The organism is Ferrimonas futtsuensis DSM 18154 (assembly GCF_000422645.1).
GTDB classification, from domain to species: domain Bacteria; phylum Pseudomonadota; class Gammaproteobacteria; order Enterobacterales; family Shewanellaceae; genus Ferrimonas; species Ferrimonas futtsuensis.
This window is the reverse complement of sequence record NZ_AUGL01000019.1, coordinates 1-55,471: the sequence shown is the minus strand read 5'-3', so window position 1 is coordinate 55,471 and position 55,471 is coordinate 1. Positions and strand designations below refer to the sequence as shown.

Annotated in this window: 58 protein-coding genes and 1 tRNA gene; 11 read left to right on the top strand and 48 right to left on the bottom strand. The window is 58.4% G+C overall.

The genetic code is table 11. From position 1 onward, the window contains the following. The first annotated feature begins 40 nt into the window (after positions 1–40). On the top strand, positions 41–1,873 hold the full coding sequence (gene rpoD / locus G505_RS0113125) for an RNA polymerase sigma factor RpoD (protein ID WP_028109972.1): 1,833 nt from the start codon (positions 41–43) through the stop codon (positions 1,871–1,873). Between the two features lie 151 nt (positions 1,874–2,024). Here the strand turns inward: rpoD and G505_RS0113120 are convergent, their stop codons facing one another. After that, positions 2,025–2,813 (bottom strand): crotonase/enoyl-CoA hydratase family protein, encoded by a 789-nt coding sequence (locus G505_RS0113120; protein WP_028109971.1) that lies wholly within the window; start codon positions 2,811–2,813, stop codon positions 2,025–2,027. Positions 2,814–2,942: 129 nt separating this feature from the next. Here G505_RS0113120 and G505_RS0113115 point away from each other — a divergent pair, with 129 nt between their 5' ends. Further along, positions 2,943–3,896 carry a response regulator gene (locus tag G505_RS0113115; protein WP_035385389.1) on the top strand — a complete coding sequence of 318 codons (954 nt, stop codon included), beginning with the start codon at positions 2,943–2,945 and terminating at the stop codon, positions 3,894–3,896. Positions 3,897–3,899: 3 nt separating this feature from the next. Beyond that, positions 3,900–4,850 carry a sensor domain-containing diguanylate cyclase gene (locus tag G505_RS0113110; protein ID WP_035385388.1) on the top strand — a complete coding sequence of 317 codons (951 nt, stop codon included), beginning with the start codon at positions 3,900–3,902 and terminating at the stop codon, positions 4,848–4,850. 10 nt (positions 4,851–4,860) lie between these two features. Here G505_RS0113110 and G505_RS23075 read toward each other — a convergent pair whose 3' ends face one another. The 6 genes from G505_RS23075 to G505_RS21520 all read right to left on the bottom strand — a co-directional run bounded on the left by G505_RS23075 (position 4,861) and on the right by G505_RS21520 (position 10,659). Beyond that, entirely contained in the window at positions 4,861–5,019 is a 159-nt protein-coding gene (locus G505_RS23075; RefSeq protein ID WP_157509197.1) for a hypothetical protein, read from the bottom strand. Positions 5,020–5,302: 283 nt separating this feature from the next. After that, on the bottom strand, positions 5,303–5,656 hold the full coding sequence (rraB, locus tag G505_RS21525) for a ribonuclease E inhibitor RraB (RefSeq protein WP_035385387.1): 354 nt from the start codon (positions 5,654–5,656) through the stop codon (positions 5,303–5,305). A 36-nt stretch (positions 5,657–5,692) separates the two neighbouring features. Further along, a complete protein-coding gene (locus G505_RS0113090) occupies positions 5,693–6,427 on the bottom strand; it encodes a 1-acylglycerol-3-phosphate O-acyltransferase (protein WP_028109968.1) in 735 nt (244 codons plus the stop codon). A gap of 114 nt (positions 6,428–6,541) precedes the next feature. After that, positions 6,542–7,180 (bottom strand): CatA-like O-acetyltransferase, encoded by a 639-nt coding sequence (locus G505_RS0113085; protein WP_028109967.1) that lies wholly within the window; start codon positions 7,178–7,180, stop codon positions 6,542–6,544. A gap of 130 nt (positions 7,181–7,310) precedes the next feature. Next, positions 7,311–9,566, bottom strand: coding sequence for a DNA topoisomerase IV subunit A (gene parC / locus G505_RS0113080; RefSeq protein WP_028109966.1), 2,256 nt, complete (start codon positions 9,564–9,566; stop codon positions 7,311–7,313). After that, positions 9,559–10,659: a PQQ-dependent sugar dehydrogenase gene (locus G505_RS21520; RefSeq protein WP_051216197.1), complete on the bottom strand. Its 1,101-nt coding sequence runs from the start codon at positions 10,657–10,659 to the stop codon at positions 9,559–9,561. Before G505_RS21520 ends, parC begins: the two co-directional genes overlap by 8 nt. A gap of 388 nt (positions 10,660–11,047) precedes the next feature. Here G505_RS21520 and G505_RS0113070 point away from each other — a divergent pair, with 388 nt between their 5' ends. Continuing rightward, positions 11,048–11,386, top strand: coding sequence for a hypothetical protein (locus G505_RS0113070; protein ID WP_028109965.1), 339 nt, complete (start codon positions 11,048–11,050; stop codon positions 11,384–11,386). A 60-nt stretch (positions 11,387–11,446) separates the two neighbouring features. Here G505_RS0113070 and parE read toward each other — a convergent pair whose 3' ends face one another. Genes parE through nudF form a run of 5 tightly spaced genes read right to left on the bottom strand, consistent with a single transcriptional unit; the run spans position 11,447 to position 15,872 of the window. Further along, positions 11,447–13,339, bottom strand: coding sequence for a DNA topoisomerase IV subunit B (parE, locus tag G505_RS0113065; RefSeq protein WP_028109964.1), 1,893 nt, complete (start codon positions 13,337–13,339; stop codon positions 11,447–11,449). 56 nt (positions 13,340–13,395) lie between these two features. Next, positions 13,396–13,971, bottom strand: coding sequence for a YqiA/YcfP family alpha/beta fold hydrolase (locus G505_RS0113060; protein WP_028109963.1), 576 nt, complete (start codon positions 13,969–13,971; stop codon positions 13,396–13,398). A gap of 10 nt (positions 13,972–13,981) precedes the next feature. Further along, complete coding sequence (gene cpdA / locus G505_RS0113055) at positions 13,982–14,806, bottom strand: 3',5'-cyclic-AMP phosphodiesterase (RefSeq protein WP_051216193.1); 825 nt, start codon at positions 14,804–14,806, stop codon at positions 13,982–13,984. Between the two features lie 8 nt (positions 14,807–14,814). Next, positions 14,815–15,249, bottom strand: a complete 435-nt coding sequence (locus G505_RS21515) for a DUF1249 domain-containing protein (RefSeq protein WP_051216191.1) — start codon at positions 15,247–15,249, stop codon at positions 14,815–14,817. Continuing rightward, entirely contained in the window at positions 15,249–15,872 is a 624-nt protein-coding gene (gene nudF, locus G505_RS0113045; RefSeq protein ID WP_035385386.1) for an ADP-ribose diphosphatase, read from the bottom strand. Before nudF ends, G505_RS21515 begins: the two co-directional genes overlap by 1 nt. A 213-nt stretch (positions 15,873–16,085) precedes the next feature. Between nudF and tolC the strand changes: the two genes are divergently transcribed. Beyond that, a complete protein-coding gene (gene tolC, locus G505_RS0113040) occupies positions 16,086–17,399 on the top strand; it encodes an outer membrane channel protein TolC (RefSeq protein ID WP_028109960.1) in 1,314 nt (437 codons plus the stop codon). Positions 17,400–17,454: 55 nt separating this feature from the next. On the opposite strand, the gene G505_RS0113035 is transcribed toward tolC, so the two are convergent. From G505_RS0113035 to G505_RS0113025, 3 genes are read right to left on the bottom strand one after another with little or no spacing between them, the layout of a single operon-like run. Then, complete coding sequence (locus G505_RS0113035) at positions 17,455–18,120, bottom strand: TIGR04219 family outer membrane beta-barrel protein (RefSeq protein ID WP_051216189.1); 666 nt, start codon at positions 18,118–18,120, stop codon at positions 17,455–17,457. 6 nt (positions 18,121–18,126) lie between these two features. Next, positions 18,127–19,095: a DUF2333 family protein gene (locus tag G505_RS0113030; RefSeq protein ID WP_051216186.1), complete on the bottom strand. Its 969-nt coding sequence runs from the start codon at positions 19,093–19,095 to the stop codon at positions 18,127–18,129. Between the two features lie 14 nt (positions 19,096–19,109). Next, positions 19,110–19,559 (bottom strand): copper chaperone PCu(A)C, encoded by a 450-nt coding sequence (locus G505_RS0113025; protein ID WP_028109957.1) that lies wholly within the window; start codon positions 19,557–19,559, stop codon positions 19,110–19,112. 58 nt (positions 19,560–19,617) lie between these two features. On the opposite strand from G505_RS0113025, the gene G505_RS0113020 reads away from it, so the two are divergent. Next, the gene (locus G505_RS0113020) at positions 19,618–20,358 is read left to right on the top strand and encodes an enoyl-CoA hydratase/isomerase family protein (RefSeq protein ID WP_028109956.1); all 741 of its coding nucleotides are present in this window, start codon (positions 19,618–19,620) and stop codon (positions 20,356–20,358) included. Between the two features lie 50 nt (positions 20,359–20,408). Here G505_RS0113020 and G505_RS23070 read toward each other — a convergent pair whose 3' ends face one another. The 4 genes from G505_RS23070 to deoD form a co-directional block, all read right to left on the bottom strand. Continuing rightward, complete coding sequence (locus G505_RS23070) at positions 20,409–20,567, bottom strand: hypothetical protein (RefSeq protein ID WP_157509195.1); 159 nt, start codon at positions 20,565–20,567, stop codon at positions 20,409–20,411. Then, a complete protein-coding gene (locus G505_RS0113010) occupies positions 20,552–20,752 on the bottom strand; it encodes a PspC domain-containing protein (RefSeq protein WP_028109955.1) in 201 nt (66 codons plus the stop codon). Before G505_RS0113010 ends, G505_RS23070 begins: the two co-directional genes overlap by 16 nt. Before the next feature lie 185 nt (positions 20,753–20,937). Next, positions 20,938–21,228: a hypothetical protein gene (locus G505_RS0113000; RefSeq protein WP_028109954.1), complete on the bottom strand. Its 291-nt coding sequence runs from the start codon at positions 21,226–21,228 to the stop codon at positions 20,938–20,940. A gap of 210 nt (positions 21,229–21,438) precedes the next feature. After that, complete coding sequence (gene deoD / locus G505_RS0112995; RefSeq protein ID WP_028109953.1) at positions 21,439–22,149, bottom strand: purine-nucleoside phosphorylase; 711 nt, start codon at positions 22,147–22,149, stop codon at positions 21,439–21,441. An 89-nt stretch (positions 22,150–22,238) separates the two neighbouring features. On the opposite strand from deoD, the gene G505_RS21510 reads away from it, so the two are divergent. After that, positions 22,239–22,898 (top strand): Crp/Fnr family transcriptional regulator, encoded by a 660-nt coding sequence (locus tag G505_RS21510; RefSeq protein WP_051216184.1) that lies wholly within the window; start codon positions 22,239–22,241, stop codon positions 22,896–22,898. 46 nt (positions 22,899–22,944) lie between these two features. Here the strand turns inward: G505_RS21510 and dusA are convergent, their stop codons facing one another. The 5 genes from dusA to G505_RS23365 all read right to left on the bottom strand — a co-directional run bounded on the left by dusA (position 22,945) and on the right by G505_RS23365 (position 27,843). Beyond that, positions 22,945–23,898, bottom strand: a complete 954-nt coding sequence (gene dusA / locus G505_RS0112985; protein WP_035385401.1) for a tRNA dihydrouridine(20/20a) synthase DusA — start codon at positions 23,896–23,898, stop codon at positions 22,945–22,947. A 238-nt stretch (positions 23,899–24,136) separates the two neighbouring features. Further along, positions 24,137–25,054, bottom strand: coding sequence for a DUF5692 family protein (locus G505_RS0112980; RefSeq protein WP_028109951.1), 918 nt, complete (start codon positions 25,052–25,054; stop codon positions 24,137–24,139). Between the two features lie 109 nt (positions 25,055–25,163). After that, entirely contained in the window at positions 25,164–25,928 is a 765-nt protein-coding gene (locus G505_RS0112975; protein ID WP_245568376.1) for a hypothetical protein, read from the bottom strand. A 120-nt stretch (positions 25,929–26,048) separates the two neighbouring features. Then, positions 26,049–27,221 (bottom strand): DUF5692 family protein, encoded by a 1,173-nt coding sequence (locus G505_RS0112970; protein WP_211219974.1) that lies wholly within the window; start codon positions 27,219–27,221, stop codon positions 26,049–26,051. A gap of 46 nt (positions 27,222–27,267) precedes the next feature. Then, positions 27,268–27,843 carry a hypothetical protein gene (locus G505_RS23365; protein ID WP_245568375.1) on the bottom strand — a complete coding sequence of 192 codons (576 nt, stop codon included), beginning with the start codon at positions 27,841–27,843 and terminating at the stop codon, positions 27,268–27,270. A gap of 686 nt (positions 27,844–28,529) precedes the next feature. On the opposite strand from G505_RS23365, the gene G505_RS0112960 reads away from it, so the two are divergent. Then, entirely contained in the window at positions 28,530–29,090 is a 561-nt protein-coding gene (locus G505_RS0112960; protein WP_028109948.1) for a chalcone isomerase family protein, read from the top strand. Between the two features lie 193 nt (positions 29,091–29,283). On the opposite strand, the gene G505_RS0112955 is transcribed toward G505_RS0112960, so the two are convergent. Beyond that, complete coding sequence (locus G505_RS0112955) at positions 29,284–29,694, bottom strand: secondary thiamine-phosphate synthase enzyme YjbQ (protein WP_028109947.1); 411 nt, start codon at positions 29,692–29,694, stop codon at positions 29,284–29,286. 198 nt (positions 29,695–29,892) lie between these two features. On the opposite strand from G505_RS0112955, the gene G505_RS21500 reads away from it, so the two are divergent. Further along, the gene (locus tag G505_RS21500) at positions 29,893–30,087 is read left to right on the top strand and encodes a CsgE family curli-type amyloid fiber assembly protein (RefSeq protein ID WP_051216179.1); all 195 of its coding nucleotides are present in this window, start codon (positions 29,893–29,895) and stop codon (positions 30,085–30,087) included. Positions 30,088–30,120: 33 nt separating this feature from the next. Here G505_RS21500 and G505_RS21495 read toward each other — a convergent pair whose 3' ends face one another. The 3 genes from G505_RS21495 to dnaB form a co-directional block, all read right to left on the bottom strand. Then, positions 30,121–30,756 (bottom strand): helix-turn-helix transcriptional regulator, encoded by a 636-nt coding sequence (locus G505_RS21495; protein WP_051216177.1) that lies wholly within the window; start codon positions 30,754–30,756, stop codon positions 30,121–30,123. A gap of 160 nt (positions 30,757–30,916) precedes the next feature. Then, positions 30,917–31,999 carry an alanine racemase gene (gene alr, locus G505_RS0112940; RefSeq protein ID WP_028109946.1) on the bottom strand — a complete coding sequence of 361 codons (1,083 nt, stop codon included), beginning with the start codon at positions 31,997–31,999 and terminating at the stop codon, positions 30,917–30,919. Between the two features lie 9 nt (positions 32,000–32,008). Beyond that, the gene (dnaB, locus tag G505_RS0112935; RefSeq protein WP_028109945.1) at positions 32,009–33,409 is read right to left on the bottom strand and encodes a replicative DNA helicase; all 1,401 of its coding nucleotides are present in this window, start codon (positions 33,407–33,409) and stop codon (positions 32,009–32,011) included. Between the two features lie 151 nt (positions 33,410–33,560). Between dnaB and G505_RS0112930 the strand changes: the two genes are divergently transcribed. After that, entirely contained in the window at positions 33,561–35,708 is a 2,148-nt protein-coding gene (locus G505_RS0112930) for a S46 family peptidase (protein ID WP_245568378.1), read from the top strand. A 198-nt stretch (positions 35,709–35,906) separates the two neighbouring features. Here the strand turns inward: G505_RS0112930 and rplI are convergent, their stop codons facing one another. Genes rplI through rpsF form a run of 4 tightly spaced genes read right to left on the bottom strand, consistent with a single transcriptional unit; the run spans position 35,907 to position 37,350 of the window. After that, a complete protein-coding gene (gene rplI / locus G505_RS0112925; RefSeq protein WP_028109943.1) occupies positions 35,907–36,356 on the bottom strand; it encodes a 50S ribosomal protein L9 in 450 nt (149 codons plus the stop codon). Positions 36,357–36,398: 42 nt separating this feature from the next. Further along, positions 36,399–36,626, bottom strand: coding sequence for a 30S ribosomal protein S18 (rpsR, locus tag G505_RS0112920; protein ID WP_028109942.1), 228 nt, complete (start codon positions 36,624–36,626; stop codon positions 36,399–36,401). An 11-nt stretch (positions 36,627–36,637) separates the two neighbouring features. Then, a complete protein-coding gene (gene priB, locus G505_RS22770) occupies positions 36,638–36,946 on the bottom strand; it encodes a primosomal replication protein N (RefSeq protein ID WP_084643986.1) in 309 nt (102 codons plus the stop codon). 5 nt (positions 36,947–36,951) lie between these two features. Beyond that, positions 36,952–37,350, bottom strand: coding sequence for a 30S ribosomal protein S6 (rpsF, locus tag G505_RS0112915; RefSeq protein ID WP_028109941.1), 399 nt, complete (start codon positions 37,348–37,350; stop codon positions 36,952–36,954). 276 nt (positions 37,351–37,626) lie between these two features. Here rpsF and G505_RS0112910 point away from each other — a divergent pair, with 276 nt between their 5' ends. After that, a complete protein-coding gene (locus G505_RS0112910) occupies positions 37,627–38,373 on the top strand; it encodes a DUF481 domain-containing protein (RefSeq protein WP_028109940.1) in 747 nt (248 codons plus the stop codon). 55 nt (positions 38,374–38,428) lie between these two features. On the opposite strand, the gene rlmB is transcribed toward G505_RS0112910, so the two are convergent. From rlmB to G505_RS0112830, 16 genes are all read right to left on the bottom strand, one after another. After that, the gene (gene rlmB / locus G505_RS0112905) at positions 38,429–39,166 is read right to left on the bottom strand and encodes a 23S rRNA (guanosine(2251)-2'-O)-methyltransferase RlmB (protein WP_028109939.1); all 738 of its coding nucleotides are present in this window, start codon (positions 39,164–39,166) and stop codon (positions 38,429–38,431) included. Next, on the bottom strand, positions 39,166–41,616 hold the full coding sequence (gene rnr / locus G505_RS0112900) for a ribonuclease R (protein ID WP_028109938.1): 2,451 nt from the start codon (positions 41,614–41,616) through the stop codon (positions 39,166–39,168). Before rnr ends, rlmB begins: the two co-directional genes overlap by 1 nt. Before the next feature lie 52 nt (positions 41,617–41,668). Then, on the bottom strand, positions 41,669–42,298 hold the full coding sequence (locus tag G505_RS0112895) for a tetratricopeptide repeat protein (protein WP_028109937.1): 630 nt from the start codon (positions 42,296–42,298) through the stop codon (positions 41,669–41,671). Positions 42,299–42,378: 80 nt separating this feature from the next. Then, on the bottom strand, positions 42,379–43,674 hold the full coding sequence (locus tag G505_RS0112890; protein ID WP_028109936.1) for an adenylosuccinate synthase: 1,296 nt from the start codon (positions 43,672–43,674) through the stop codon (positions 42,379–42,381). A 65-nt stretch (positions 43,675–43,739) separates the two neighbouring features. After that, positions 43,740–43,925 (bottom strand): DUF2065 domain-containing protein, encoded by a 186-nt coding sequence (locus tag G505_RS0112885; protein ID WP_028109935.1) that lies wholly within the window; start codon positions 43,923–43,925, stop codon positions 43,740–43,742. 77 nt (positions 43,926–44,002) lie between these two features. Beyond that, a complete protein-coding gene (gene hflC / locus G505_RS0112880; RefSeq protein WP_028109934.1) occupies positions 44,003–44,887 on the bottom strand; it encodes a protease modulator HflC in 885 nt (294 codons plus the stop codon). 3 nt (positions 44,888–44,890) lie between these two features. Next, a complete protein-coding gene (gene hflK, locus G505_RS0112875) occupies positions 44,891–46,018 on the bottom strand; it encodes an FtsH protease activity modulator HflK (RefSeq protein ID WP_028109933.1) in 1,128 nt (375 codons plus the stop codon). A 106-nt stretch (positions 46,019–46,124) separates the two neighbouring features. Continuing rightward, on the bottom strand, positions 46,125–47,411 hold the full coding sequence (hflX, locus tag G505_RS0112870) for a ribosome rescue GTPase HflX (RefSeq protein ID WP_028109932.1): 1,287 nt from the start codon (positions 47,409–47,411) through the stop codon (positions 46,125–46,127). Positions 47,412–47,428: 17 nt separating this feature from the next. Continuing rightward, on the bottom strand, positions 47,429–47,689 hold the full coding sequence (gene hfq / locus G505_RS0112865) for an RNA chaperone Hfq (protein ID WP_028109931.1): 261 nt from the start codon (positions 47,687–47,689) through the stop codon (positions 47,429–47,431). 97 nt (positions 47,690–47,786) lie between these two features. After that, positions 47,787–48,713, bottom strand: coding sequence for a tRNA (adenosine(37)-N6)-dimethylallyltransferase MiaA (gene miaA / locus G505_RS0112860; protein ID WP_028109930.1), 927 nt, complete (start codon positions 48,711–48,713; stop codon positions 47,787–47,789). 1 nt (position 48,714) lies between these two features. Beyond that, positions 48,715–50,574 (bottom strand): DNA mismatch repair endonuclease MutL, encoded by a 1,860-nt coding sequence (gene mutL / locus G505_RS0112855; protein WP_028109929.1) that lies wholly within the window; start codon positions 50,572–50,574, stop codon positions 48,715–48,717. Between the two features lie 9 nt (positions 50,575–50,583). Beyond that, positions 50,584–51,906 (bottom strand): N-acetylmuramoyl-L-alanine amidase, encoded by a 1,323-nt coding sequence (locus tag G505_RS0112850; protein ID WP_028109928.1) that lies wholly within the window; start codon positions 51,904–51,906, stop codon positions 50,584–50,586. A gap of 3 nt (positions 51,907–51,909) precedes the next feature. Further along, entirely contained in the window at positions 51,910–52,365 is a 456-nt protein-coding gene (tsaE, locus tag G505_RS0112845; protein WP_028109927.1) for a tRNA (adenosine(37)-N6)-threonylcarbamoyltransferase complex ATPase subunit type 1 TsaE, read from the bottom strand. Between the two features lie 5 nt (positions 52,366–52,370). Further along, a complete protein-coding gene (locus tag G505_RS0112840; protein ID WP_028109926.1) occupies positions 52,371–53,867 on the bottom strand; it encodes a bifunctional ADP-dependent NAD(P)H-hydrate dehydratase/NAD(P)H-hydrate epimerase in 1,497 nt (498 codons plus the stop codon). A gap of 175 nt (positions 53,868–54,042) precedes the next feature. Then, positions 54,043–54,498, bottom strand: coding sequence for a hypothetical protein (locus tag G505_RS0112835; RefSeq protein ID WP_028109925.1), 456 nt, complete (start codon positions 54,496–54,498; stop codon positions 54,043–54,045). A gap of 889 nt (positions 54,499–55,387) precedes the next feature. Continuing rightward, positions 55,388–55,463: transfer RNA gene (locus tag G505_RS0112830), tRNA-Gly, on the bottom strand. Between the last annotated feature and the right edge of the window lie 8 nt (positions 55,464–55,471).

Sequence of the window (55,471 nt, the reverse complement as noted above, 5' to 3'; positions counted from 1 at the left end):
GCTCAAACACTCTGTTCGCATAAGTAAGTGGATGATATCTATGGATCAAACTCCGCAGTCACAACTCAAGCTTCTGGTAGCCAAGGGCAAAGAGCAGGGCTACTTGACCTACGCCGAGGTGAACGACCACCTTCCGGCGGATATGATCGATTCCGATCAGATCGAAGATATTATCCAGATGATAAACGACATGGGTATTCAGGTTTTCGAGTCCGCCCCGGACAGCGATGACCTGATGATGTCGGAAGACGCCACGGATGAAGACGCTGCCGAAGCCGCCGCTCAGGTGCTGGCCAGCGTAGAGGGCGAGCTGGGCCGCACCACTGACCCCGTACGCATGTACATGCGTGAAATGGGTACAGTTGAGCTGCTGACCCGCGAAGGCGAAATTCTGATCGCCAAGCGCATCGAGGATGGTATCAACCAGGTACAGTGCTCTGTCGCCGAGTACCCGGAAGCGATCTCCTTCCTGCTGGATCAGTGGGATCGTTTCGAGGCGGATGAGATCCGCCTGTCTGAGATCATCTCCGGCTTCGTTTCCGAAGATGAAGATCAGAACAACGTTGCCCCGACCGCCACCCACGTTGGCTCCGAGCTGTCCCAGGAAGATCTGGACGACGAAGACGACGAGGATGAGGACGACGAAGAGGAGACCTCCTCCGGTCCGGATCCGGAAGAGGCCCGTGAGAAGTTTGGTGAACTGCGCCGCCACTATGAGTTGGCCCAGCAGGCGATCGCCGATCACGGTCATGACTCCGTCGAAGTGGCCATGGTAGTGACTCGCCTGTCCGAACTGTTTAAGCAGTTCCGCCTGGTGCCCAAGCAGTTCGACCACCTGGTTGGCAACATGCGTACCATGATGGATCGCGTGCGCATCCAGGAACGCCTGATCATGAAGCTCTGTGTCGAACAGGCCAAGATGCCCAAGAAGAACTTCATGAAAGCCTTCGCCGGCAGCGAAACCGACGACAGCTGGCTGCAGACCGAAGTGTCCGCCGGCAAGAGCTACAGCGATGCCCTGACCAAGGTGCAGGACGAAGTATCCCGCTGCCAGGCCAAGCTGGGCCAGGTTGAGGTGGAAACCCGCCTGACCATCGGTCGCATCAAGGACATCAACCGCCGTATGTCCATCGGTGAAGCCAAGGCCCGCCGAGCCAAGAAAGAGATGGTGGAAGCCAACCTGCGTCTGGTAATCTCCATCGCCAAGAAGTACACCAACCGTGGTCTGCAGTTCCTGGACCTGATTCAGGAAGGTAACATCGGCCTGATGAAGGCGGTGGACAAGTTCGAGTACCGTCGAGGCTACAAGTTCTCCACCTACGCCACCTGGTGGATCCGTCAGGCGATCACCCGCTCCATTGCTGACCAGGCCCGTACCATCCGTATTCCGGTGCATATGATCGAGACCATCAACAAACTGAACCGCATCTCCCGTCAGATGCTTCAGGAGATGGGCCGTGAAGCCACGCCGGAAGAGCTGGCCGAACGGATGCTGATGCCGGAAGACAAGATTCGCAAGGTCCTGAAAATCGCCAAGGAACCCATCTCCATGGAGACCCCCATTGGTGATGATGAAGATTCCCACCTGGGTGACTTCATCGAGGATACCACCCTGGCCCAGCCCATCGATGCCGCCACCAGCGAAAGCCTGAAAGTGGCCACCAATGAGGTGCTGGAAGGGCTGACCGCTCGCGAAGCCAAAGTGCTGCGGATGCGCTTCGGTATCGACATGAACACCGATCACACCCTGGAAGAGGTGGGTAAGCAGTTTGACGTAACCCGTGAGCGTATTCGTCAGATTGAAGCCAAAGCGCTGCGTAAGCTGCGCCACCCCTCCCGCTCTGAAATTCTCAAGAGTTTCCTCGACGAGTAATTCAGAAAAAGAAAACGCCCCGCCAATGCGGGGCGTTTTTTTTATGCCAGTTGCGCTAAACATCCGCTCATTCAGTCAGTATTTTTTGCCCTGACCTGCATTCGCCATTTCCAGCAAACTTCTGGCAGATAAAAATGACATCGTCAGGGTTTTATCGCGGCAGATAATTCCGCTCTTTTCCCTGTTGTCTGGCCACAGCAATTCTCTGGTTTTTCGAAAACATTGCTTTTATCTGACCCAGAGTCTCACCCAAAAGAACCGAGCCATTGGAACCGAATCCCCGGGTCTTGTACAGCCTCTTGACCTCCGCCAGGGCATTGGGCGAACGCTGTGCCAGCGCCTTGGCCAGCGCCTGACTGCGGGCCATGGCGTCCTCCACCACTTCGGTGACCAGATTCAACCTGAGCGCCTCGTCGGCGCTGACCTGCTCCGCCAGCATGGAGAGCATCAAGGCCTGGTCCTGAGGCATCTGCTCCCGCAGCGCCAGGGTCCCGCCCATATCGGGGATCAACCCCCAGCGTCCCTCCATCACCGCCAGAGTGGCGTCAGACTCGGCAATACGGAAGTCCGCCCCCAGGGCAATCTGCATCCCCCCGCCCCAGCAGCGTCCATGGATGGAGGCGATGACCGGCACCGGCAACTCTCGCCAGCCGGTGCTGACTCTCTGGGCACGATTCGCCTGCCAGGGCCAGAGTTTAAACAGCAACTTCATCGCGATTGAAGGGGAGGTAAACATGGACTTTATGTCTATGCCTGAGCAGAAATCCTTACCTCGCCCGGTCAGGATAACGGCACGGACCTCTCTCATGCCCGCGATGCGTTTTTGTACAGCTACCAAGGCCTTGAACAGGTCATAGTCCAGGGCATTACACTTATCCGGACGATTCATCTCCACCAGGGCGATGCCGTCCTCAACACTTAAAATTACTTTTTCCGACATAACCACTCCTTAGTTGTCAGAAATTCATCACCGTCAAGATCATGACATTTATAAATTAATTCAATAGAATGCTCTTTTTACAAGTTTCGATAAAAAGGTCATTTAGACCCTGGGCAGGGAGGCACCACCATTAAGGTTCTAATTTGCGATGACTCTGCGCTGGCCCGTAAGCAACTGGCCAGAACTTTGCCGTCGGGCCTTTGCAGTGACATAGCCTTCGCCGAAAACGGCGAGCGGGCCCTTGAGATGTTGAATCAGTCCAACTATGAACTGCTGTTTCTCGATCTCAATATGCCAGGCCTGGATGGCTATCAAGTCCTGGAAGCCCTCTCTGGTCAGACCTCTAAGCCTCAGACTATCGTGGTTTCCGCCGATATCCAACCCCAGGCGCTGACTCGGGTGAAGGCGCTGGGCGCCCTGGACTTCATCAAGAAGCCGGTTAATAACGCAGAACTGGCCTCGGCACTGGCCAGGCTGCAGATCGAGACTGGCACGGAAACAGCCTCGGTGGAAACGGGCAGCGTCAGCCTGGAGGACGCCCTGCGCGAGATTTGCAACGTCGCCATGGGTCGCACCGCGTCGCTGCTGGCCAAGGTGATCGATGACTTTGTTCACCTGCCGGTACCCAAGGTCTCCCACTGGAGCAGCCGCGACCTGGAGATGATGCTCACCTCCGCCCGGCAAGGCCAGTACACCCAGATCCTCAGCCAGGGCTTCATCGGCGCCGGCATCGCCGGCGAGGCGTTGCTGCTGTTCCACGACATCAATGAAACCGATCTCAGTCGGCTGTTTGGCCTCAAGGGCGAAACCGCCGCCCAGCAGGAGGAGATCCTGATGGATGCTGCCAACCTGCTGTTCGGTGCTTTCCTAAACAGCCTGTCAGAACAGTTGCATGTCACATTCAGCCAAAGCCCGCCGATCATCTGGCGCCACTCCAAAGAGGTGAACAGCCTTAGCGGAGAGGTCTACGCCATTGAAATCAGCTACCGACAGGAGCAACATAAGCTAAATTGCGACCTGTTACTGCTGCTGCCCCAGTCAAGCTGGGCCCTGCTGCAGACTCAACTCAAAGACCTGGTGTAATCGATGCCCAACCAGCACTCCCATAACGCCGAACTCGATGCCCTGCACCTGCTGACCCAGCTGGTTCAGACCATTGAAGTGGGCCTGGTGGTGCTGGACCGTCAGTACCGCATCCATCTGTGGAACAGCTTCATGGAGAACCACAGTGGTCTTCGCGCCTCCCAGGTAAGGGGCAAGCGCGTCTTTGACCTGTTCGACGAGTTGCCTGAGGAGTGGCTCACCAGCAAGCTGGAGACCGCCTTCCTGCTGAACAACCGCGCCTTCACCACCTGGGAGCAGCGGCCCTACATCTTCAAGTTTCCCAACTCGCGCCCCGTGACCGGCCAGAGCCCATACATGTACCAGAATCTCACCATTCAGCCTCTGAGCAACAGATTAGCCGAGGTGAATAATGTGGCCCTGGTGGTGTACGACGTTACCGTCGAGGCCAACCACCGTCAGGCGCTGTCGAAGATGAGTCAGATAGATACCCTCACCGGGCTGGCCAATCGCCGCATGTGGCAACAGCATCTGGATCAGGAGTTTGAGCGCAACCGTCGATACAGCCATCCCTCCACCCTGATGGTGCTGGACATCGACCACTTCAAGTCGATCAACGACACCCTGGGCCACAGTGCCGGAGACCTGGTGTTGGCGGCGGTAGGTCAGAAGCTAAGCCAGCTGTTGAGAAAGAGCGATGTCGCGGCCCGCTACGGCGGTGAAGAGTTTACCCTGCTGCTTCCGGAAACCACTCAGGAGCAGGCACAGATGCTGGCCGAGCGCATTCGCAGCGCCATGTCTGAATTGACTGTGGAGACCGACGCCGGAGCGGCCAGCTTTACCGTCAGCATCGGTTATGCCCCTTATCACCAAGGGCTGGAAAACAATAAGGTGTGGTTTGAAGAGGCAGATAAAGCCCTGTATGAGGCCAAGCGCCAGGGCCGCAACCGCTGTATTCTGGCCAAAGCAAGCTGACTGCGGCCGATCAATCCTGCCAGTAGCCCTGAAGACCATCCTCCTTGCGACGCCCCCATCCCCGGCGCCTCTCCTTCTTACCGGGCTCCCAGCGCAGGTATTGACGACGATCCGAGTTCTGACGCCGGTTGATGCTACGACGCTCCTGATGAGGCTGCTGATCCGTCATACTCTGTCCCCCCTATGAGACACAGACTATAGTCTCCGCCACTGCGGCCTTCAAGATCAGAAGCGAACCACCTCGCCGGTCAGGCTGGACTCGGTCAGCCGTGTGCATTCACCGCTCTGACGGCCCAGAGACTCAGACTCATCACTGAGCCACGCCGGGGCGGCCGTCATCGGGGCGCCACGGGATAGCCCTGAGCTCGACCCCACTTTTAGATACAAAAAAAGCGCCTGACGGCGCTTTATGCATGCGCCATCGCTGGCGAGCGAGAATGACACCCGGGTGCTTATTCTACAAAGTAGGTGCCCCAGCCATCGTATTGGATGCCATGCTTGTCAGCCAGCTCGATCATGGTCTTGGTGTCCTTATTCAGACGCTCCACCTCGAGTTTGTGCTCAATCACGGCATCGAAGGCAAACACCACGGCGCCATCATCCAGTTCCAGCTCTTCGGCGTCTTCCACCTCGAAGCCCGCCTTAAAGGCGTCCACAGCAGCCTTCTCCAGCTTATCAAAGTTGGAGCCGGAGAAGTGGTGTTCGATGACGTACTCGGCGTCTGGCTGAGAGCCGTCCTCCAGCAGGGCGTCCACGATCTCGCGGTTCTCCAGCTCCTGCTCGAGGATCAGTTGTTCAATGGTCATGACCATCTCCAAATGGGTAAGATTGGCGCCAGTATATCAGGCCAAAGCAGGCTTGGCCCCTGCCAGTCGCATCGCCTCGCTGTTCAGCTCATCCAGGCGCTGCTTCATTCGGCTGTAGACCTCTTCCGCCAGCTCACGAACCTGTTCCTTGGAGTAGCCCTTGGTGCAGATGGGTTCCAGAGTCTCGACGATCACCACGCCGTTGTTACGGCGGTTCATGTTGATCCCGTGCTGGTCTGAGGCGATCACCGGTACGATGGGGACCCCGGCCTGGATGGCGGTATGGAAAGCCCCGGTCTTAAAGGGGAGCAACCCCCGGCCACGAGAACGGGTGCCTTCAGGGAAGATCCACACCGAGAGCGACTTGCCGCGAATCTTCTCCGCCGCCTGCCTCAGGGTGCGAACCGCCTTGGAGCGGTTTCCGCGATCGATCAGGATGTTGCCGGTCAGCCAGTAGAGCTGGCCAAAGAAGGGGATCCACTTCAGGCTGGTCTTACCCATGGAGACCGTGCCCTTGGGTACAGAACCTGTGTGGGTAAACAGGTCGAAGTTGTTCTGGTGGTTGCCCACGTAGACCACGGGATCACCATCGCCGCGTGCGCCGCGGTGGATCACCTTGATGCCGAGGATCGGTGCCACGGCACCAAACACCTTGGCGGTGTAGTGGACATTGTTTCGGTGAAAGGGGCGAATCAGGCACAACAGCAGGCCAAGGGTGGAGACCAGGACCAACAACAGAGCCAAAGTCAGGGAACGCAACAGTAACAGCATCGGTGACGTCTTTTCCTCACAACAGGGGCGCCCAGTATAGGCAAACCCCGTGACCGACTCAACGAATTCGTTACAACTGTTCGCTCAAAATTTGATACCCATATTGGTCACCGACTAAAGCCAATGACGACACTGGTTGATACGTTGCTGTAATGCCTCGTAAAACTCTCCAAGGTGCAGCCCATCGGCCAATCCATGATGAATCTGTGCTGCCACCGGCACCTTCACCTCTTCACCGCTCTGATCGTACTTTCCCCAGGTGATCCTGGGCACCGAGTCCGCCGGACTCAGGGGCATGGGGTTGGTCATCTGGGTAAAGCGCACCCAGGGCAGGCAGGACATATAGATGGAATCATCCCCATCGCCCGCCTCATCAAACAGCCCGGGGCGTTGCCAGGCCATCTCAGACTGGGACATCATCCGCCGGGAAAACTCATCAAACTCGTCACAGTAGGGCACCCGAACAAAACGGACCAAGCGGTCTTCTCCCAGGGTGGTGATCCCCGCACTGAGACGTTCATGCTCGATGACCTGATCGCCCCGAATTCGCCAGCGGGTCCAATCCAGCTGATGACAGACGGTCATGATGGCGTGAGTGATGGCGTGGTAGGCGGAGAGCTTGTCACGCTGACATCGGTGGAAAAGTTCGGTGATGGTGATGTCCGCGCAAAGGCTGAAGTAGGGCTGGTCCAGCTGAGTGAAAAACTGAAATTGCTGACGACGCGGCCAGCGCTCCATATCCAGGTGTTTCATGATGTCCTTTATTCTGTGCTAACCGGGCTCTTGGTGGCCCGCTGAAAGTGTACCTCTGTTTTATAACAGAGCGACGACAATGGGGATAAAAAAAAGCGAAGCCATTCGGCTTCGCTTTTGTGTGACTCAATTATTCGCTGACTAACTCCAGTTTGTCCACCCGCTGCAGGCCTCGGGGCAACTTGTTGCCCCGGCGGCCGCGCTCGCCCTGATAGTGGGCAAGGTCGTCGGGTTTGAGGGTCAGCTTGCGTTTGCCCGCCCACAGGGTCACGGCTGCGGTTTCAGGCACCACCACCAGATGTTTCAGATATTCTTCCCGGTTCTTCACCCGCTCGGTGGGTATGCCGATGATCTTGTTGCCCTTACCCTTACTCAGGACCGGCAGTTGAGCCACGGGGAACAGCAGCATACGGCCCTCGGTGGTGATCGCCAGCAGACGATCGCTCTCCTGGTTAGCAATGGGAGTCGGGACAATCACCCGGGAGCCGATGGGCACGGTCAGCAGGGCCTTACCTGCCTTGTTGCGGCTGATCATCTCCTTGAGGGCACAGACGAAACCGTATCCGGCATCGGTGGCCATCAGGTAGAGCTGTTCCGAGTCTCCCATCAGGGTGTGCTCCAGCATCTCACCCGCCACCAGGTTGAAGCGGCCGGACAGCGGCTCCCCCTGACTGCGGGCCGACGGCAGAGTGTGCGCATCTGTGGTGTAGCTTCGGCCCGAGCTCTCCAGGAAGATCACCGGTTGATTGCTGCGTCCCCGGGCATGGGACAGGTAGCCATCACCGGACTTGTAGTTGAGGGTTTCCGGATCCACCTCATGGCCCTTGGCCTGACGAGCCCAGGCCTTTTGAGACATCACCACAGTGATCGCCTCGGTGGGCATCAGCTCGGTCTCGGTCAGGGCCTTGGCCTCCTCCCGCTCCTGAAGCGGGCTGCGGCGATCATCACCATACTTCTCGGCATCCGCCAGCAACTCTTTCTTCACCAGAGTTTTCATGCGGCGTTCGGAAGAGAGGGTCAACTGCAACTTGTCCCGCTCCTTGGACAGCTCATCCTGTTCACCGCGGATCTTCATCTCTTCCAGCTTGGCCAGATGACGCAGCTTCAGGTCGAGGATCGCTTCTGCCTGCGTCTCGGTCAGGCCAAAATGGGCCATCAGCACCGGCTTGGGTTCATCCTCATTGCGAATGATGGCGATCACTTCGTCGATGTTGAGGAAGGCGATAAGCAGACCATCAAGGATGTGCAACCTGGCCAGCACCTTGTCCAGGCGGTACTCCAGCCGGCGGCGCACCGTCGTCATGCGGTATTCCAGCCACTCGCCAAGAATGGTTTTCAGCCCCTTCACCGCCGGACGCTGATCCAGTCCCAGCATGTTGAGGTTAACCCGGTAACTCTTCTCCAGATCCGTGGTGGCGAACAGGTGCGCCATCAGCTGGTCCAGGTCCACCCGGTTGGAGCGGGGCACCACCACCAGACGGGTGGGATTTTCATGATCAGACTCATCGCGCAGGTCGGTGACCATGGGCAGCTTCTTCGCCTGCATCTGAGCGGCGATCTGTTCCAGAATCTTGCCACCGGACACCTGGTGGGGCAGCTCGCTGATCACCACCTCGCCCTGCTCTATGGTGTAGACCGCCCGCATCTTCACCGACCCCTTGCCACTCTCGTACATCTTGGCAATTTCATTGGCCGGGGTGATGATCTCGGCTCCGGTGGGGTAGTCAGGGCCTTTGACAAAGGTCATCAGCTCCGGCAGTTCCGCTCTGGGGTTGTCCAGCAAATGGGCACAGGCGTTGGCCACTTCGCGGACGTTGTGGGGTGGAATGTCGGTGGCCATCCCCACGGCGATGCCGGTGATGCCGTTCAGCAGGATGTGGGGCAGTCGGGCCGGCAGGCTCTTAGGCTCCTTCAGGGTGCCATCGAAGTTGACGCCCCAGTCCACGGTGCCCTGACCCAGCTCGCTGAGCAGAACCTCGGAGAAACGGGAGAGGCGGGATTCGGTGTAACGCATGGCGGCGAAGGACTTGGGATCGTCCGCCGCCCCCCAGTTCCCCTGGCCATCCACCAGAGGATAGCGATAGGTGAAGGGCTGCGCCATCAGTACCATCGCCTCATAACAGGCGCTGTCACCATGGGGGTGGTACTTACCCAGCACGTCACCCACGGTGCGGGCGGACTTTTTGTACTTGGCAGAGGCGGACAGGCCAAGCTCACTCATGGCGTAGATGATACGTCTCTGTACCGGCTTGAGACCGTCACCGATGTGGGGCAGTGCCCGGTCCATGATGACGTACATGGAGTAGTTCAGGTAGGCCTCTTCGGTAAAGGCATGCAGCGGCCGCTGCTCCACTCCCTCAAGGCTCAATTCAGTTGCATCACTCATTGTTTTCGTTATCCGCCGTCTGCGTCGGCATTCCGTTGTAAGTTAGCTTGTAAACCGCACCATTATAATCGTCCGAAATCAAAAGCGAACCATCAGGGTGCTCAAGAAATGCCACAGGACGGGCCAAAGGTTGTTCTCCATCAAGCCAGGGGCCAATAATCACCCGGTATTGCCAACTGCCGTCGGCCTGAGGCATCAGGGCGCTCACCTGATAGCCCACCTTGCTGCTGCGATTCCAGCTGCCATGCTCGGCGATAAGCAGGGCCCCCCGGTATTCAGGGGGAAACGCCTCGCCGCGGTAGAAATGAATCCCCAGAGGCGCCACGTGGGCCTGAAGCTGCCACAGAGGCTTTTCAAAGCCGGCCATCTGCCCCGCACTGGCCTTGAATTTGGGATCGGCCACCTTGGCACCGTGGAGGAAGGGGTAACCGAAGTGGCTGCCCGCCGTCACCAGGCGATTGATCTCATCCGGGGGCAGATCGTCCCCCATCATATCGCGGCCATTATCGGAGAAGTAGAGCTCCCCGCTGTCCGGGTGGAAATCGAACCCGACACTGTTGCGCACCCCCTTGGCCAGAACCTCGTATCTCCCCTTGTCCAGGTCCAGCGCCAGAATGCTGGCATACGGCAGTGCCGGATTGCAGATATTACAGGGTGCGCCCACCGGCACGATCAGCCGGCCATCCGGAGCGAAACGAATGAACTTCCAGCCATGGTGGGCATCGCTGGGCAGGCCGTCGTACACCACCTCCATTTTCGGCGCCACCAGCCTGGTTTCCACCTCGGGAAAAGCCAGGATGCGGTTGACCGCTGCCACGTAGAGGGTATCGTCGCGAAACGCGATGCCGGAGGGAAGGTAGAGCCCCTGGGCCACTGTGTGCCGGGTCTCGTAGACGCCATCGCCATCCTGGTCCTGCAGAGCATGGACCTTGCCGGCTTTCCGACTGCCGACAAACAGGGTGCCCTTACTGCCCCAGGCCATCTGCCGGGCGTTGTCTGCCTCGGCGACCTGAGTCAATGAAAACCCTTGTGGCAGTTGAGCCGACGAAACCGCCGTTGCCGCGGCGATGATCAACAGTGTGACGCTTCCCATTTTTCCTCCCTGGCAGCACGACTAAGATTGCATAGTTATGCAAGCTCAATCTGACCACCTTTTGGCCACGATGTTCAGTTAGCCATCACTGGCTTTGTTAACAATTCCAAAATTCAATCCAGAATTGCAGAAAACGAAATCCAGAGCTTCAAAAAATATTATATTTAGAGCAATAACATCAATAATTTGTGATTATCTGACCCTGTCACCACCTCTCATTTTTAATCAAAATTTGATCTGGACGCCAGTTGCACCCTTTACATAGTGACAACATTCACGAAAAAGATGCTCAGTTTTTAGGCTGTTTCAATAGTGTGAACTGATGACGATTCCCGTATCCTGCTCTCTGCTATTAATACTCCTGCACACAACTAAGCGGGTAAAGATCATGCAACGCGTATTCAATACACAGGACACTCAAAATCTGGCGATTGATCGCCGTCCGACCCTGGAAGAGCTGGTGCACGACACCGGTTGGGTCACCGAGTCCACCGCCGTAACCCAGGAGCCCGATGGCACTCTGGTTCACTGGCGCATGCCCCTGCACCAGGTGGTGGCGGCCCGTATGTCCTTCACTGGCAAATCCCTGCGCAGCGAGCTGGGTGGCAACTTCAGCAAGTACGTGGTTCAGGTAAACCACGAAAAGCGCGAGCTGGCAGAAGACTGGTCCAACGGGGTGGTCAGCGCCCTGAACTACATGGATTGTAAGCGTCGCACCAGCTGGTAAGCGCCGCACTCGTACCGACAGACAAAGAAAAAGGCCGCACTGAGTGCGGCCTTTTCTTTATCAGTTATCCAGGGCAGCCAGGTCTCCCTTGGCTTCCAGCCAGGACTTGCGATCCCCGGCCCGCTTCTTGGCCAACAACATGTCCATCAACGCCTCGGTGGCCTGGGCATCATCCACCGTCAGCTGCACCAGACGACGGGTATTGGGGTCCATGGTGGTTTCCCTGAGCTGGCCCGGGTTCATCTCACCCAGTCCCTTAAACCGGGTGACCTGAACCTTGCCCTTACGTTTCTCGGCGGCGATCCGGTCCAGAATCCCCTGGCGCTCCTGCTCATCCAGGGCGTAAAACACCTCCTTGCCCACATCAATACGGAACAGCGGAGGCATGGCCACATACACATGCCCCTGCTCGACCAGGGAGCGGAAGTGCCTCATGAACAGGGCACACAGCAGGGTCGCGATGTGCAGACCATCGGAATCCGCATCCGCCAGGATGCACACCTTACCGTAGCGCAACCCGCTCAGATCGTCCGAATCCGGGTCGATCCCCAGGGCGATGGAGATGTTGTGCACCTCCTGAGAAGCCAGCACCTGACCGGCGTCCACCTCCCAGGTATTCAGGATCTTGCCTCGCAGGGGCATGATCGCCTGAAAGTCACGATCTCGGGCCTGTTTGGCGCTGCCGCCTGCCGAGTCCCCCTCCACCAGGAACAGCTCGCCGCGCATCGGCTCTGTGGTGGTACAGTCGGTGAGCTTCCCGGGCAGGGCAGGACCGCTGGTCACCTTCTTACGGGCGACCTTCTTGGCCTTGCGCAGCCGACTCTGAGCACTGGCAATACAGAATTCCGCCAGGGCTTCCGCCTGCTCCGTGTGCTCGTTGAGCCACAGGCTGAAGGCATCACGGACCACGCCGGTGATGAAAGCCGACGCTTGACGGGAGGAGAGACGCTCCTTGGTCTGACCGGCAAACTGGGGGTCCTGCATCTTGATGGAGAGGATGTAGCTCACCTTGTCCCAGATATCTTCCGGGGCCAGCTTGACGCCACGGGGCATCAGGTTGCGGAACTCGCAGAACTCCCGAAGCGCCTCCAGCAGGCCCTGGCGAAGACCATTGACGTGGGTACCGCCCTGGGCGGTGGGGATCAGGTTGACGTAGCTTTCAGCGACGGAGTCGCCCCCTTCCGGCTGCCACACCAGGGCCCAGTCCACCGCTTCATTGTTCGCAGCAAAGGCGCCGGTAAAGGGGGTATCCGGCAACATGGGCCAGGATTTCACCGTATCGAACAGGTAATCCTTCAGGCCATCTTCGTAGTGCCACTCGGTAACTTCACCGGTCACCTTGTTGTCGAATTTGATCTTGAGTCCGGGGCAGAGTACCGCCTTGGCCCGCAGCAGGTGAGTCAGTCGGGCCACAGAGAAGTTGGCGGAATCGAAATAGCTGGTATCGGGCCAGAAATGAACGCTGGTGCCGGTATTGCGGCGGCCACAGGTGCCGGTCACCTGCAGGTCCTGGACCTTGTCGCCATTTTCAAAGGCGATCTCATACACCTGGGCATCGCGGCGAACGGTGACCTCCACCCGGGTGGAAAGGGCATTCACCACGGAGATCCCCACACCGTGCAGACCACCGGAGAACTGGTAGTTCTTGTTGGAGAACTTACCGCCGGCGTGCAGCTTGCACATGATCAGCTCGATGCCGGGCACCCCCTCTTCCGGGTGGATGTCCACCGGCATGCCACGGCCATCATCGATCACCTCCAGAGACTGATCCTTATGGAGTATCACCTGAACGCTGCTGGCGTGACCCGCCAGGGCTTCATCGACGCTGTTGTCGATCACTTCCTGACCCAGGTGGTTGGGCCGGGCAGTGTCGGTGTACATCCCGGGGCGCCGCTTTACCGGCTCCAGTCCGTTAAGTACCTCAATGGCATCGGAGGTGTATTGATTGGTCATCTCTGGTCCCAAGTCCGCTTAGTTGTGGTTATGTTATCGGCATCATCGAGTGGGCTTCAAGCCAGCCCAAGGAAACGGCATGCCGCAGGCAGATGCTGCTCGAAGCCGACAAAACTGTGGTCGCCGCCGGGTTCAATCACCATTTGGCCATGGTGATATTTGTCCACCGCCTGACGGTAATCCAGCACCTCGTCACCACTCTGTAACAGAGTCAGGAAACGATCCGGATGGTGGATCACCGGAGTATCCAGCGCCTGAAGCTGGGCCATATGGGCCTGGGTAACCTCAAAGCACTCGCCGGTGTAGGGGTTTTCCTGAGGGCCCAGGTAGTCCAGCAGCAATTCAAAGGGGCGGACCGCCGGATTGATCAGAACCGCCCTGCCCCCATACTTCTCCGCCAGATAACTGGAGAAAAAGCCCCCCAGGGAACTGCCCATCAGTCGCAGCGGCTCGCCCGCCGCCAGGGCCGGTTCCACGATCCCCTCCAGCTGTGTCATGGCCGCCTGGGGCGTGGTGGCCAGCCGGGGAATGGCCAAAGGCTCACTGGCGTGATGCCGCCCCATGTAATCACGGACCATCTCCGCTTTCTGTGAACCGGGGGAACTGTTGAATCCGTGGATGTAGAGCAGCATGGTTCCTTGCCTAGTAGCCGGACGCCGTCCTGTCGGGCTGGAAGCGGTCGCCGGAAAGCCGTTTTATGGAGGTGTCGATGCTACCATCGGCATTCAGGGTCAGCAAACGGTAACCGGGCTGCAGGTTGTCCAGGCTGAAGTCACGGCAGTGTGGCCGGAACTGAATGGAGGTGGACGGCGCCGCCAGCATGCGAATGTGATCCAGGCGCTCATCCATCTGCTGATGGACATGGCCCCAGATCACCCCTTTCACGGTTTCGAAGCGGCGAATCAGGTCGTTGAACTCCTGACCATTGTCCAGCCTGTGCTGATCCAGCCAGACGCAGCCGGTATCCAGAGGATGGTGATGCAGGGCAATCAGGGTGTGGTAGGCACTGGAGTGATTCAAAACCGCTTCAAGCCACTCCAGCCTGTGATGATTCAGGTGGCCTCCTGGCAGACCCAGGACGGTGCTGTCCAGTTGCAACAGCTGCCAACGGCCGAGGATGATGCGCCTGTCCAGCATGACGCCACTGCCCTCGAGCCCCATCTCCATGCGATCAAAGGCGTCATGGTTGCCCGGCAGCGCGCTGACCGGCACACCCAACCCGCGGACACCATCGGCAAAGTGACGATAGGCTTCGATGCTGTGGTCCTGGCTGAGATCCCCGGTGCCAATAACCATATCCAGAGGCTCATAGCGCAGCTCGGAGAGGATCGCGGAGAAGCTGTCCCAGGGATTCAGTCCCAGGAACTCAGCCCCTTTATCGGCAAACAAATGGGGGTCGGAGATCTGTGCGAGGCGGATCGACTGCTTGTCCGCAGGAAACGACAGTGCCTTGGCTCGAACACTCAAGGGCTGGTTTACTCCCTAACTTCAGCCACCATAGCTTTCAACCTATGGGGCGATAAACATTCCAATATTTCAGCCAGGAACAGGTTGGTCTGGAACCTGTCCTGCGCCAGCCACAATTTGGCAGTCTGCCAATCATACAACGGCGAGAGGCCGGAGATCTGTTGACCACTTAACACTTCTGCCAGTCGAGCGTCGTGGTACAACCTAACCGACATGCTGGGGATAGTCAGCCAGGAGCTGGCAGGCACCCAACGCTGGATCTGTAAAACCTGGGTGTAACGGGTTTGCTCCACCAAGATGAAGCCCACCTCTATCTGAGAAGAGAGGCGCATATGCCAGCGCTCCCCGGGTTTGGCCTCCTCGGGGATCAGGGGCAAAAGGCGCAGGTAGTTGCGCCCATAGAGGGCGTGTAACCTCGCCAGCGAGTCGCGCCGTTTGGCCATCAGACCTTACCCTTCCTGAGCTTGTGGTGATTCAATTCCAGCCATTGTAGACCAATCACGCTGCTTCCATTGTCGATTTCTCCAGATTCCACCATCTGGTAGGCCTGGGGTCTGGGTACCACCACCACCCTGATGTCCTCATGCTCATGGTCCAGGCCATGGATCCCCTGGGCCATCGAGGCATCCACCAGGGCCAGAACCATGTAGAGACGCTCGGAACAGCCCCCCGGCGAAGAGAGATGGCTGCCAATGGGAGTGAGGCTGCTGCTGCTCAGTCCTGTCTCCTCCTGCAGTTCCCGTTCGGCGACCTCCAGTACCGACTCCTGCTTGTCAATCATCCCGGCCACCAGCTCATAAAGCCAGGGGTTGCCACTGTTGCCGATGGCGGGAATGCGGATCTGCTCAATCAGCACCACCTCGTCCCGCACAGGGTCGTAAGGCAGCACCACCACCGCATTGCCGCGCTCGAAAATCTCCCGGGTCACCACCTCGCTCATGCCGCCGTCGAACAGGGGGTGGCGCAGTCTTCGCTGAATCAGTTTGAAAAAACCCTGAAACAGCGTTTTTTCCTCCAGAAGCTCGATCCGTTCAGGATCCATCTGGCCAGGAAGTTGTACTTTCATCCATCTACCCTCTGTTTGGCGAATTTCTCCAGCCTTATGAACTCTATAAACTGTTACACTTGGTGACGCAAAATGATTGACTTTCCTGGGTGCAATTCAGTTTACTAAGGCTGTCAAAGTCAAGGTCGTCTTGGGAATAACGGGTTTTCCCAGCCCGGAAATTTAGCTTGCCTGTGGTGCAGGCTAGCTTTGTGTTTACTTTAAGGATTTCAAATGCGACTCAAATTTCGTGCATTGACCCTAGCGCTTGGTCTGGCCGGTGCAACCCTGCCAGCTCATGCGGACGATCTCTATCAGATCTACCAACAGGCACTGACCAAGGATCCGGTCCTGCTGCAATCCAAAGCGACTCGTGACGCCGCCTTCGAAGCGATCGATCAGAGCCGTGCCTCTCTGCTGCCCCAAATCAGTGGCTCTCTGGGCTATGGTTACTCCTGGTTTGATGACCTGGGCGAAACCTCAGACAGCGGTGGTTCCGGTTCCGGCAGCATCGAGCTGGGTCAGAGCATCTACAATCACGCCAACTACGTCAACCTGGCGCTGAGTGAGAAGAGTGCCGCCCAGAGCGACGCCAACTACTCTCTGGCCGCACAGAGCCTGATCGTGCGGGTGTCCAACGCCTACTTCGACGTGCTCTCTGCCCAGGACTCCCTTGAGTTCGTTCAAGCCAACAAGCGTGCCATCGAGCGCCAGCTGGAACAAACCAAGCAGCGTTTCGCCGTGGGCCTGACCGCCATCACCGACGTGCATGAAGCCCAGGCTCAATATGACCTGGCCATTGCCGAGGAGATCAACGCTCAGAACACCCTGGAGAACAGCTACGAGGGCCTGCGTGAGATCACCGGCCTGGAGCACAGCGAACTGTCCGTTCTGGACACTCAACGCTTCAGCCCCTCTGCCCCGGCCCCGGCCACTCACGACGCCTGGCTGGCACTGGGTGAGGAGAGCAGCCTGGAACTGCTGAGCCGCCGCCTGGGTGTGGATATTGCCAAAGAGCAGATTGAACTGGCGAAAACCGGTCACCTGCCAAGCCTGGATCTGGCCGCCGGCATCACCGCCAACTATGGTCAGGAAGATCGCCCCAACCAGATCACCAACGATACCACTGGCCAGATCGGTCTGACCCTGAGGGTACCCATCTTCAGCGGCTTCTCCGTGACCAGCCAGGTTGAGCAGGCCAAGTACAACTTCGTGGCCTCCTCTCAGGCCCTTGAGGAAACTCACCGCTCCGTGGTGCGTAACCTGCGCAACAGCCTGAACAACGTCAAGGCATCCATCAGCACCATCAGAGCCTATGAGCAGTCTGTGGTGTCTGCAGAGAGCGCCCTGAAGGCCACCGAAGCCGGTTTCGAAGTGGGCACCCGTACCATTGTTGAGGTACTGAACTCCACTCGTCAGCTGTACAGCGCCAAGCAGCAGTTGGCCGATGCCCGTTACAACTACATCCTGGCCGTCCTGTCGCTGAAGCAGGCCGCCGGAACCCTGAGTGCCGAAGACGTACAGATGATCAACAACGGTCTGAAGTAAGGCGCTTGCCAATAAAAAACCGCCCATTGGGCGGTTTTTTTATGCCTGGATGTGCTTAGAAGCTCAGCTCCACACCGACGAAGGCCCCGGAAAACTCCAGGTCCGCCTGGGTGCCCCAGTCGCTGACGTCAAAGGTGTGTTGGCGGTAGCCCCCCTTGATGGCCAGATCCAGGGCCAACATATCCAGCTCCCAGCCCAGGCCCGCCTTGTAATCGCTGATCTTGCGATCGTCATAGCTGGCCAGCACCCCGTCGGCAAACACAAACAGGCCGGTGCCGATCAGGTTCACCTGACCGCGCACATAGCCCATGAGAATGCCATCATCCAGGTTGTCCTCATTGAGGGCACCATCGTTGAGCTTGCCGCTGTACAGTCGATAGCTGGCACCCAGGTCCAATTCTACGGCACCGTTGTCCAGCAGTTCATAATAGGCCACCAGATCGGTGTTGGAGAGATCCGCCTTCACCGAACCCTGGCCGTCGGACTCCTGCTGGCTGTAGCGCAACATCACATTGGGTACCAAGGGGATGAAGTGCTCAAAGGCAACATAGCCACTGGGCTGATAGCTGTCGTCCCAATCGCCGCCTGTGCTGTGCAGGTCGCCGCTGACGCTGTTCTGCTGCAGATCCAGGCCCAGCTTGACCCCCAGTACATCGGCCTGGGCGGCCCCGGTCAGTGCAGTGGCAAGACAGGCCGCCGCAACAGAGAGTTTCAAACGCATAAAGAGTTACCCTTGAGTTAGCAGTTGTTTGAGGTCAATCAGTGCCGCATTGGCACGACTGATGTAATTCGCCATCACCAGCGAATGGTTGGCCACCAGGCCAAATCCGCTGCCATTGAGCACCAGCGGGCTCCAGACCGTTTCCTGGGTCGCCTCCAGCTCGCGGATGATCTGTTGCAGGCTGACGGTGGCGTTCTTCTTCTCCAGCACAGGAGCAAAATCGGCTTCCACGGCGTTCATGATTGCCAGCAGTGCCCAACAGCTGCCTCGTGCTTCATGAAACACGTCGTCAATCTTCCACCAGCTGGTTTTCACCTCCTGCTCGCTCACCGTCATGGTGGACGCACTGGCGGAGGTGTCCCCGGCCAAGTCGGTATTCAGGCGAGCCTGCCCGACGCTGGCGGACAACCTCTGGGACAGGCTGCCCAGACGCTTCTCCACCTGATCCAGCACCGCCACCAGGTTGTCGGCTCGAGCGTAGAACTGGGCCGAGGGCTGGGTGGGGTCACTGATGCGCATCCGGTAGGACTTGAGCGCCTCAATGCCATCGCGATACTCGGACTCGGCACTGGGGATCATCCAGCTGCGATGATCAATGTTGAATTTGGGCTGAGCCTTGGCCAGATCCGGGTCCTCGGCGGACTGAGATTGGGAGCGAGCCAGGTCCTTGCGCATCACCAGGGTCAGATCCCGCACCTGCTCCAGGGCACCAAACTCGAAAGCAGGCATATTATCCATCAGCACCGAAGGCGGCATCTTGTCATTGGAGAGAAAGCCCCCTGGTTTATCCAGCAGGTTTTCCATCACCTCAATGGCCGCAGAGGTGGTGGCATAGCCGGTCACCGGCGTCTCCCCGCGCAGACGGTCGTTGCCTATCTGGTCTGGCTCGAAACTCCACCATACGGCAACCAGCCAGTTCAACAGCAGCAGACCCACCAGGCCTGCCACAATCCACTTCCTATTCAATGCGGCCATACACTGGCTCCTCTTTAGTGGTGATGATGGTGCTCATGCCCGGCGGACTTCATGTCCACCACCGGCAGGGTGACATCGACCTTGTCGCCATTGGCAAAGGTCAGGGTGCAGTTGACCTGCTGACCGGCCAGCGGCTGCTGGGTCAACTGCAGCAACATAAGGTGGTCCCCCCCTTCGGCGAGGGTTACCGACTGACCCGCAGGCAATTCGATGCGCTCAATGCGGCGCATCTTCATCATGCCGTTTTCGGTCAGCATGGTGTGCATCTCGGTCTTACCGGCGATGTCACAGCTGGCCCCGATCAGTGCGGTGGCCGCGTCATGGTTGTGAAGGGTCAGGTAGGCGGCGGTATTGGGCACTCCCGGCGGCATCTCGCGCACCTTGGCATCACTCAGGGTAATGGCAGCCATGGCTGGAGCTACTGCCAACAGGGCACAGCAAGTAAACAGTTGTTTGAATTTCATCGCGCTTCCCTTACACTTTTTCCTTCGGTACAAAATCTCTCCACGGAAAGGAGCAATTATGGCCAATCCCATAGCGATCTCCCGTGACGGTAACGTCATGGTACTGACCATCAATCGACCCGACAAGCGTAACGCATTGACACATGAGATGTATTACCAGCTGTGTGACGGGCTGCAACAGGCGGAAAAGGATCCTGAGATCCATGCCTGCCTTCTCAGGGGGCAGAGCAACTGCTTTACCGCCGGCAATGATCTGGGCAACTTCCTCGCCGATGGCGGCTTCGACGAATCCAATGCCGCCGCCCGGTTCATCCAGCTGCTGCCCACCCTATGCAAACCGCTGATCGCCGCCGTGGGCGGCAACGCCGTGGGCATCGGCTGCACCCTGCTGCCCCACTGTGACATGGTGATCGCCGCAGACACTGCCACCTTCATGCTGCCTTTCGTCAACCTGGGGATCGTCCCTGAGGCGGGGTCCAGTACCCTGATTCCACAGATGTGCGGCGGGCCCCTGGCGGCAGAACTGCTGCTGCTGGGAGAGCCCTTCGATGTGGAACGCGCCAAACAAGTTGGGCTGGTCAACCACAGCTGCACCGAAGCGGAGCTGATGGATCTGGCCATGAGTTATGCGCAGAAGTTTGCCTCTCGACCGCCACAGGCGATGCAACAGGCGAAGAGACTGCTGAAGCTGTCCCAACCACAGCTGGGCCAGGTGATGCAGGCGGAATTTTCCGCCCTCGGGAAACGACTGAGCAGCGATGAAACCCGCCAGGTGATCCAGGCACGCCTGAAGCGATAAGGGAAGCGGGGCCCCCGAGAGGGCGATGGGGACCCCGCGTAAATTGGGTTCTACTGGCTCTTCTGCCAGTACCAGCAGGCGATCACCACTAAGGCCAGGGTCACCAGGGACCAGCTGCCGTAATCCTGCCACCACCATACCAGTGCCGGGGGATCGCTCAGGGTTGCCAGACTGAGGCAAAGCAGCAATACGACTAGCAGTAACGGCATCGACGTTTCGGCATCAACAGGGTGGCCACCAGGTAGGCCAGGGTCGCGGTCACTGGCTCGAGCATCAGGTAAACCAGAAAGATGGCCCGGCACCAGAATGGGCTGAATCCCAGATAGCTGCAGAGGCCGGCAAAGGTTCCGGCTAGCCAGCCCCGGCTGGGATCTCGTTGGATTTTATTAGCCATGGTTTACCTCCTGGTCCTGCAATTCTTTCCTATTTACTCTTTCGTCGGTCATCGCCCGTGAAGGCTGCGACCGGTTTATTCTTCTGGGCACTAGCGCACTTCGTTGTAGATCCAGTAGCCCAGGACACTCAGCATCCAGCCGGCCAGGGGCAACACACACAGCATGGCCGGCATCCAGTTCACAATCATTCTGCATCCTCTCCCTGTTTGTGAGCAGCTGCGGTCAACTTGGGCTTGGGCTGCTTGGCGGCCAGCTCGGTGGATTTGCCCACCAACAGCATCTGGGCGGCCAGCCGCACTTCGTTGGCCAGTTGACGTTCCAGGGCATGGCGCATTGAGGCTACCTGGGAAGACACAAACTGCTCGACTCCCTGCTCAATCTCGCCGTGAGGGGTCGCCTGGGCACCGGTGGAAAACATCAACACTGCGGCCAATGAAACGGATACCAGAGACTTCACTTTGATTGAACGGTCCATGAGATTTTCTCCAAATGGGTGAATGTGTGATTCACATAAGACTATTCAATCAACGTGCCAACTTTTATATCGTTGATATTAAAGGAAAAGAAGAAAAGCAGAGGGAGAGGTGGAGTGCCCATTTAAGGAGATCTCCGGGGAAATGGTGATTTTCACCAACCCTTGGTGAAATTGGTTAAAAAAGGGACACCGCAGTGCCCCCTACAAGGATCAGGCCGGTTGCACGCCGGTGGCCAACGCCAACTCAACCATGTCGCTGAAGCTGGTCTGACGCTCCTCGGCGGTCGTCTCCTCGGTCATCAGCAGATGATCCGACACGGTGAGAATGGTCAGGGCCCGGGCCCCCTGCTCCGCGGCTATGGCATAGAGGGCCGCCGCCTCCATCTCCACCGCCAGCACCTTCATTCTCTGCAGGGCGGGCAACAGCGCCTGATCGCGACCATAGAAGAGATCGTTGGTGAACACGGTGCCGAAGCGGGCGGGAATCCCCAGCCGACTGGCCTGCTGATGGCAGGCCATCGCCAGGCCGAAATCGGGCACCGCAGGATAATCGTAGCCAGCCAGCCGGGTGCGGTTGGTGAGTGAGGCGGTACCCGCTCCGGTGGCCACCACCACATCCCTGAGCTTGAGATCCTCGGCCACCCCGCCGCAGCTGCCGATGCGGATCAGGGTTTTGACCCCATAGTCGCGAATCAGCTCTTCGGCGTAGATGGAGATGGAAGGGATGCCCATGCCGTGGCCCATCACCGACACCCTGTGCCCCTGCCAGGTGCCGGTAAAACCCAGCATGTTACGCACATTGGTCACCTCCACCGCGTCCTCGAGAAAGGTGTCGGCAATGTACTTGGCCCTCAGGGGATCACCGGGAAACAGCAGCAGGTCGGCGAAGTCGCCAGGTTTGGCATTGATATGGGGAGTCATCTTGGTTTCCTCTTTTTTCAGTGTCGGGGACAGTGTAAAAAGAGGCTTGAGATCAGTATGAGGACAATTGTCCGCCTGGGGAGCCACAAATGCCCACACCAGAGTCCCACCCCCTTACCGGTGCCATCGCCAGGGGCCACCAGCAGTTGATGGATGCCATCCACGTCCTGCCATTAAAACAGTGGCTCTTGCCCGAAGGGGAGCCCCTGCTGCGCCAGGGAGAGCGTGTCGACGCCCTCTACTGGGTGGAACAAGGGGAGTTTACCCTGCACTACGCCGCCGCCAACGGCAAAGAGTTTGGCCTGGGGATCTGGCAGGGGGATCAGCGACTGTTTGGCGAGGTGGAACTGCTCACCGGCCAGCCCTGCCAGTTTGATGTGGTGCCTCTGGCGCCGGTGAGCGTACGGCAGCTGCCCAGGGACACATTTGAAAGCCTGCTCACCGAGCACCCGGAGATCGCCCTGTGGCTCAGCCAACAGCTGGCGGGTTACTACCAGGGGCAGATGCAGCGGGCCATGACCCTGAGCCTCTACCCCCTGGCCCACAACATCGCCCTGGACCTGATGCAGCGCCGTGCCAACGGCGAGCCAGACCTCAAGCTTTATCAGGAAGCGGCCCGCTTCGGTTGCTCCGAACGGGTCTATCGGCGGGTGGTGGCTCAGCTGACCGAGCTGGGGCTGGTGGAGAAACGTGAGGGGCGACTGGAGATCATAGACCAGGAGAAGCTCACCGCCTTTCTGGATCTGTAAACAACAACGCCGCCCAGGGGGCGGCGTTGTCCTATTCGACGGCTGTTTAAACCTGCGCCTGCTCCAGGGGCTCGCCCACCTGGGCCATCGCCTCCAGCAGCAAGGCTGGCGTGGCATCGGCCAGGTGGGCACGCTCGGACAGGGTACGGCGCCAGGTGCGGGCACCGGGCAGTCCATTGAACAGGCCCAGCATATGGCGGGTGACGTGGTTGACCCGGCCACCCCGGGCCAGGTGACGCTCCACGTAGGGCACCATCTTCTCCACCACCTCGCGGCGATCCGCCACTGGGGTATCGCAACCGTAGATCTCTCTGTCCACCGCCGCCAGCAGGTAGGGGTTCTGGTAGGCTTCACGGCCCACCATGACGCCATCCATCTGCTTCAGGTGGGTCTGGCACTCCTCAAGCGTCTTGATGCCGCCATTGAGCGCCAGGGTCAGGTGGGGGAAGTCGCGCTTCAACTGATAGGCACGCTCATAGTCCAGAGGCGGGATCTCCCGGTTCTCCTTGGGGCTGAGACCGGAGAGCCAGGCCTTACGGGCATGGATGGTGAACTGCTCACAGCCGGCGGCCGACACCAGCTCGATGAAGCGGGTGAGGAACTCGTAGCTGTCCTGATCGTCGATGCCGATGCGGGTCTTGACCGTCACCGGAATGTCCACCACCTGGCGCATGGCATCCACGCTTTCGGCCACCAGCTCCGGCTCGGCCATCAGACAGGCCCCAAACCGGCCGTTCTGAACCCGGTCGGAGGGGCACCCCACGTTGAGGTTCACCTCGTCATAGCCCAGCTCCTCGGCCCGCCTGGCGCACAGGGCCAGTTCCTGGGGATTGCTGCCGCCCAGTTGCAGGGCCACAGGGTGCTCCTCCTGGTTGTAGCCCAGGTAGTCCCCCTTACCGTGGATAATCGCCCCAGTGGTCACCATCTCGGTGTACAGCAGGGTATGTCGGGACAGCAACCGCGCAAAATAGCGGTAATGCCTGTCGGTCCAATCCAGCATGGGGGCCACGGAGAAGCGGCAATTGTGCTCGGCGTAACTCAAAGAAAGATCACCCTAGATTCAGTTCAACACAGCCGGAGACGACACTCCGGACGGCTTTGGGCCGGGGATTATAGCAAAGCCACGCCCCTCAAAGAAAACCCCGCCAACATCGCCGGCGGGGCAAAGGGAGTGATGGGCCATTTCTCAATGGGTTGGCGTGCTGTGCCGGGTGATGCGCCCCGGCACAGATAAAGACTCAGCGGGCGGACGCCACGTGCTGATAGGCGGGAAGGTGCTCATACAGCTCATCCTTGAGAGGATGGCGACGAGCGCTGCGAATGCGGTGCACCTGATAGATGGCCAGGGCCACGTTGGCTGCCAGGGCGATGGCCGACACAAGCCACAGGGCCGCAGGATCACCGGACGCCTTCACCGCGAACCTGGAGGTGTCCACAAAGCTTGGGAAGCACATGACAAACATCATCCAGAACGCCAGGGTGTGGGCCCGGTGTTGCAGCCAGGCTCCGCGACGCATGAAAAACGCCGGGATGGTGCAGGAGAGCAGCAGGGCGGCGCCGGCATAGAAGGCGTGGTCACCGACGCAGTTGTAGACATAGGCGAAATTCCACAGATCGTAGGCGATGATCCAGAACCACAGCATGTCGGGCCAGAGCATATCCTTGAACTTGTCCCGGCTGATGAAGATCCCGGCCCAGCCACAGATGGTGAGGATATTCAGGATACCGGCGATGCCGTTCATGATGTTCCAGGAGCCTCCGGTGATCATCACCCCGTCCACCAGGCCGTTGAAGCTGTAGCACTGGAAGTCGCGCACCACCGCCTCGGCGATGTTGATGGCCAGAATCGCCGGTGGAAACATCAGCACCCACTTTTTCTGGGCCGCGCCCGGGATATAGCGGAGTGCCATAAAACCGATGCAGCCTGCCAACACCGAATACACCTTGGCCCAGTGGAACCAGGTGCCCACACTGGATCCCTCGGCAGTGGTGGTGTGAGGCCAGACGGTAAAGGTCAGGATCAGCGGCAGAACAATGAAACAGCCGATGCCGGCCCAGATGCTGCGCCGGGAGATCTCATTGAGCAGAATCAGGGCACCGAGAACGGCGAGGAAGGCGATCCAGGCGTGCAGGGGGATGGGTTCAAACAGAGACATGGTTCCACCTCGCAAGGTAGGGCGGAGGAGCGGAATGGGGATTGAGGATGACACCGCCCCTCCTGAAAGCCGGCAGAGCTACGGACGAGGCTCTGCCGGCGTTTCCGGGTTAGAAGGCGTAGTTGTATTCCAACCAGTAGCTGTCGTCCTTGGCGGTACTGTAATAGGCGCGGACGTTCTGCTTCTTGGTCAGCTGGTAGGCCAGGGAGATCTCAAACTCGGTGGCATCCATCTGCAGACCGCCATCCATCACGTCGTCGTCCCAGGACTTACCGTTCAGCTCCATGGTGTAGCGGTAGCTGGCCAGGGTCCACCAGTTGTCGGAAATGGTCCACTTGGCGTAGACCATGGCGGTCCCGATGGTGGAGGCGATATCCACACCACTGGAGCTGGAATCGGGCCATTCAGGATTCAGATCCTGAATGTTGTCGTCCATGATCACCGCACCCACATAGAGGATGGGCCAGATCAAGATGTCTTCCCCAACGGGAATGGTGGCCACAGGGCCCGCCTGAATCACAGAGGTAGACCCGAAGAACGGATGGTCGGCAAACACCGCGTCAACGGAGAAGCCCAGGCCGTTCTTGGTGTTGATGGTGCCGTAACGCAGGCGGTAGGAGCGGTTGCTGGCATACCCTTTGGTCTTGGTGCCCACGGGACCAATGCTGCCATCTGGGTATTGGCCATATTGAATACCACCAAACTTGGGGGTTTTATCGCCTTCATTGAAGATGTTTTTAACTTCAAACAGAATACCGGTCTTCTGATCAAACTCTCCTTTATCTTCACTCAGGGCCATCATCCCTTTCAGGTTGGCACCTTCGCTACCATAAGAGGCACCCAAATAGGTATAAACTTCGGTTGGATTACCCATATCAGGCGCTTCTTCAGAAGCAAATGCAGACAAACTTAGGGCGGCCATCGCTAATGCAGTGAACTTTTTCATTATCAACTCCAGAATCATTTAATTATTTATATGCGTCGTAACCAATAACTAACTCGCCATCTCTTGTTTCAACCGGTAATTTCTCCATTTGGCGCCGAAAACCTGATAGAAGAGGATGGAATTAAGGACGAAGCTCAAAAGTCCAACCGCCAACATTAATTCATCGTTTCTTGGCAACATCACCACATTACTTTCGTACATCGCCGGATTGGTGAAGTAGTACATAAAGGAGAGGGCCAGGGTGAACGCCCGCGCCTGCAACCAGGTGCCTCGGGTGATCAGCAGAGACGGAATGGTGGCCGCAGTCAGCACCATGAACTGGGCCGTGGCGGAACCGGGGAAGTTCAAGTAGACGAAGGCAAAGTTCCACACGTCATAGGCGATGATCCAGAAGGTGGTCATGGCCGGCCAGATCATGTCCTTCTCCTTAGTTTTGGCCGCCTGAATCTGCGCCCAGCCCGTCAGAGTAATGATGGAGAAGATGCCACCGATGGCATTCAGCACATTGGCGGTATAGCCCATGCTGAAGTCCTGCAATACCGCCTCTGAGATGTTCAGTGCCAGGAAACCGGCGGCACAGAACTTGGCCCACTTCATCTCCCCAACCTTGGTGTAACGGATTAGGGTAAACAGCACACACGCCCCGACCACCGAGTAGAGTTTGACCCACTTAAACCAGTAGCTGACGCCATAACTGGCCCACAGAGGAATCAAGACGATGGGCAGAACGAAGAAGATGATCACCGTGGGCCATTTGTAGCGGCGACAGATCTCGTTCATCACCATCAGGCCAATCAGCACCAGCAGCACATGGCCATAGGCCCGGGCCTCAATCCACTTATGGCCGATGAACTTCTTGCCCTCCTTGGCATAGTGAAAGCGGTCGGCAGAGACCACGGTCATCTCGGCATCATCGAAGTTGTCGATCTGCTGGCCGGCAGTGCTGGTGACGATCAAGCGGTCGCCATCAATCTGCCACTGCTTCACCTCGACCTGGTTGTGACCGCCGGATTGCTTGGTGATGGTGACCTGATGGTCAGGGGCAAACTCCATTCTGAAGAAGATGCTGCCCTGACCGGGGTCACCATCCATGGTGCCCTGCCATGTCTGGCCGGCAAACTGGTCGCCGATGGACACTCCATCCAGGTCGTTGGCCAGCACGGTCGGAGCCAGCACCAGGGCCAGCAGCCAGGCGCAAACTAGTTTAAAAAAGGATTTCATTTCGATTCTCCGCGGGGCAGATGCTCTGCCCCGCATTTCAGTAAACTCAGGCAGTCACCGGTTTTTGCCCTGGAAGCAGCGGGCTGCTCTCCTCGGTTCTGGCGTCCACCACCAGCGGCGGTTGCCGGTCCCCATAGGGCGGTTCATTGCCACCCTCCGCATTGGGCTGACGGAACTTCTTGAAGTACCAGAACAGGTAAGCAACGTGCAGTACCGCGTTGGCTACGCCCCAGTAGAGCAGTACCTGATCGTTGGCCCAGTGGGTGGAATCCATCACCTTGGCGAAGGGGTCGCCCATGGCACGGACCAGGATGTGGAACGCCAGGGTGTAGACCCGGGCAATGATGTAGAGCTCGGGGCGCTTCTTGAAGACAGGGTAGAGCTCTGCGGCCATCAGGATGCAGAAGGAACTGGCGAAGTACCCGGGGTTCTCACCATAGACGAACGCCATGTTCCAGGTGGTGTAGAGGAAGTTCCAGGACGCTGTGGAGTAGAACAGCAGGTCATTGGGTGCATCCTTGCCGATAAGCCAGTACTGGCGCTTGCCATTCTTGTACTTGGGGAAGGGCATGGTCACCAGCAGCACGCAACCTGCGATGAAGTTAAAGTAGTTTTCTGTCACCAGATCCTTGACGGTTGCCTCAGCGATATTGAGGAAAAGAACGCCGTACAAAACCCACAACACCCAGTCTTTTCGGAAAAACTTAAGTATGCGATTTGGATTTTCATAATAGAGATATGCAATTCGTGCGGTACCAACAATTAATGCCGTTGGAATAAGCACACTGACGGTTTTAGCCCAACGGAACCAGCCATCCAAATTGTCTGCCCAGAGAGGGGCAGTTAATAAAGACAACAACCAGAACAGAAAGGTAAATCTTGGTGTTCGCCTCATCATTTCGACGAGAACTAGCAGAAATACAATGTAGCCCACCATGGAAACTACATAGGTAGAAATCGGGATAGCCATACCAACCTCAGAATTTATCCAGACTCACTTTAGAGCTTTTACTCTAATCATTGGTTTGGCCGATTTTCATGACCAGGATCAAGAAATTTCCCGCCCACTTTCTAAACCAACATCAATGTGGTTCGAACCAGATTCTTTAACCCCAAAACAGAGCTGCCTGTCAATTTGACAATCTCATTTGAAGCTTTTACCCAAATTTGACCACCCCGACAGACAGGTAACCCCATTCGTTAACATGAGCGAACATTTTAGAAAAATAGATTGATTTAAATCAATAAAAAATAGATTAGAGCAAATACTCTAATGAGGATTCTGGCCATATATTAAGGTGACCCAAGATGCAAAAAATGCCCCTGCTTTCCCTCTGCTTCTCCCTGGCCTTCAGTAGCACCGCCTGGTCGGTGACCATGGCCGATGTGGAGCTGGCCGACAACCTGAAACTGGACGGTGTCGAGATGCCCTACCGAGGCGCCGGCATCCGATCCAAGTTCTTCATGGACCTTTATGTCAGCTCCCTGTACAACCAGGAGAGTCTGCCCGCCGGTGAGTTGATGGAGGGACGCACCGCCACCACCATTCAACTGGACATCATCTCGTCGATGATCACCTCGGAAAAAATGACCGCCAGCATGGAGGACGGATTCGCCCGTTCTGCCGGGAAACACCTTCCCGAGCTGAAAACTCAGATCTCCGAATTCACTCAGGCGTTCAGCGCCCCGGTCAGTGAGGGCGACACCTTCCAGATCGTCTCCATACCCGGCCAGCCGGTGGAACTGCTGAAAAATGGTACCAAGCTGGTGGCCGTCGAGGGTGAGCTGTTCCGCTCGGTACTGCTGGGCATCTGGCTGGGTGACGACCCTCTCGACGATGACCTGAAAGAGGAGATGCTGGGACTCTAGCCAACGGGCATCCCCGGCAGGGGTTTTCTGGCTTAGGTCGGCCAAGAACAACTGCTGAGGCTCACCCCGCGTAGGTCGTACTGTCCGGATACGCCGCCGGACCGCTTCGGGGCCAGGCCAAGCCTGGCCCCTTTTTTGATTGGGTGCCCCATTCTGGAATAAGGGGTACAGACAGGCAAACCCGCGGCGCAGCCTAACTCATCAGTGTCGCCAGGACGCGACGCTCTCCCCCATGATCCCTGTGCTCGCCCAGATAGATCCCCTGCCACTGCCCCAGGCCCAACCGTCCATTTCTGACAGGAAGCATCAGGCTGGTTCCCAGCAGGCTGCTCTTGATGTGGGCAGGCATATCGTCGTCCCCCTCATAGTCATGGCGAAAGTAGCGGGTGCCATCGGGCACCAGACGGTCGAAAAAGGCGGAGAAGTCCCCTCTGACCGTGGGATCGCAATTCTCATTCAGCGTCAGGCTGGCGGAGGTGTGCTGCAACTGCAGATGCACCATACCTGCGGAGATCTCTCCCAGGGGCAATCCCCGGCAGATCTCCTCGGTGATCAGGTGGAACCCCCGAGGGCGTTGCTCCAGCCTGAGTTCAATCTGTTTCATCGGCTCATCCTGGCTTTTGTGGTGATAACGGCATAGTGGCACCTCTCCCACAGGATGCAAGCGCCGCCGGGGCGATGGGCTAGTCCATTCGGGGGAGGAAACTACACTTTCGGGTAATGGGCTGATGCAGGCTCAGCCCCTAAGTTAGGCCCTTGACTGCGACCCCACCCGGAGCTGAGCTCAATAAGGAGTAGAGCGGTGCGCTTACTGATCTTGATGCTGCTGATGGCGATGCCCCTTCCCAGTCCGGGGGAGGACATCGAACTGGACGGCATGCTCTTCGACCGCACCCTGACGCGATTTGGCAAGGAGTTCATCTACTACTACGCCGGTTACTGGCGGAACTTGCCAGGAACTCAGGGGTTTATCGTGACTGTTTATGAAACCGGGTAATCAAGGTGAATGATAAATGCTATGGAAAACAACCTACCTTGATTTCAAACCCAGCTTACTCACCAGCTCCACCCGATTTCGGGTCTCGGTCTTGCGGAAGATGGAGGCCAGATGCGCCTTCACCGTGTATTCGGAGATAAACAGCTCTCGGGCAATCTCCTTGTTCCTGGCGCCCAGGGCCACCAGCTGTACCACGCTCTGCTCCCGGTTGGTCAGTTTCTCCTGCTCCTGGCGTTTTTGCAGCTGAACCTGGCTGCCAATCATCCGTGTCACCGCCTTTTCCAGGGTCGCCCGGGAAAACCACAGCTCCCCCTGCATCAGAGCCCGTAGCGCAGACAGCGTCATATCCACCCGCTCCTCCTGGAACAGCAGCCCCTTGAGGCCCAGAGTCAACAGTTGCACCGAGTCCACCTGAGGCTCTCTGACATCGTACAGCACCATGGCGTTGTGAGGCAGCCAGGGGCGGGCCCAGTCAGGCAGGCCGCTGGTGCCGATTCCCCCCTGCCAGGGCACCAGAATCAGAGTATGGGGGTCGACCTGAGGCTCGGGCGAGAGGGGGTCCTCCAGGGTGTGCATCTCCACCGGAATACCCAAGGTGGCACACAACATGGGCAGTGAGCTGGGCAGCTCGCCACTCTGATAGAAGAGAATTTTTGAAAAGGGGGTCATAGGCATTCCTTGCGCTCAAAAAGCCGGGCATCCATTGCCCGGCATGACCGTAACGACCCCAACCTAAAGGCTTAGAGGAGAAAGTTCAAGAAAGTGAATGCAGATCAATAGCATACGCAAGCAACTTGGAGGCACGTCATAAGCTGCGCTTAGGGATGCCCTACTCCACGTAACGGTATTGAACCCGGGCAGTGGTGCTGCACAGCAGCTCATACGGGATGGTGGACGCACATTCGGCAATCTCCTCCACCGGCAGCCCCTTACCCCACAGCACCACAGAATCGCCCACCTGGATCGGATCATCGCCGATCTCCACGGTGATCATATCCATGGAGACACGACCAGCAAGGGGATAACGTTTGCCGTTGATCAGCACCGGCGTACCGCTGACCGCGTGACGGGGATAGCCATCTCCATACCCCATGGCAATCACCGCCAGACGGGTATCACGGCTGGCGCGCCAACTCTGACCGTAGCCCACAGGATCGCCCGCCTTGTGCTCCCGTATTGCCAACACCGCGGTTTTCATGGTCATCACCGGCTGAAGTTCATAATCTTCCGGACGCCCGGCAATCATCGGCGAGCCACCGTACAAGGCCAGCCCGGCACGCACCCACTGGCCATGGGACGCCGGCCAGGCCAGAGTACCCGCAGAGTTGGCCAGGGTACGCTCACCAGGCAGACTCTTGGTGAGCTGATTGAACAGGGCGATCTGCCGGGCGGTTTCCGGGTTCTCCGCTTCATCGGCCACGGCGAAGTGGGTCATAAAGTTGATCTCCCCCTGGATGTTGTCCAGGGCACGCAAACGCTGATACAGGGCTTCAAACTGATGGGGCTGAACCCCCAGGCGGTGCATGCCTGTGTCCAGTTTCAGCCAGATGCGCACCGGCTTGCTGAGGGTGGCACGCTCAAGGATCGCCACCTGTTCACTGTCGTGGATGGCCACCTCCAAGTCGTGGCTGGCCGCCAGCTCCAGATCCTCTTCGGAGAACACTCCCTCAAGCAGCAGCATCCGGGCACCGATCCCTTCGCGGCGCAAGCAGAGCGCCTCCTCCAGCCTGGCCATGCCAAACCCATTGACGCCGGCATCATCCAGCCATCGGGCCAATGTGGTCAGGCCATGGCCATAGGCGTTGGCTTTCACCACCGCCATGACCTTTGCGCCGGGCGCCAGTTGGCGCAGCCGGCCCAGGTTGTGCAACAGGGCACTTCGGCTGATCTCAGCCACAGGGGAAAATCGCACTGCAGATCCTTATTCGTCGTACTCGAAACCGCCGCCGGCATAGTTGTCAAAGCGGGAGAACATCCCCTGGAAGGTGAGAGGCACCTTACCAATGGGGCCGTTACGCTGCTTACCGATGATGATCTCGGCGGTGCCCTTCTCGGCGGTATCCGGGTGATACACCTCATCCCGGTAGATAAACATAATCAGGTCGGCATCCTGCTCGATGGAGCCGGATTCACGAAGGTCGGAGTTCACCGGGCGCTTGTCGGCCCGTTGTTCCAGAGAGCGGTTAAGCTGCGACAGGGCGATCACCGGTACGTTCAGCTCCTTGGCCAACGCTTTGAGGGAACGGGAGATCTCGGCAATCTCCAGGGTCCGGTTATCGGCCAGGGCCGGCACCTGCATCAGCTGCAGGTAGTCGACCATGATCATCGAGAGGCCTCCGTGTTCACGGGCGATGCGCCGTGCGCGGGAGCGGACTTCCGTTGGGGTCAGGCCGGAGGCATCATCGATGTACATCTTGCCCTGCTCCATCATCAGCCCCATGGTACCGGAGACCCGGGCCCAATCCTCGTCGTCAAGCTGACCGGTCCGGATCTTGGTCTGGTCCACCCTGCCCAGAGAGGCGAGCATACGCATCATGATCTGTTCCGAGGGCATCTCCAGAGAGAAGATCAGCACCGGGTGGTCCTCATTCATGGCCGCCGCTTCACACAGGTTCATGGCGAAGGTGGTCTTACCCATGGAGGGACGGGCCGCCACAATGATCAGATCCGACGGCTGGAAACCGGCGGTCATCTTATCCAGATCAGAGAAGCCACTGGAGACCCCGGTTACCCCGTTGTGGGGGTTGGAATAGAGCTGCTCAATCTTATCGACCGTCTTCTCCAGGATGCTCTTGATGTTCTCCGGGCCCTCGTTGGCATTGGCCCGGCTTTCGGCAATCTTAAACACCTTGGTTTCCGCCAGATCCAGCAGGGCGGCGGAATCCCGGCCCTCCGGATTAAAGCCGGCGTCGGCAATGTCGTTGGCCACCTTGATCATCTCGCGCACCACCGCCCGTTCACGAACGATTTCGGCGTAAGCGACAATGTTGGCGACACTGGGAGTGTTACGAGATATGTCAGACAGGTAGGGGATACCGCCGACGTTTTCCAACTCACCCTGACGGCTCAGCTCTTCGGATACAGTCACCAGATCCAGAGGGTGCCCCCCCTCCAGCAACAGGGACATGGCAGCGAAGATATACTGATGGCTGCGGCTGTAGAAGTCTTCTTTGACCACTCGCTCGGCCACCTGATCGAACACATCGTTGTTCAGCATCAAGCCGCCCAGGACCGACTGCTCCGCCTCAATGGAGTGCGGAGGTATCTTCAGTTGGTCGACCGTTTTCTGGTGCCCGCTTTCGCGCTGGCGTGTTTCTGCCATGTTAAACCCGTTACACTCGGAACTTTTAGTTGATAAGATTGCCCCTTTCCGGGCGCCAGCCCAGACAGGATTCATAATAATAAAGGGATCTCCCATGCCAACCAAAGTTTCTTCTTCGGTATCAGCATTGGCGCTGAGCCTCGCCTTTGCGATGCCCGCCCTGGCGAACGAGGGCCAGTGGCTGCCAATGCAGATGCCGCAACTGGCGGATGAGCTGAAACAAGCCGGCATCCGTCTGCCAGCGGATCAGCTGGCCGATCTGAACCAGTATCCAATGAATGCGGTGGTGGGGCTCGGCTATTGTACCGCCTCCTTCGTCTCTCCCAAAGGCCTGGTGGTCACTAACCACCATTGCGCCTACCGGGGCATTCAGTTTAACAGCAACGAAGAGCACAACTACCTGGATGATGGCTTCCTGGCCACCTCCATGGACAAGGAGCCCTCTGCCGGCCCTCAGGAACGCCTCTACGTCACTGACAAGATTGAAGATGTCACCGACAAGGTGTACGCAGGCACCACCGACGAAATGGACGGCTATCAGCGTTATCACACCATCCAGGGCAACCGCAAAGCCCTGCTCAAAGAGTGTGAGTCCAACGACAACTATCGCTGTCACGTTCGCAGCTTCCACGGTGGCAAGAAGTACTACCTGCTGCGTCAGCTGATGATTCGCGACGTGCGCCTGGTGTACGCACCGCCCCAGAGCGTCGGCTCCTACGGCGACGACATCGACAACTTTGAGTACCCCCGCCACAGCGGTGACTTTACTTTCCTGCGCGCCTACGTGGCTCAGGACGGCTCCCCCGCTGCCTACAGTGAAGAGAACGTACCCTACCAGCCCAAGAGCTTCCTCAAGGTCAACGCCAGCGGCGTTCGCGAGGGAGACGGAGTTCTGGTGGCCGGTTACCCGGGCCGTACCAGTCGTCATAAGCTGCTAAGCGAGCTGGAGTTTGCCTCCGATTGGCAGTACCCGGTGGCCGCCAGCCGCTATCAGCACCATATCGATCTGATCGATCAGTACGGAATGGACGATGGCGTCATCAAGATCGCCTACGCCGGCACCAAGGCCAGCCTGGCCAATCGCATGAAGAAGCTGAACGGCCTGCTGGACGGTTTCCGCAAAACCGACATCCCCGCCATCAAGGGCAGCAGCCAACAGGCGTTCATCGACTGGCTCAAGGCCGATGCCAACCGCGCCAACCAGCTGGCCAAGGTGGATGAGCTGGAGCAGAAGCTGGCCGAGCAGCGTCAGTACAAACAGCGTGCCTTCTACTTCGAGAACGCCCAGTCCAGCGCCATGCTCAGCACCGCCAACCGCCTCTACAAGCTGGCCAACGAGCGTCAGAAACCGGATGCGGAGCGTGAAGAGGGATACCAGGAGCGCGACATGAAGATGCTCCAGGGTCGCCTCAACCGCCTGTCTCGAAGCTACGATTCCCGCATGGACCGTGCTCTGTGGCAGACCGACATCGATGCCTACCTGACTCAGGACAACCGCACCGCGGCCCTGGACAAGGTGCTGGAGACCCTGAACCTGGATCAGGCCTACGCCAACACCGAGTTGCACGACGGCGCCAGGCGCCTGGAGTGGATGACCCAGCCTGTGGAGGCCTTCAAGGCCAGCAAGGATCCCTTTATTCAGATGGCTGTGGCCCTGTTTGATGCCAATGAAGCCAACCGTAAGGAGCGCCAGACCCTCGCCGGTGAGATCACCGCCGCCCGTCCGGCGATGATGGACGCCCTGCTGGAGTGGTACGACAGCCGCAATCAGCCTGTCTACCCTGACGCCAACGGCACCCTGCGCATCGGCTATGGCGTGGTGGATGGCTACCAGTCTGCCGACGCGCTCTACAAGCAACCCTTCACCAAGCTGGAAGGGATTGTGGAAAAACACACCGGCATCTACCCCTTCAATGCACCGGAAAAAGTGGTTGAGGCGATCAAGGCCAAGCGCTATGGCAGTTACTTCCAACAGAGCCTGAAGGCACAAAACCAGGCCTGGTACTGTTCCATCTTCTCCTGTCCTGAAGCCCGTGATGCCCACTTCGGCTCTGTGCCGGTGAACTTCCTCTCCAGCGTCGACACCACAGGTGGCAACTCAGGCTCCCCCATCCTCAATGGCGACGGCGACCTGGTGGGCCTGAACTTCGATTCCACCTATGAGTCCATCACCAAGGACTGGTACTTCAACCCGGCGATCACCCGAGCAGTGCACGTGGACTTCCGTTACGTGCTGTGGATGATGGAGCAGGTCGACAGTGCCGACAACCTCCTCAGTGAGCTGACCCTGGTGGAGTAACCTGCTCCAGGCTCAATCAAGAATGGCGCACTCTGGTGCGCCTTTTTTTGGGTTGTTGGCCAGTCCGCTGCACGGGAATGAGCGCCCTGCTTGTCAGCGGGTCCCAGCCCTCAAGCTGATGGCCGACGCCTGAGAGTCGGGCATAAAAAAACACCGCCCGGAGGCGGTGTTTTTCAATCTTCCGGCTAATGCGGCAGATTACTCAGCAACAACGGTGATCTTAACGTCGGTGCTAACTTCGCTGTGCAGAGCGATAGCGATGTCGAATTCGCCAGTGTGACGCAGGGCGCCTTCAGGCAGACGAACTTCAGACTTGGCTACTTCAACGCCAGCCGCAGTGATAGCGTCGGCGATGTCACGGGTACCGATGGAACCGAACAGCTTACCTTCGTCACCGGCCTTGGAGGCGATAACAACGGCTTCCAGAGCAGCCAGTTTCTCGGCGCGAGCTTCAGCAGCAGACAGCTTGTCAGCGATGTTCTTTTCCAGATCAGCGCGACGGGCTTCAAACTCAGCGATGTTGGCTTCGTTAGCGAATACCGCTTTGCCTTGAGGCAGCAGGTAGTTACGAGCGTAACCGGATTTAACGGTTACCTTGTCACCCAGACCGCCCAGCTTGGCAATTTTATCCAGCAGAATAACTTCCATTACCTTTTCCTCTACTTTTAAAGGGTTAACCTAATGCCGAACTTAACCTTGCAGGTCAGTGTAAGGCAGCAGAGCCAGGTAACGAGCACGCTTGATGGCGCGAGCCAGCTGACGCTGGTACTTAGCGCTGGTGCCAGTGATACGGCTCGGTACGATCTTACCGCTTTCGGTAACGTAGTTTTTCAGAGTCGCTACGTCTTTGTAGTCGATCTCAGTAACACCGTCTGCAGTGAAACGGCAGAATTTACGACGACGGAAATAACGTGCCATTTGGGCATCTCCTATGAAATAGGTTCAATTGAGTCAGCGTGCAATACCAGGCGGCTTTGGCCATTCCTGCTCTGTTGCCAGGCAAGGAATCCCGCCACCCGTATTGGCTGACCTGAGTCCAATGAATCCAGTAAGGGTTGCGCTTCCCGACCGCTTACGACCACCTGTATCTTGCAGTACACAGGACGATTCAGTCCCGCTTCCTGCTGCATGGAGCGGTGCTCCAGAACGAAGTACCCATGGGGAACTCCGTTGATACCGGTTGCCCGTTTAGGAGGCCGAAGGACGGTGCCCGTCAGCTCCAGGCGGTTGGTATTCACAACGATTACTCGGCCTTGGCTTCCTCAGCAGCAGGTGCAGGAGCAGGCTTGGCTTCGCGACGCTCTTCACGCTCACGACGCTCTTCCTTGGCTTTGGCCATAGCGGAAGGCTCGGTGATAGCGCCTTTGGTGCGGATTACCATGCTGCGGATAACGGCATCGTTGAAGCGGAAAGCAGTTTCCAGCTCTTCAACGGCTTCAGCGGTAGCTTCAGCGTTAACCAGAACATAGTGAGCCTTGTGCAGCTTCTCAATTGGGTATGCCAACTGGCGACGGCCCCAGTCTTCCAGACGGGTTACAGAGCCACCATCTTTACCGAGGGTAGCGGTGTAACGCTCGATCATGCCAGGAACCTGTTCACTCTGATCAGGGTGAACCATAAATACGATTTCGTAATGACGCATTATTGATCCTTACGGTTATTCAGCCTCTTGCAGGCTCAGCCAGACCTGGAGGCAAGGAACAAAAAGGGTTTCGGCTGATTAGCCGGCGCATATTACAGTAAATGGGCATGCCGAGCAAGAAATTTGACCGCGTAAACCGAGGTTTTTGCCCCCCGATTCCCCTTGGCGACGTCAGTTCATCGCCACCTTCCACTGATGGCGGGGGCGGAGTACACTGTGTCTCTGCTACTGGCCCGCAACGGGCCCATCCCATAATGACAAGAGTGCACAAACACAGTGTTAAAGACACCCTATTGGCTGCCCATACTGCTCATCGCTCCCAATGCACTGGCTCTGGTGCCGCCGGAGTACAAGGACCCTGAGGACCGCCTCAACGCCGAGGTGGAGCTGGGTCTGCAATACACCTCGGGCAACACCGAATCCAGTAACTTCAACAGCCGGGGCAAGCTGGTCTACGACGGCGACTCCGCCAAGCACGAAACCATACTCAAGGCCTACTTCGCCTCAGACAACCAGAGTGCCACCGCAGAGCAGTACACCGTCGAATATCAGCTCGACTACAAGCTGAGCGGCAGTCGCTACCTCTATGGCCGTAGTGAACTTATCTGGGACAGGTTCGGCTCCTTCACCCGCCAGCAGATCTACTCGGCGGGTTACGGTTTCACTCTAATTGACCGTCGCCACACCAAGCTGTCACTGGAGGCGGGTGGCGGTTACCGTTTTAACGAACCCAACCTCACCGATGACGACGCGGATCAGAGCAGCTCTACAGACGAAGGGATTGCCCGTTTCTCCGGTAAGTTTGAGCAGCGGCTCCATGAATACACCACCTTCAATGCGGAAGGGGCCGTGGAAACCGGTAACCGCAACACCGTTGCCACCCTGAAGATTTCCATCCGCAACCAGCTGTGGGCGAACCTGGCTCTGAAGATCGGCACCGACATCAAGTTCACCGACCGGGTGCCAGAGAACAGTGAGCGCACCGACATCATCTCCACGGTCAATCTGCTCTATACCTTTTAGGGCACAGAATCACAAAGGGCGCCCCGAGGCGCCCTTTGTCATTTGTGGATCAGAGTTAGCCGCGGCGCTGGCGCACCGCTTCAAACAGGCACACCCCGGTCGCCACAGACACGTTCAGGCTGGTGACCACCCCGGCCATGGGGATGGAGATCAGTTCATCACAGTGCTCCCGGGTCAGGCGACGCATCCCCTTGCCCTCGGCCCCCATGGTGATCGCCAGAGGACCGGTCAGCTTCGCCTGATAGAGGTCGTGGTCCGCTTCACCTGCAGTGCCCACAATCCACACCCCACGCTCCTGCAGCTCGCGCATGGTTCGCGCCAGGTTGGTCACCTGGAACAGGGGGATATTCTCGGCAGCGCCCACCGCCACCTTGCGTACGACCGGCCCCAGGCTGGCAGAGCGATCCCGGGGAACAATCACGCCATGGACCCCGGTGGCATCGGCGCTGCGCAGGCAGGCGCCCAGGTTGTGGGGATCAGTCACTCCGTCGAGGATCAGCAGCAGTGGTGTCTCAACCCCATCAAGCAGGGCGGCCAGTTCCCCCTCCCCCTTCACCGGGGCAGGCTTGGCAGCCGCCACCACACCCTGATGCTGAGGTGACGCCGCTTTCTCATCCAGGGCTTTGCGCGCCGCCGGCTGGCAACTGATGCCGTTCTGCTTGGCCAGTTGCAGAATCTTATGCAGGCGCTCATCGTCCCGCCCCTTAAGCAACCAGATAGACTTCACCCGCTCAGGCTCAGACTGCAACAGCGCCTCCACCGCATGGAGGCCAAACACCATCTCTTGTTTCATTACTGCTTATTCCGCTTCTTACTCTTCTTGGCCGGAGTGTCCCGACCCGCTGTCTGTTTCTGTGGGGCCTTACCACGGCCACCGGACCTGGATTGACCGCCGTCCTTTCCACGGCCGGACTTGCCCTTACCGTCCCCGGCCTTGTAGGGGCTCTTCGATTGCTTCTGCGCGGGCTTTTGAGGTTGCTTCTGGGCCTGCTTACGGCTGGATTTGGCCTTGGCCTTCATCTTCTTACCGACGCCCTTCTCCTCCACCATGCCCAGGTCGATCTGGCGATCGTCCAGTTTCACCGACAACACCTTGACCCGAACCTCATCGCCGAGGCGATAGCGTTTGCCGCTGTGCTCACCGTAGAGCCCCTGGCGCACCGCATCGAAGTGGAAGTAATCGTTCTCCAAACTGGAGATGTGCACCAGGCCGTCGATGTGGTAACTGTTGAGGCGTACAAACAGACCAAAACTGGTTACGCCGCTGATCACCGCGTCAAAGGTGTCTCCCACATGGTCCTGCATAAACTCACACTTGAGCCAGTCGGACACATCCCGGGTAGCGTCGTCGGCACGGCGCTCGGTCAGGGAGCAGTGATCCCCCAGCTCTACCAGCTGCTGGGTATCGTAGTGCAGCGCCGCGCCGTCCTGGCTGCGGCCCTTCATCTTGTCCATCGCCTTCTTGATCAGCCCCTGGTCCTTGACCAGCAGGGAACGGATCACCCGATGCAGAATCAGATCCGGGTAGCGGCGAATGGGGGAGGTAAAGTGGCTGTAGCCCTGCAGCGCCAGGCCGAAGTGACCCAGATCGTCGGGGCTGTATACCGCCTGCTTCATGGAGCGCAGCACCATGGTGGTCACCAGCTCGGCGTCCCCCCGCCCCTCCAGAGAGGAGAGCAGCTTGGCAATATCCGTCGGTGAAGGCTTATCACCGCCACCCAGCTGCAGCCCCTGCTGGCCCAGGAAGTCGCGCAGAGACTTAAGTTTGGACTCGCCGGGGCCCTCATGGATCCGGTAAAGCGTCTCGCCCTTGTGTTTCTTGACGAACCGGGCAGCGGCCACATTCGCCAGGATCATGCACTCCTCGATCATCTTGTGAGCGACGTTGCGCTCCCGAGGCACGATCTGCTCGATGCGGCGATCGGCGTTAAAGATAAACTGAGTCTCTGTGGTCTCCAGCACCAGGGCGCCGCGCTTCACCCGGGCCTGATCCAGTGCACCATAGAGGTTGTGCAGCTCCTCCAGATGAGGCAGCACCTCGGCATAACGCTCACGCAAACGCGCATCGCCATCGAGCATGGCCGCCACCTTGGTGTAGGTTAGGCGGGCATGGGAGTGCATCACTGCGGGGTAGAACTTGAAGCCGGAGAGGTTGCCGACCTTGGAGACGGTCATCTCCGCCACCATACAGAGGCGGTCCACCCCGGGGTTCAGGGAGCAGAGGCCATTGGAGAGCTTCTCCGGCAGCATGGGGATCACCTGGGCCGGGAAATACACTGAGTTGCCCCGCTTGGTGGCTTCGTCATCCAGGGGCGTACCGCTGCGCACATAATGGCTGACATCGGCGATGGCCACCCACAGGCGCCAGCCTCCACCGCTCTTCTTCTCGCAGTAGACCGCGTCGTCGAAGTCGCGGGCGTCTTCGCCATCGATGGTCACCAGGGGCAGCTTGCGAAGGTCGATGCGACCCTGCTTGTCCTCTTCGCTGACCTCGTCGTCAATCCCCTCCACCTGTGTGAGCACGGTTTCGGGCCACTGGTGGGGAAGATCGTGATTGCGCAGGGCGATGTCGATCTCCATGCCGGGATCCATCTCGTTCCCCAGCACTTCAACAACCTTGCCTCTGGCGTGAGTGTGTCGTCCCGGACGCTGCACCAGTTCAATGGACACCACCTGGCCAAGGCGAGCCCCCATGCGGTCACCCTCATGAATCAGGATATCCTGGCTGAGGCGCCTGTCGTCGGGCACCACGAAGCCGACACCGTCCTCGGTGAAGTAGCGGCCGATGATCATCGGGTTTCTCGGTTCCAGTACCCGGACGATGCGTCCCTCCTGGCGACCACGGCGATCGTGACGATCTCCCTGAGCCATCACCCGGTCCCCGTGAAGCACACTGTGCATGGTGCGCTCGGTCAGGAAGAGGTCCTGGCTGCCATCATCGGGTCGGAAGAAGCCGAATCCATCCCGGTGGCCGATCACCTTGCCGGTGAGCAGGTCCATCTTTTCCGGAATGCCATAGCGTCCTTTGCGGGTGTACACCAGCTGTCCATCGCGCTCCATGGCACGCAGACGACGCATCAGGGCGATATACTGCTCACCCTCCAGGCCCAACTCCGCCGCCAGTTCATCGCGACCAATCAGGCCACGGCCATCAGCGATCAGCTGCAGCAGGTACTCACGGCTGGGAATGGGGTTTTCGTACTTCTCAGCCTCACGCTGATAATGGGGATCGTTTTTATCCAATAGTTAAATTCTCGTAGAAAAAAGGGGGATTTGGCTTCAAGTATACCGACAATCAACGATACTTATCTTGAAATTTCTGATCGGCACGGATGGCCGCAACGGTGCGGGGCGGGATCAGAGGCTCCAGTTGAGCCAGCAATGCGCGGGCGGTCTGCCTGTCCTCTTCGTGCTGGTACACCTCTTCAAACAACCAGCGGTAGGCCTGGGGATAGTCCCTCGGGGCGCCGTGGCCTTTGATGTACATGCGCACCAGATCGAACCGGGCACGCAGGTGGCCCTGTTCCGAGGCAAGCTTATAGTAGTGAACCGACAAATCGTTGTTCACCAGAGTGAACTTGCCTATGCGATAGTAGCGGGCCAACTGCTCCAGAGCATCGGGCAGACCGGATTCCGACGCGGTCTCCAAGTAGTAGAATCCTTCGCGGACATCCTCTTCCACACAGACACCGTACATCAGCATGTCAGCCCACAGCATCTGATAGGCGGGCTCCTTGAGCACCTTGGCGTGGGCCCGGACATCCTCAACCAGCTGACAGTCGTCCCGACGCATCTGGGCCAGGTGAGTGTTGTCCCGAATCATCTGCAGCAACGCATCCTGCGAGTACAGCTCCACCGCCTGCAGATCCGCACGGGCAGGAGCCATCATCATCAGGGTTGTGAGCAGCAGCAGTATTCGTCTCATACTTGAGTTATCGGCCCGGGTTGTTCAATCTGTAGTCCAACATAGCATAACGGGGCCAGTTGGCCCCGTCACTGTCGCTGTTAGGCGAATGGATTCCGAAGAATCATGGTCTCGACCCGATCCGGGCCGGTAGAGATGATGTCCACGGGGACCTCCAGCAGCTCTTCGATGCGAGCGATGTAGTCCAGTGCCGCCTGGGGCAGCTTGTCGTGCTCCACCACACCAAAGGTGTTGTCGTTCCAGCCGGGCATGCTCTCGTAGATGGGCTCGACCTTCTCGTAGTCTTCGGCAGCCAGGGGCGGAACCTCAACGACGCTGCCGTCGGCCATCTTGTAACCGGTGCACAGCTTCAGCTCTTCCAGGCCGTCCAGGACGTCCAGCTTGGTCAGGCACAGGCCGGTGATGCCGTTGATCTGAACGGCGCGGCGCATGGCCACGATGTCCAGCCAGCCACAGCGACGCTGACGGCCGGTGGTGGCACCAAACTCATGGCCCTTCTCACCCAGGTGCTGACCAACATCGTCGTCCAGCTCGGTGGGGAATGGACCTCCACCCACACGGGTGGCGTAGGCCTTGATGATGCCCAGCACGTAGTCGATGCGGTTAGGACCGAAACCGGACCCTGTGGCCACACCACCGGCGGTGGTGTTGGAGGAGGTCACATAAGGGTAGGTACCGTGGTCGATGTCCAGCAGAGTGCCCTGGGCACCTTCGAACAGGATCGGCTCTCCGGCCTTGCGGGCCTTGTCCAGCAGGTCGGTCACGTCGACCACCATGGACTTCAGCAGATCCGCCACAGACATCGCCTGCTCGTAAACCTCATCGAAGGAGACGGGCTCGGCCTGGTGGTACTCGGTCAGCATGAAGTTGTGGTAGCTCAGTACCTCCTTCAGCTTCTCGGCGAAACGCTCGGCATCGAACAGATCGCCCACGCGCAGGGCACGGCGGGCTACCTTGTCCTCGTAGGCCGGACCGATACCACGACCTGTGGTGCCAATCGCCTTGCTGCCACGGGCAGCTTCACGGGCCTGATCCACAGCCACGTGGTAGGGCAGGATCAGCGGGCAAGCCTCGGAGATCAGCAGGCGGTCCTCGACAGGCACGCCACGCTCTTTGAGCATGGTCAGCTCACGCAGCAGCGCGTCAGGAGCCAGTACCACACCGTTGCCGATGATGCACTTGACGTTCTCGCGGAGGATGCCGGATGGAATGAGATGCAGGACGGTCTTCTCGCCGTTGATAACCAGAGTATGACCAGCATTGTGGCCACCCTGATAACGCACCACATAGGAAGATTTATCAGTAAGCAGGTCGACGACCTTGCCTTTGCCTTCGTCACCCCATTGGGTGCCGAGAACAACAACATTTTTGCTCATTAGGGATACAGAGTAGGTGGTTAAAGCAGGATTCTAGCAAAACAGCCTGAGCAAAACAGCCGTTATTAAGAAAAAATGTACAGAATTACCGCACCCGCAGTCACCAGGGCGCCGCCGATGCGGCGTAACATGGCGTCGGGCTGGCGACTCATCTCGGACACCGCCGCACGCCACTGGCGAGGCAAAAAGGCCGGCCCTATCCCCTCCATCAACAACAGCAAACCCAGGGCCAGAAGCCAGGAATCAGACATAACTCACTCTCCTTGAAGAACATTTCCCTTTAAAGAAAAAGCCCGGCAGTGAGCCGGGCTTTTCACACTGATTGGGATCAGTTGGCCTTATTGGCGCCCTTCATGTACTGGAAGAACTCGGAGTCGGGAGACACCACCAGCACGTCCTGCTTGCTGTTGAAGGACTTGGCGTAGGCGTCCAGGCTGCGCATAAAGCTGTAGAATTCCGGCTCCTGATTGTAGGCATCGGCGTAGATCTTGGCGGCCTGGGCTTCCCCTTGACCACGCAGAGTCCGAACCTTCTTCTCAGCTTCCGCCAGCATTACGGTGACCTTGGCGTCGATCTCGGCGCGAAGCACCTCTGCCTTCTCGCGACCTTGAGAGCGATGCTCCTTGGCCACGGCAGTTCGTTCGGCGCGCATACGATCGTAGATGGACTGACTCACTTCGCGGGGCAGGTTGATCTGCTTAACCCGGACGTCCACCACCTTGATGCCCAGCTCCAGGGCACTGTCGGAGGCGGCCTTCAAGGCTTCCTGCTGCAGTTCATCACGGCTGCCGGATACGATCTCGGAGATGGTCCGGGAACCGAATTCGCTACGCAGGCCGTTGTTGATCTTACTCTGCAGCAGCGCTTCCGCCTGCAACTGGTTGCCACCGGAGGTCGACAGGTAGAAGCGTTCAAAGTCGATGATGCGCCACTTCACGTAGGAGTCCACCATCAGATCTTTCTTCTCTGAGGTCACAAAACGGTCAGCCGGGGCATCCAGAGTCAGGATACGGGCGTTCAATCGGATCACCGAGTCGATGACCGGCACCTTGAAATGCAAACCGGGTTCATACACCAGGGTGACGCCATCGGCGTCCTTGGCGATCTTACCGAAACGCTTCACGATGCCGCGCTCGCCTTCGCTGACGACAAACAGGCTGGAGAGGCCCAGGAAAAATACCAGGACCAGGGTGACAATAGCTATGGGTCTCATGGCTTAGTTCCTCCCCTGACGAACGCTGCCACCACGGGTGGAGGAGCTGCGGTTGTTGTTAAAAGTGGACGAAGGCAGAGAGCTGCTGTCATTCACCTGAGTGGACCCGGTACGAGGCGCACTCTTGCCAGAGGAGCGCTCGATGATCTTGTCCAGGGGCAGGTAGAACATGGAGCCGTTGCCCTCGGTATCCACCATCACCTTGGAGGTATTGCCAAATACCTTCTCCATGGTCTCCAGGTAGAGACGCTCACGGGTCACTTCGGGCGCGGCCTGATACTGAGGCAGCAACTGAACGAAACGGGTTACCTCACCCTCGGCTTCCAGGGTGACACGCTCACGATAGGCGGTGGCTTCCTGCTCCATACGCTGAACCTGACCACGAGCCTCAGGCTCAACGGCACGGGCGTAGGCTTCCGCCTCTCGCACGAACCGCTCCTCATCTTCCTGAGCGGAGATGGCGTCATCGAAGGCGTCCTTCACCTCTTCCGGCGGACGGGCAGGCAGTAAGTTGACGTCAACCACGGTCAGACCCAGGCCGTAGGGCTCAATGATCCCCTCAAGCTCAACGCGGGTATCCTGACGCACCTGCTCACGACCTGTGGTCAGAATGTCATCCATGGTGGTGTGGCCCACAACGTAGCGCAGGGCACTGTCCATCGCCTCGTTGAGAGACTCATCCGGATTGGTCACGTTGAACAGGTAGGCGCGAGGGTCGGTGATGCGGTACTGAACCTTCATCTGCACCGCCACCACGTTTTCGTCCATGGTCAGCATCATGCCGGAAGCGGGCAGCTCGCGGATGTTGTTGACGTTCACCGGAGTCACCTCATCGATGAAGGTAGCCTTCCAGCCCAGACCAGGCTCAACCAGCTCATAGTATTCGCCGAAACGCAGCACCACGCCGCGCTCCGCTTCCTCAATCTTGTAGAAACCGGACAGGCCCCATACCAGGGCAAGCAAAATGGCGGCGATGCCCACAGCGGCAGCACTGATGCCACCACCACGGTTACCGCCAAAGCGAGAAGACAGCTTGCGGAACACCTGATCCAGGTCCGGCGGACCCTGATCATTGCCACCGCGGTTCCCCCAGGGGTCATTTCCCTTATTTCCAGGCTCATTCCAGGCCATGTAGTTCTCCGTTATATCTTATCGGAATCAGGTGGAAACGCCGCCGTATGCGGTCATTACGCCCCCTGCCGATAGCTTAGAGGTTTAACGCTAATTTATCAGGCAATTACTGGATGATAAAGTGCTCAAGCTTCCCTTGCGAAGCCTTCACCTGTCTACGCCACTCCGATTCCGGAAGGGAGATCGCCACCAGACAGTTCCCCTCCTCATCATATTGACTGCTTTGAACCGCGCTAAGTTCAAAGAAGACGTTGAGCCACTTGTGCTCGGCTGGCGGTAGTTTTAATGATAGTTCAACTATTTGCCGTCCGAGAAGGTCACTGAGTGCCTCGAAAAGGAACTCCTGGCCCAGGTCTGCCTGAGCAGACACCCACACCCGTACCGGTCGGCCCTGATCGTCCCGATCGATTCGAGGTACCGCGTCCTCCAGAAGGTCCACCTTGTTGTAAACCAGCAACTGCGGGATCTCATCGGAGTCAATCTCCTTAAGAACCCGATGAACCTCTTCGATATTCTCGACGGCTCGCTGGTCATGGGCATCCACCACGTGCAGAAGCAGATCCGCTTCCCGGGTCTCCTGCAGCGTCGCCTTAAAGGCCGCCACAAGGTCGTGGGGCAGGTGCCGGATAAAGCCTACGGTGTCTGCCAGCACCGCTGGGCCCACCTGGTCTATCTCGATCCTGCGCAAAGTGGGATCCAAGGTGGCGAATAACTGATCAGCCGCATACACGCCTGAGTTGGTCACCAGATTGAACAGGGTCGATTTACCTGCGTTGGTGTACCCCACCAGGGACACCGTCGGAATCTCGCGGCGCGCCCTGGAACGACGCCCCTGCTCCCGCTGCTTGGCCACTTTCTCCAAACGTCGGAGGATGGTCTTTATACGTTCTCGCAGCAAACGTCGATCGGTTTCAAGCTGAGTTTCACCCGGCCCCCTCAGGCCTATTCCCCCTTTCTGGCGCTCCAGGTGGGTCCAACCACGCACCAGGCGGGTGGAAAGATGGCGCAACTGTGCCAATTCAACCTGCAGCTTACCTTCGTGGGTTCGTGCCCGCTGGGCAAAGATGTCCAGAATCAGGCCGGTGCGGTCCAGCACGCGACACTTCATCAGGGCTTCGAGGTTTCTCTCCTGGGCGGGAGAAAGGGCGTGGTTGAAGATCACCACATCGGCCTGTTCCGCCTGGACCAGAGCCGCGATCTCTTCTGCCTTACCGGCGCCACAGAAGTATTTGGGATGGGGGGAGGAGCGAGACCCGGTAACCACTCCGCAGGCGTCAACACCTGCGGAGGAAACCAGTAATTGCAGCTCTTCCAGATCTTCTCTCTCTCCCTCTCGGGAGAAATTCAGATGAACAAGTACAGCGCGTTCGCCTGCCTCATACCGCTCAAACAAGCAGACTCTCCTGGCTGTTAACCCTGATTTTGATCCTGTTGATTGTAACCGCTCTGCTGGTTCTGGTTCATATTAAATGGACGGCCGGGAACCACAGTGGAGATGGCATGCTTGTATACCATCTGGCTCACAGTGTTCTTCAATAGAATCACAAACTGATCGAAGCTCTCAATCTGTCCCTGCAGCTTAATACCGTTTACCAGATAAATAGATACTGGTACCCGTTCACGACGCAATGCGTTCAGAAACGGGTCTTGTAAGGATTGCCCCTTAGCCATAATGATTCCTTAACTAAAATATTCTAATTGCTTTTAATAAATACTGTTCTGCAAGCAACATCTAACTGAGCTGTTGGTAGTTATAGCCTATGTAAAGTTAGATGGCGAGTCCCCGTAACAGTTTATCTACATTGCCTGCAGCCTCTGACGTCAGCCATTGCAGATCGGACCAGCTCCTCAACCAGGTTATCTGTCTCTTTGCCAGCTGCCTGGTAGCAGCTATCCCCTTCTGCGTCATCTGTTCATAGTCATCTTCACCTGCCAGGAAAGACCACACCTGACGATAACCCACGCAACGGATGGACGGCAGACCCGGGTGCAGATCGCCTCGCTGATACAACCGACGCACCTCCTGCTCGAAGCCCGCCTCAAGCATCAGGTGGAATCGTTGCTCGATTCTCTCATGCAAGCGCTGCCTCTGCTCCGGAGCAATGGCGAACTGGCTGACTTGATACGGTAAAGGGTCGCTTTTGCGCTTTGTCAGCTCTGTCAGAGTTTCGCCACTAATTCTATAGACTTCCAGAGCCCGCGACAATCGTTGCGGATCGTTGGGGTGGATTCTCTCAGCGGCGACCGGGTCGATCTCTGACAACTGCCGGTGTAATTCGGCCCAACCGAGGGTTTTCGCCTCCTCTTCGATCGTCTGTCGAATGGACGCATCCGCAGAGGGCAGAGGAGACAGGCCTTCCAGCAACGCCTTGTAATAAAGCATGGTGCCCCCCACCAGCAGAGGGATGCGACCCGCCGCGGTGATCTCGGCCATCTCCCTCAGTGCGTCGGCGCGAAAATCTGCCGCAGAGTAGGCTTCGGCCGGATCCAGGATATCAATCAGCCTGTGGGGGGCCAGCGCCAGCTCTTCTGCACTGGGCTTGGCGGTGCCGATGTCCATCTCCCGATAGATCATCGCCGAATCGACGCTGATCAGATCGCAGGGCAACCGTTGACACAGCTCTATGGCCAGGTCGGTCTTTCCCGACGCAGTCGGGCCCATCAGGAAGATGGCCGGTGGCAAAATGGTGCTCATATCAGGACTCCAGCTCGGGACGCCAGGGCAGTGCCCGGCCCCGGCTGGTCATTAATCTCTCTATGTCGGCGCCGGGCAAGCTCTGCAACCTGTGCCACTGCACGTGCGGATCCCCGGGTTCAGGCTCGGCCTGATCCGCCAGCCAGGCCACCAGAGCCTCACTGTTGGGGCTGTCACCGGCGGGGAAGGAAGCCAGCCACTGCAACAGCTCCGGCACCACCTGTGCCAAATTCGCCTGACGCAGCATGGCCGGTACCTTGCGGATGATCAGCCGCTGTTTCTGCTCAGCCAGTTCCAGCCCCAATCGCTTAATCAGGGGCTGCTGCAACTCCAGCACCCCATCCCAGGCATCGATTCGGGGCACAGACACCGGCAACAGCAGAGGCTGCCCCACCAACCCCTGCGGCAGTTGCTCCGCCAGCTCCAGCCGCATTACCGCACTGCTCAGGGCGCCAAGGGGCAGCAATCTTAGTTGATCCCCCCGCCCAAATAAAGCAAAGCGCTCATCCAGCTGAGTCAACCAGCGCCACACCGAGGTTTCCGCCCCCGACTGAGGCTCGGACTCGGGCAACGACTCGGTGCGCATCAGCTCACCGTAGTTGCTGACCGCGTTTCGACTGGGCGCCGGCTGCAATTGCGGTGGGGTATACCCCCCGGAGGGGGTGGACCTGGCAACGGGCCGAATTCCGGCATAGCCATCGTATCTCCGGGCCGACGGCGCGGACTCAGAGGGGGAGCTGGACGATCCCCCCCCATAGCCGGAGCCTCCCCGAGCCACTTCCTCACCAGGGACGGTCTGAGTCACGGAAGAAGGGCTGGATGATACGTAGGTCTCTGGCGCTTCCTGCAGGGAGAGCGCCCCCTGGGTCAGCTGCGCCACCGCATCACTGAGCCCCTGCAAAATAAAGTCGTGCACGTAACGAGCCTGGTGGAAACGCACCTCATGCTTGGCCGGGTGCACATTGACATCCACCTCCTGCGGAGGCAACTCCAGGTGAAGCACATAACCGGCATCCAGCTGCTGACCATGCAGCTCCAGCGCCTGACGCAGCGCGTGATTGACCAGGCGATCCCTGACCACCCGGCCATTGACGTAGAAGTACTGCACCTCGTTGAATTGCTGGTGGCCATCGCCTATGCCAAGGTAACCGTGGAGCTGCAGCTGATCGTTGCCAGCACTGATGGCCAGGGCGGCATCGGCAAATCGATGGCCGCAGATCGACCCGAGCCGCTGCTGATGCTGACGCTCAGTGCGGGCCGGGCGATACTGTCTCACCTGCTTACCATTGTGGCTCAGGGTGAAGTGTACCGTGGGCTTGGCCAGGGCGATGCGCCTGAGCTGCTCGTCGATATGGTTGAATTCGGTCTTGTCGGCCCGCAGAAATCGCCTGCGTGCGGGGGTGTTGAAGAACAGATCCTCCACCTGGACCGTGGTGCCAACCGGGTGGGCTGCAGGCTGCAGCTTCACCGCCATCTCGCGGCCCTCCGCATAGGCCTGCCAGCCCTGTTCCTGGTCCTGGGCTCTTGAGGTGAGGGTCAGCCGGGAAACCGAGCTGATGGAAGCCAGCGCCTCTCCACGAAATCCGAAGCTGAGGATGCTCTCCAGGTCCTCCAGGCTGGCCACCTTGGAGGTGGCATGGCGGGAGAGCGCCAGGGACAGCTCCTGCTCAGCAATGCCGATGCCATTATCTCGGATCACCATACCCTTGCTGCCACCGCGCTCAATCTCTATGTCGATGCGGCTGGCGCCGGCATCCAGGCAGTTCTCCACCAGCTCCTTCACCACGGAAGCGGGTCGCTCCACGACCTCGCCGGCCGCGATCTGGTTAGCCAGTTGCGGCGGCAGTATCTGAATCGGCATAGGGGGTCCTCAGAGACGGGGAATGGTCAGGGTCTGGCCAATTTGAATGTTGTCAGACTTCAACTTATTGGCGCTGCGAATCGCCGCCACGCTGACCCGGTACTGCTGAGCAATGCGCGACAGTGAGTCGCCACGCTTCACCTTGTGAGTGCGGGTCTGTGCCAGCAAGGCATCCCTTGGGGGGTTGTCGGTAAAATAGGTTTTCACCGTCTGGTGGATGGCACCGGCCATCTTGTTCTGGTAAGCACTGCTGCGCAGCTTCTTCTCCTCGTTGGGATTGGAGATAAAACCGGTTTCAATCAGCAGGCTGGGAAAATCTGGGGACTTCAGCACCGCCAGACTGGCGTGCTGTGGGCTCTTCTTGTGCAGTTTGGTGATCCTGCCGATGCGCCTGAGCATCTGGTCGGCGATCGCCTGGCTCTCCACCATGGAGTTCTCCCGGGCCAGATCCAGGAAGGTACGCTGCAGGTGTGGGTCCGCACCACCGCTGGCGGAGATCACCTCTCCGATACCCCGAAGCTCTGAGAGCTTGTCATCTTTTTCCAGCCAGCGACCCATCTCGGAGTTGGCACGCCGCTTGGAAAGCACCCACACCGACGCCCCCTGGGGCTGGGGCGAGGTAAAGGCATCCGCATGGATGGAGAGCAGCAGGTCGGCCCGCTTCTTCCGCGCCAGTTCAGAGCGACGGTCCAGGGAGACGAAGTAATCTCCGGTGCGCACCATAAAGGCCTCGAAACCCGGGGTGGCGTTGAGCTTGTCCCTGAGCTTTCGGGCAATAGGCAGCACCACATTCTTCTCATAGGTGCCCGATGGCCCGATGGAACCCGGGTCCTTGCCCCCGTGGCCCGCATCGATGGCGATCACCACATTACGAGCCGGCGTGCGGTTGCTGCCAGTGGCGGAGGCCGCTTTGCCTGCCGGCGCCGCCAGCAAGTCGATCACCAGCCGATGACCATAGTTGCCCTTGGGACCCAGCTTAAACACCTTGTGAGACGCGGGCTGCTTCAGGTCCAGCACCAGACGCAAGGTGTCGCTTTTAGGGGGGTTACTCAGACGAATGCGTTTCAGTTGGGCCGAGGTAAACTTCAGCGAGGAGAGCTTGGTTTTCAGCTTACCGCCTTTGAGATCCAGCACCAGCCGCTCCGGACCATCCAGGCGGAAGCTGTCGTAACTGGGAGACGCAGACAGGTCCAATACCACTCGCGTCCGCTCCTTGTCAGGCCAGATGCGAATGGTGTCGATGTTGTTGGCCCATGCCAGGCCGGGAATCACCCCCAAACACAGCGTCAGTCCAATCAGGACCAACAGCCGACGTCCCCAGTCTCTTATCATCGGTTATAGCTGTTCCAGTAGTGCCTCGCCCTTGATGGTATGGCTACTGAGTGTCGCACTCCGCCCATCCCCTTGATAGCTTAGGGTAATGGTTAGATCCGCCGGGGGCAATACGCCCTGACCTCTATTCGGCCACTCCACCAGACAAAGGGAGCGGTCGGTGAAATAGTCGCGTATCCCCATAAACTCGAGCTCTTCCGGATCCGCCAGGCGGTAAAGGTCGAAGTGATAGACACTGACCTGGCTCAATTCATAGGGCTCCACCAGGGTGTAGGTGGGGCTTTTCACATGCCCTTGATGTCCCAGGCCCTGAATCAATGCCCGGGACAGGGTGGTTTTGCCTGCGCCCAGCTCACCCTCCAGGTGAATCACCATGGGCGGCTTGATCAGCTTGGCGAGCTCGGCCCCCAGGGCCAGGGTGTGACTATCGTTATCCAGGGTCCGGGTGTATTGCCTCATTCAGTTCACTCTTGCGGGTTGACCAGTTGTCGGATGTAGGGCATCAAATCTGATGCCAGCATACCTCGCTGGCCCCCTTCCGCCGCCATATCCGCAGCCTCTCCGTGGAGGCAGACACCGCAGGCAGCGGCATCAAGCAGTGGCAGTCCCTGGGCCAGCAGGGACGCGATTATACCAGACAAAACGTCTCCACTGCCCCCTGTCGCCAATCCTGGGTTACCCACCGGTGCCACCAGCATCGACTCACCGTCATAGATCAGGGTGCCGGCCCCTTTCAGCAGCACCACACCACCGTAGCGCTCCTGCAACTCGCGCACCGCCTTGAAGCGATCCCGCTGGACATCCACGGTCTCGATCCCGAGCAACCTGGCCGCTTCGCCCGGATGAGGCGTCAACACCCAGTCATCCCGTTTCAGCGGGTTCTTGGCCAGCAGGTTCAAGGCGTCGGCGTCCATCACCAGGGGGCGTTCGGAGTTCAGCGCCACTCGCCACATGTGGTAGGCCCAATCGCCACTGCCGAGACCTGGACCACACAACACCACCTGACCCCAGCTGACCCTCTGATACACTTCCATATCGGCGATGTCACTGCCCCAGAGCATCAGCTCGGGACGCCCTGCCTGAATCAGCGGCAGGTTTTCATAGCGGCTGATGATGCTCACCAGGCCGGCGCCACTGCGCAGGGCCGCCTCCGACGCCAGACGCACCGCACCAGGCATGCCGTGGTTACCGCCGATGACCGCAATTCTCCCGTGATCACCCTTGTGGGAGTCAGGTTTTCTCGGCCCCAGGTAATCAAGATAGTCAGCATAACTTACCTTGGAGGCGTCACAGCGAACCTGAGAGGCCATGGCATCACCAATGGCCAGAGGGGCCAGTACGATGTCGCCGCAGCAACCCACCGCCATACCGGTCAGCAGCCCCTGCTTCACCCCCACGAAAGTCAGGGTGACATCCGCCTGAACCACGGCTTCCGCCACATAGCCGTTGTCACCATTGAGGCCCGAGGGCAAATCCAGCGCCAGTACGCTGGCCCCGCTGTCGTTGATGGCGGTGATCATCTCCAGAAACTCCGGACGAAGATCCCCTTCAAAACCGGTACCCAGCAGGCCGTCGACAATATGGTCCGCCCCCGCCAGACGACAGGTTTCCGCAACCTCGAACCGGCCACCAGCATCCATAAACTGCTGTTGGGCAATCTTTGCATCCCCCTTGAGCAGGCGTTCAGGTTGAATCTGCAGAACACGAACCGTCAGTCCCTCCGCCAGGGCATTTCTGGCCAGGACATAGGCATCACCGGCATTGTTACCCCGGCCGCAGACCACGGTAACCTCACGGGCCTCAGGCCAACGCTCACGGAACAGTTGCCAAGCCCGCAGCCCCGCCTCCTCCATCAAGGACCACATCAGCACCCCGTGCTGTTTGGCCAGAAGGGGCTCCCATTTCCTTACCGTTGCACCGGAAAACAGGGTTGAGGGTAGTGCCGCCGTTGCCTTACGCATTGCTGTGTCTTGCCTCCATCAAGGGAAAAAAAACGGTCAGGATTCCCTGACCGTTTCTTGTGTCATTGGTTAGCCGAAACCATCACGACTGTGATCTGTATCCGCTCAAGGTTTATGATAGGTACCCCATCATCCTCCAAGCTTCCAGTTTAATCGGACCCGGCTTTGATCAGTGTCAAATATCGTCCATGCGCAGCGTGTTGTGGACGAATCTCTGCTGACGAATGCGCTCTGCAGCCAGCACCGCTTCCAAGGCAGACTGGGTTTCCATATGCTCGGATTGCTCCAGAGCCAAGTGCAGCAGACCAAGGACCTTGTTGTCCAGCTCGAGGGCCAGGTTCATCACCGCATGCTCGTCGGCCCCTCCCTCGAGCACAACACCGTTACACTCCTGGATAATGTCGTCATAATCCAGACGCTTAAACCAGGTATCCAACACGCCGTGAGGGGCTTCCTCGATATACTCGTCCATCTTTTCGGCCACCTCGAGCTGGTGGGTCCGCAGATACTCCAGCAGCAACTTAACCCTGGATGAGTCTGCCTGATGGTCCAGGCGGTCATACAGCTTGCTCATCGCCACCCGGCACTGTGACACGTATTCGAGCAGCTCTCGCATCTGTTTAAAGCGCATAGGATCTCTCCACAAATTCAAGCGTTTGATCTTAGGTATAGCCTCATTATGGTGACTTTGTACAAAAGATATTTTGAACGCCATCACCCTTTAGTGATCTGGGATCACACACGGCGTTCCCGCGTCTGTGACCCCTGTCCTGGCTGCAGGCAAAGCAATACCCTGAAAGCCGGTTAACTTCACTGCACACAGGGCCGATTTCATCAAAAAGTCCCCCTCAAAGGCGATGGATGAATAGACAACAAAGCCCTTGGCGACACAGACGCACAAAAGCCTCCCTAAAGGATGGCTTTGTCTAATTTGGAGCACCGCACGAGGTTCCCCGTGGTTTCACAGAGAGTGTGACCTCGCCCTTCAAGGTTGCGCTCTGCCAGCTGACGGCGCCGAACCCCAGACGCAAAAAAGCCATCCGAAAGCATGGCTTTGTCTAATTTGGAGCGCCGCACGAGGTTCCCCGTGGTTTCACAGAGAGTGTGACCTCAGCCCTTCAAGGTTGCGCTCTGCCAGCTGACGGTCCTAAACCTCAGATGCAAAAAAGCCGTCCGAAAGCATGGCTTTGTCCAATTTGGAGCACCGCACGAGGTTCCCCGTGGTTTCACAGAGAGTGTGACCTCAGCCCTTCAAGGTTGCGCTCTACCAGCTGACGGTCCTAAACCCCAGATGCACAAAAGCCACCCTAAAGGATGGCTTTGTCCAATTTGGAGCGCCGCGCGAGGTTCCCTGCGGCTTTGCAGAGCGTGTGGCCTTAACCCTTCAAGGTTGCGCTCTGCCAGCTGGCGGCGCCGAACCCCAGACGCAAAAAAGTCGTCCGAAAGCATGGCTTTGTCTAATTTGGAGCGCCGAACCCCAGACGCAAAAAAGCCACCCCGAAGGATGGCTTTGTCTAATTTGGAGCGGCACACGAGGTTCGAACTCGTGACCTCAACCTTGGCAAGGTTGCGCTCTACCAGCTGAGCTAGTGCCGCTTAATTCT

What these genes read in the sequence shown, in the direction of transcription:
- G505_RS0112970 (WP_211219974.1), bottom strand. Translation starts at nt 27,221, where the DNA reads ATGAAATCCTTTTTTAAACTAGTTTGCGCCTGGCTGCTGGCCCTGGTG.
- G505_RS0112840 (WP_028109926.1), bottom strand. Translation starts at nt 53,867, where the DNA reads ATGCGTAAGGCAACGGCGGCACTACCCTCAACCCTGTTTTCCGGTGCA.
- G505_RS21515 (WP_051216191.1), bottom strand. Translation starts at nt 15,249, where the DNA reads ATGGCCAAACGGCGCGACTCGCTGGCGAGGTTACACGCCCTCTATGGG.
- parE (WP_028109964.1), bottom strand. Translation starts at nt 13,339, where the DNA reads ATGACCAATCAATACACCTCCGATGCCATTGAGGTACTTAACGGACTG.
- G505_RS23075 (WP_157509197.1), bottom strand. Translation starts at nt 5,019, where the DNA reads ATGACGGATCAGCAGCCTCATCAGGAGCGTCGTAGCATCAACCGGCGT.
- G505_RS21510 (WP_051216184.1), top strand. Translation starts at nt 22,239, where the DNA reads ATGCCCACACCAGAGTCCCACCCCCTTACCGGTGCCATCGCCAGGGGC.
- G505_RS0113120 (WP_028109971.1), bottom strand. Translation starts at nt 2,813, where the DNA reads ATGTCGGAAAAAGTAATTTTAAGTGTTGAGGACGGCATCGCCCTGGTG.
- G505_RS0113060 (WP_028109963.1), bottom strand. Translation starts at nt 13,971, where the DNA reads ATGCTGCTCTACATCCACGGATTCAACAGTTCCCCCGGTTCACAGAAA.
- G505_RS23070 (WP_157509195.1), bottom strand. Translation starts at nt 20,567, where the DNA reads ATGCCGTTACTGCTAGTCGTATTGCTGCTTTGCCTCAGTCTGGCAACC.
- tsaE (WP_028109927.1), bottom strand. Translation starts at nt 52,365, where the DNA reads ATGAGGCAATACACCCGGACCCTGGATAACGATAGTCACACCCTGGCC.
- dusA (WP_035385401.1), bottom strand. Translation starts at nt 23,898, where the DNA reads ATGCTGGATTGGACCGACAGGCATTACCGCTATTTTGCGCGGTTGCTG.
- G505_RS0113000 (WP_028109954.1), bottom strand. Translation starts at nt 21,228, where the DNA reads ATGGACCGTTCAATCAAAGTGAAGTCTCTGGTATCCGTTTCATTGGCC.
- rlmB (WP_028109939.1), bottom strand. Translation starts at nt 39,166, where the DNA reads ATGAAACAAGAGATGGTGTTTGGCCTCCATGCGGTGGAGGCGCTGTTG.
- rpoD (WP_028109972.1), top strand. Translation starts at nt 41, where the DNA reads ATGGATCAAACTCCGCAGTCACAACTCAAGCTTCTGGTAGCCAAGGGC.
- tolC (WP_028109960.1), top strand. Translation starts at nt 16,086, where the DNA reads ATGCGACTCAAATTTCGTGCATTGACCCTAGCGCTTGGTCTGGCCGGT.
- G505_RS0113020 (WP_028109956.1), top strand. Translation starts at nt 19,618, where the DNA reads ATGGCCAATCCCATAGCGATCTCCCGTGACGGTAACGTCATGGTACTG.
- G505_RS0112975 (WP_245568376.1), bottom strand. Translation starts at nt 25,928, where the DNA reads ATGGGTAATCCAACCGAAGTTTATACCTATTTGGGTGCCTCTTATGGT.
- nudF (WP_035385386.1), bottom strand. Translation starts at nt 15,872, where the DNA reads ATGAAAGTACAACTTCCTGGCCAGATGGATCCTGAACGGATCGAGCTT.
- G505_RS0113010 (WP_028109955.1), bottom strand. Translation starts at nt 20,752, where the DNA reads ATGGCTAATAAAATCCAACGAGATCCCAGCCGGGGCTGGCTAGCCGGA.
- rraB (WP_035385387.1), bottom strand. Translation starts at nt 5,656, where the DNA reads ATGACCATTGAACAACTGATCCTCGAGCAGGAGCTGGAGAACCGCGAG.
- G505_RS0113030 (WP_051216186.1), bottom strand. Translation starts at nt 19,095, where the DNA reads ATGGCCGCATTGAATAGGAAGTGGATTGTGGCAGGCCTGGTGGGTCTG.
- miaA (WP_028109930.1), bottom strand. Translation starts at nt 48,713, where the DNA reads ATGAGCACCATTTTGCCACCGGCCATCTTCCTGATGGGCCCGACTGCG.
- dnaB (WP_028109945.1), bottom strand. Translation starts at nt 33,409, where the DNA reads ATGGCAGAAACACGCCAGCGCGAAAGCGGGCACCAGAAAACGGTCGAC.
- rplI (WP_028109943.1), bottom strand. Translation starts at nt 36,356, where the DNA reads ATGGAAGTTATTCTGCTGGATAAAATTGCCAAGCTGGGCGGTCTGGGT.
- hflK (WP_028109933.1), bottom strand. Translation starts at nt 46,018, where the DNA reads ATGGCCTGGAATGAGCCTGGAAATAAGGGAAATGACCCCTGGGGGAAC.
- G505_RS0112890 (WP_028109936.1), bottom strand. Translation starts at nt 43,674, where the DNA reads ATGAGCAAAAATGTTGTTGTTCTCGGCACCCAATGGGGTGACGAAGGC.
- G505_RS0112885 (WP_028109935.1), bottom strand. Translation starts at nt 43,925, where the DNA reads ATGTCTGATTCCTGGCTTCTGGCCCTGGGTTTGCTGTTGTTGATGGAG.
- hflC (WP_028109934.1), bottom strand. Translation starts at nt 44,887, where the DNA reads ATGAGACCCATAGCTATTGTCACCCTGGTCCTGGTATTTTTCCTGGGC.
- rpsR (WP_028109942.1), bottom strand. Translation starts at nt 36,626, where the DNA reads ATGGCACGTTATTTCCGTCGTCGTAAATTCTGCCGTTTCACTGCAGAC.
- G505_RS0112895 (WP_028109937.1), bottom strand. Translation starts at nt 42,298, where the DNA reads ATGAGACGAATACTGCTGCTGCTCACAACCCTGATGATGATGGCTCCT.
- G505_RS0113090 (WP_028109968.1), bottom strand. Translation starts at nt 6,427, where the DNA reads ATGCTGTTACTGTTGCGTTCCCTGACTTTGGCTCTGTTGTTGGTCCTG.
- G505_RS0113035 (WP_051216189.1), bottom strand. Translation starts at nt 18,120, where the DNA reads ATGCGTTTGAAACTCTCTGTTGCGGCGGCCTGTCTTGCCACTGCACTG.
- G505_RS21495 (WP_051216177.1), bottom strand. Translation starts at nt 30,756, where the DNA reads ATGACCCCCTTTTCAAAAATTCTCTTCTATCAGAGTGGCGAGCTGCCC.
- mutL (WP_028109929.1), bottom strand. Translation starts at nt 50,574, where the DNA reads ATGCCGATTCAGATACTGCCGCCGCAACTGGCTAACCAGATCGCGGCC.
- G505_RS0112980 (WP_028109951.1), bottom strand. Translation starts at nt 25,054, where the DNA reads ATGTCTCTGTTTGAACCCATCCCCCTGCACGCCTGGATCGCCTTCCTC.
- G505_RS0112850 (WP_028109928.1), bottom strand. Translation starts at nt 51,906, where the DNA reads ATGATAAGAGACTGGGGACGTCGGCTGTTGGTCCTGATTGGACTGACG.
- G505_RS0113070 (WP_028109965.1), top strand. Translation starts at nt 11,048, where the DNA reads ATGCAACGCGTATTCAATACACAGGACACTCAAAATCTGGCGATTGAT.
- G505_RS0112930 (WP_245568378.1), top strand. Translation starts at nt 33,561, where the DNA reads ATGCCCGCCCTGGCGAACGAGGGCCAGTGGCTGCCAATGCAGATGCCG.
- rpsF (WP_028109941.1), bottom strand. Translation starts at nt 37,350, where the DNA reads ATGCGTCATTACGAAATCGTATTTATGGTTCACCCTGATCAGAGTGAA.
- G505_RS0112835 (WP_028109925.1), bottom strand. Translation starts at nt 54,498, where the DNA reads ATGCGCTTTAAACAGATGCGAGAGCTGCTCGAATACGTGTCACAGTGC.
- G505_RS0113025 (WP_028109957.1), bottom strand. Translation starts at nt 19,559, where the DNA reads ATGAAATTCAAACAACTGTTTACTTGCTGTGCCCTGTTGGCAGTAGCT.
- hfq (WP_028109931.1), bottom strand. Translation starts at nt 47,689, where the DNA reads ATGGCTAAGGGGCAATCCTTACAAGACCCGTTTCTGAACGCATTGCGT.
- deoD (WP_028109953.1), bottom strand. Translation starts at nt 22,149, where the DNA reads ATGACTCCCCATATCAATGCCAAACCTGGCGACTTCGCCGACCTGCTG.
- G505_RS21520 (WP_051216197.1), bottom strand. Translation starts at nt 10,659, where the DNA reads ATGGGAAGCGTCACACTGTTGATCATCGCCGCGGCAACGGCGGTTTCG.
- parC (WP_028109966.1), bottom strand. Translation starts at nt 9,566, where the DNA reads ATGAGTGATGCAACTGAATTGAGCCTTGAGGGAGTGGAGCAGCGGCCG.
- G505_RS0113085 (WP_028109967.1), bottom strand. Translation starts at nt 7,180, where the DNA reads ATGAAACACCTGGATATGGAGCGCTGGCCGCGTCGTCAGCAATTTCAG.
- G505_RS0112955 (WP_028109947.1), bottom strand. Translation starts at nt 29,694, where the DNA reads ATGAAACAGATTGAACTCAGGCTGGAGCAACGCCCTCGGGGGTTCCAC.
- G505_RS0112960 (WP_028109948.1), top strand. Translation starts at nt 28,530, where the DNA reads ATGCAAAAAATGCCCCTGCTTTCCCTCTGCTTCTCCCTGGCCTTCAGT.
- G505_RS0113110 (WP_035385388.1), top strand. Translation starts at nt 3,900, where the DNA reads ATGCCCAACCAGCACTCCCATAACGCCGAACTCGATGCCCTGCACCTG.